The sequence below is a fragment of the Nocardia sp. NPDC049190 genome (assembly GCF_040648115.1).
Classification (GTDB): Bacteria; Actinomycetota; Actinomycetes; order Mycobacteriales; family Mycobacteriaceae; genus Nocardia.
Genome location: NZ_JBEZDE010000001.1, coordinates 1 through 57671, shown reverse-complemented (window position 1 = coordinate 57671; position 57671 = coordinate 1). Strand labels below are relative to the sequence as shown.

Sequence of the window (57671 nt, the reverse complement as noted above, 5' to 3'; positions counted from 1 at the left end):
TCCGCAACCGGCATTCAAGACAGCGCAGCGCGTGTCTCCCCGAAACAGCGCTGCCGCCGGAGTACAAAGCTCTTGTGGCAGGGATTGCGTGCGGTACCTGGGGGAGACGCCAACGTCGCGGCGCTCGTCCGGTCCGCAGACGGCTCATGCTGCTGTCCATCGCAATGGTTCTGCCGCTCGCCGCGGGTTTGCCCGCGGAAGCCCCCTCCGTAGCGCAGCCCTCCGCCGCCGCCGCTCTCGCTCCGCCGATCGTGCAGAACGTCGTGTGGCTCACCGACCGCCGGGTCGCGTTGTGGGTTGCCTCGCCGTCCATGGGCGTGCCCATCCAGGTACAGCTGCTGCTGCCCAGGGATTGGAACACTCGCCCGGACGCCAGGTTTCCGGTGCTGTACATGCTCGACGGCCTGCGCGCCGCCAACGACGAGAGCGGATGGACGAAGGACGCGGGCGCGGTCGATTTCTTCGCCGACAAGAACGTCACCGTGGTACTCCCGGTCGGCGGCCAGTCCAGTTTCTACTCCGACTGGCTGGAACCGAACAACGGCCACAACTACAAGTGGGAAACCTTCCTGACCAAGGAGCTGCCGCCGCTGCTGGAGAGCCAGTGGCGGGCAACGGATGTACGCGGTATGGAGGGCTTGTCGATGGGCGGCACGGCCGCCATGTCCCTAGCTGCCCGCAATCCCGGCTTCGTGAAGTACGCCGCCTCCTATTCCGGCTTCCTGACCACTTTGACCTTGGGTATGCCGCAGGCCATCCAATTCGCGATGCGCGATGCGGGTGGATTCGACTCGGCCGCGATGTGGGGGCCGCCGACCAGTCGCGAGTGGGCGGAGCACGACCCGTACGAACTGGCCGACAAGCTGAACGGGATCAGTCTCTACTTGTCCAGTGGCAGCGGCGCGCCCGGTCTCTACGACCAGGCTTCCGGCATTCCGGGTGTGAGCACCAACTACGCGGGCATGGGCCTGGAAATCCTGTCCCGGCTCACCTCGCAGAACTTCGTGACCAAATTGCGCGACCTGGGCGTCCCCGCCCAGGTGAACTACCGCCAGTCCGGCACGCATTCCTGGCCGTACTGGGATTTCGAGATGCGCCAATCCTGGCCTCAGGCAGCGGGCGCGCTCGGAGTCGACCCAGGCAAGCTCGCCTGCGAGGCGGGCGGCGCGATCGGCGCTGTGGTCGCCGCGAACGGTTGGCTCGGGGAGTGTGTCACCGGCGAGTACCAGGTGTCCGGCGGCGTGGCCCAGGACTTCAAGGGTGGACGGGTGTTCTTCTCGCCGAGCAGCGGCGCGCACACGGTGGGCGGCGCGATCGGCGCCGGCTATCAGGCCGCGATGGGGTCGGCCGGACCACTCGGCCTGCCGGTGGGCGGCGAGCGTCCGCTGCCGGACGGTCGCGGCACGCTGCAGGACTTCCAGAACGGTGCGCTGTACTGGACCCCGCAGACCGGCGCGCAGGTGGTGCGCGGCGCGATTCTGCAGGAGTGGGGCAGGCAAGGCTATGAGCGTGGCCCGGCGGGCTACCCGATCGCACCGGAGGTCAAGACGCCGACCAAGGACGGCGCGGTGCAAGCGTTCGAGAACGGGCCATTCTATTACAGCGAGAAAACCGGCGTGCATCACGTCCACGGTCTGATCCTGGGCAAGTATGCCCAAATGGGCTACGAGAACAGCTGGCTGGGTTTCCCGCTCGTCGAGGAGCAGCCGCTGAAGGATCTCGGCCGGTTCATCGGATTCGAAGGCGGCAACCTCTACTGGAGTCCGGTGTCGGGAGTCTGGGCGGTGCAGAACGGCCCGGTCATGGATGCTTGGCGCGAAGCAGGTTACGAGAACGGCAAACTCGGCTACCCGATCAGCGACCAGTTCCCCATCCCCGATGGCGTCCAGCAGAACTTCCAAGCCGGGTTCATCACCGTGCGCGACGGCAAACCGGAAGTGCACAGCATCTGAAACCAGACTCAGGTGTGATCCGCAAACGACGCGTCGAGCACGAGATCGGGGAGCGGTCACCGCTCGGTGGACCACGGGCGCTGTCGCGATCATCCGGATTGCCCGTCGATTCCGCCATCGCCTCCTCGTCTGATCGCGAAGCGATGGCGTCGTCGTCCAACAGCGTCGTCGTCCTACAGCGTCGTCGTCCTACAGCGTCGTCGTCCAACAGCACTGAGTCGACCGCCTGACCGGAACCGCGTAACCGTGGTTTTGCCTTCGTCGGGGAGCCCGCACACCACGCTCACTCCGATGGTCTCGGTGGCCGCGATGCCGCGCACTGCACGTTCACATCGGCGCGGAGGACGAGCGGCAGTGGCGCTTTCACCAACTCGCCGCGCTACCCCTGGTTATATCTGGATCCGGGGGAGAAGTCTTCCCGCCGGGGCGCATGTGGCGCAGATAGACCATCGATTCAGTTTGCCGGTCAATCGCTGGCCTTTTCTCACCCGCGGTCAGCAGACCAGCAACCACCGCACTTGCCCCTTTCGAATAGCCGCGGTGCTTCGACGAACCGAGATCCGCCGATATCGCCATCGATGGCGGCTCGGGAATGGCAGATCTCGAATCCTCACTCTCCATAAGGCGTTTGGAGTTCAATGATCACTACGGTGGTCCGGCCTTTCCGGCCACGCGACGACAGGGGGTAGCCCGGCATGGGATGGGACCGGTCTGGTCGGGAGTCCGAGCGGTGACCGGCGTACTCGACGGAGCGCCACTGCACTCGACGGTGGTGACGGCCTTGCGCGGGTCCGGCGCCGGACCCGGTGAACACGCAGCAGTTGCTGGTCGAGCTGATGCGGGCCGATTCGTCGGGCAGTTGGGCCCGAATCCGGCTCGACGCTGGCGTCGAGACTTTGCCGCCGAATGTACTGGCCTAGGCGCGGTAGCAGGCGCACAACCGACCGTTCAGCGCCCAACAGCGACGACCCCCACTTCCGGACCTGCGGCCTCGGCCAGTGTGGCAGCCGCCGCCCAGCGCGTTCCGACGATAAGGCAGCCGATTTATTGTGCGTACTGCGGCGGGACGCCCGCGGTGAACGTCGATATCCACAATCATCGCGGACTCATTCTCTGGATGTCATTCCTCAGGCAGCCCGGACCATTTTGCCGCGACTGCGGCCTGGCCACCTATCGTCGGGGATGACCAGCGAAACCGTGTCGTTGGGCTGGTGGGGTCTGTTCCCACTGTTCGTCACCACGATCACGCTGCTGGTGGGCACGTCGGCATATGCGGCGATCAACTCCTTGCCGCCACGGCTCCCCGGTATGCCAGGCGCACCCCCTCTCGCCGAGTAAGCCGCTCTGTCGCCATTTCATTGTTGACCTGCCAATCCTGGCAAGAAGTTAGCCAGCTTCCGTAACTTCGGAGATCGAGCAGAAGCGACGGACTTCGTTGTTACTTCCATCGTTTCCTACGACGGCCCACGCTCCGATTTCTCGCCACCGGAACCTGCACCGTCTACATCTCGGGTGATGGCGTCCGGCCGGTCGCCTCGATGTAGCCGAACGAGGCCGACCGAGCCTGTAGGCCGCTCAGCTGAGACCGACGCCCGGGCGTGCGAGTGAAGTGCGATCCGACCTTGCCGGTTTGTAGCGCTGGAAAGTCCGACCGAGAAACCACGGTCCCCAACCGACCGAACGGGCTCAACCCCCGTTTCCGAGCGAAACGAGACCTAGCATTCCCGGTCGCGGCCCGCGAGCCTCCCAGGGGCCGCGAACCCGCAGCGCCGTAGGCGCTGCCGATTAGACACAGCTAGCCTGGTGGGCGACCCGACCCGCTTCGCGAACAGATCGAGGACAAGAATTCATGCATCGGACCCGTGGAAAGGTACTTGCCGTGGCTGCGGCGATTGCCGCGACCGGCCTGCTCGCCGCGTGCGGCGACAATGATTCGACTGTTTCGAGTACACCAACGCTGAACCGCACCACCACGACGGCGACGCAGCCGGCCGCCTCGTCGACCACTGCCGCCGCGCCGGGACAGGCCGCGCCGGGACAGCCCGCGCCGGAACAACCGCCCACGGAGACGGTCGCTCCCGAGCGGCCTTCGCCGGTGCCGACCGAGGCCGCGCCGCCGGTGGACACGTCGAAGTTCACCGACAAAGACAAGCGTTTCCTCGACGAACTGCAGAAGCAGGGCATCACCCCGTCCACCCCTGACATCGCGCTGAGCATCGGCGCGTACGTCTGCCAGGGCACCGCCTCCGGCGCGTCCGATCAGGATCTGATGACCTTCGTCAATGCCATGGCCGGTTCCGACCCGTCCTTCGATCCGGCGAAGATGCCGGTCGAGCGGGCCGGGCAGATCTACATCTCCGCCGCAAAGGCGACGTACTGCCAGTGAGTGCGCGCCGTCGTTCGATGTCCCGCCGGCCGAAGCCGGCGGGATGTTTGATCTTGATCGGCGTCGTTGTGCTGATCATCGTCGTCGCTCTGCTGCTGTGGTACCTGCTCGCGGGACGGTTGCGGCCGCCGGTGCCCGGACCGAAGCCGCCGGAGCGGCCGACCTCGCAGCCCGCGAGTTGTCCTGATGTGCAGATGATTTCGGTGCCGGGCACCTGGGAGTCGAACAGCAACGACGATCCGCACAACCCGACCGCGAACCCGGTGTCGCTGATGCTCAACGTGTCCGGTCCGGTCGGGGGGCGGTATTCGCCCGAACGGCTGGACGTGTACACCGTTCCGTACGTCGCGCAGTTCTCCAACCCGATCGCGATCCCGCCGGACGGCCAGCAGTCCTATAACAACAGCCGGTCCGAGGGAACCACGCGGATGATCGACGCGATGGCCGACCGCAATAAGGAGTGTCCGCTGACCTCCTACGTGATCGCCGGGTTCTCCCAGGGCGCGGTGATCGCGGGTGACGTCGCCGCGCAGATCGGCGCGAACAACGGGCCGGTACCCGCCGACCTGGTACTCGGAGTGACGCTGATCGCCGACGGGCGGCGCACCGGCGAGGTCGGACCCGGCCAGGCGATCCAGGTCGGCACGCCTCCGCCAGGGGTCGGCGCCGAAGTCGCGCTGCGGGGATTGAACGTGCCCGGCATCGTGATGACCGGTCCGCGTCAAGGGGGCTTCGGCTCCCTGGCCGACCGCACTTATACGATCTGCGCGCCCGGCGACCTGATCTGCGACGCACCGCGGGAGGCATTGAACCCATGGAACATCGTCGGCAGCCTGACCACCTTGGCCAGTGCCGTGGGCAATCCGGTGCACAGTCTCTACAACGGCTTCGTGGTCGACAGCGACGGCACCACGGCGACACAGTGGACGGTCACCTGGGCCGACGGTCTCATCGACGCGGCGCCGCGTCCGCCGCACCCGTGAGAATTCACGGCACGTGACGTACCCCGCAGACCGATGGCGTGACAAGCGCAACTCGAGTGGGTCGGCACGCTGTAAAGTGCCCTGGTGATCGCGACGCCGGGCAACGCCGCAGGGCACCCTCTGGTGGGCGTCGCGCCCGAAATTCCTCACAGCCAGGAGCATGAGTTCATGACAGAAGCCGCCGCACCGGCCACCACGGCGAGCCGTGAAGCGGATGCTGCGTTGACCGCGGAGGCGGGGTCGACCGCGGAGGCGGGGTCGACCGCGGAGGCGGGGTCGACCGCGGAGGCGGGGTCGACCGCGTTGGGCACTCCCCTGCGTCCATTCCGCTTCGCGGCCGCGGGCGAGGGAAACAAGCAGGAGGGCGGCGCCCGCAAGTTCGTCCAGACGGCGCAACAGGCCGAGGAGTACGGCTTCGACACCTTCGTCGTGCCCGATCACCTCGGTGAGCAGATCGGGCCGATCGCCGCGCTCGGCGCACTGACCCAGGCCACCGAGCGGATCCGGCTGGGAACGTCGGTGCTGGCGAATGGTTTCCGCCACCCGGTAGTGCTGGCCAAGGACCTGGCCACGATCGACGTGCTGTCCAAGGGCAGACTCGAGGTCGGCCTCGGCGCGGGGTGGATCAAGGAAGAGTTCGAGAACGCGGGCATTCCGTATGAGTCACCCGGTGTTCGGCTCGAGAAGCTTGACGAGGCACTGACCATCCTGGACGTGCTGCTGCGCGGCCAGGAGTGCACCTTCGACGGCAAGCACTACCAGGTGCGCGGCGTCAAGGGCACGCCACGGCCGCGGCAGGGTCCGCGCCCGCCGATCTGTACCGGCGGTGGCGGCCCGAAGATGCTGCGGTTGGCCGCCAAGCACGCCGACATCGTCTCCGTCGTTCCGGTCACCACCAAGAACGGCAAGGGCCTACTCTCCGGCATCACTATCGAGAAGGCCATCGAAAAGGTGAACCTGATCAAGGAGGCCGCCGGTGACCGGTTCGCCGACATCGAGCTGAACTGGGCCATCACCGCCGTCGTGATCACCGACGATCGGGAGAAGACCGCGGAGATGGCGTTGTCGGCCTTGGAGCGGGGACTTCACCCGAACCTCGAGGTGGATGTTCAGCTGTCCGTCGAGGACATCCTGAACTCGCCTTACGTGGCGATCGGTACCTTCGAGGAGATCGCGGAGCAGATCCGACGTGTGCGCCAACTCACCTCGATGTCGTACGTAGGTGTTTTTCCCACCCAGATGGACGCGTTCGCTCCGGTTATCCCCCTGCTGCGGGATGAGTGAGCCAGTCTTCTCTGTAACATAACTCTGGTTTGAGTACATCTAGCCGATAGCGGTCACCGCGCAGACCGCACAAATCTGCAGGCTGGCTCTGCACTTGGAGCACCCGCGGGCGAAAGCGAGTCGGGGCCTCACAGGTAACAGCGGCGATGTCGCCGTCTTGCTGCGTGTGCCTCGGAGGAGAAGAAGGAATGGAAGAGACTTTCGACGACTACCTGGACGAAACCGGGAACATCCGAATTCCCGAGGATCACACCCTGGTGGATCACGTCGAGAAGCACACCCGGAACGACGCGAACACCCTCGCGTACCGCTACATCGATTACTCGCGTGAGCGTGATGGCGAGGCGCTGGAGCTGACGTGGCGTGAGTTCGGTATTCGGCTGCGCGCGGTGGCCGCTCGATTGCAGCAGGTGACCAATCCGGGTGACCGGGTCGCGATCCTCGCACCGCAGGGCCTGGACTACGTGATCTCCTTCTTCGCCGCGATCTACGCCGGAACCATCTCGGTCCCGCTGTTCGACCCGGACGAGCCGGGCCATACCGACCGCCTGCACGCGGTGCTCGGCGACTGTGAACCTTCGGCCATCCTGACCGCCAGCTCCTCGGCGGCCGGGGTCCGGCAGTTCTTCCGGTCGCTGCCCGCCGCGGCGCGCCCGCGCATCATCGCGGTGGACGCGATCCCCGACAGCGTCGGCGAGAGCTGGGTGCGCCCGGATATCGCGATCGACGACATCGCCTATCTCCAGTACACCTCGGGCTCCACCCGGGTTCCCGCCGGCGTCGAGATCACCCATCGTGCGGTCGGGACCAACCTGCTGCAGATGGTCGAGGCGATCAACCTGGACTGGAACTCGCGCGGCGTCACCTGGCTGCCGCTGTTCCACGATATGGGCCTGCTGACGGTGATCCTGCCCGCGGTGGGTGGCAAGTACATCACCATCATGTCGCCGAGCGCGTTCGTGCGCCGCCCGTACCGCTGGATCAAGGAGCTGGCCGCCGCTTCCGATGGCGCCGGAACTTTCGCCGCCGCACCGAATTTCGCGTTCGAGCACGCGGCCACGCGCGGTCTGCCGAAGAACGGCGAGTCGCTGGATCTGTCCAATGTCATCGGCCTGATCAATGGCAGCGAGCCGGTCACGACGTCGTCGATGAAGAAGTTCAACGACGCGTTCGCGCCATACGGCCTGCCCAAGACCGCTATCAAACCGTGCTACGGCATGGCCGAGGCGACGTTGTTCGTCTCCGCCACCAAGGCCGAGGACGAAGCGAAGGTCACCTACGTCGACCGCACAGAGCTCAACGCGGGTCGCATGGTGCGGGTCGAGCCGACCACGGAGAACGCGATCGCGCAGGTATCCTGCGGCTACATCGCGCTCTCGCAGTGGGCGACGATCGTCGATCCGGAGACGGTCGACTCCGACGGCGGCGGCCACGAACTGCCCGACGGTCGGGTCGGCGAGATCTGGCTGCACGGCAACAACATGGGCATCGGATACTGGGGTCGTCCCGACGAGACCGCGGCGACGTTCCAGAACAAGGTCACCCATCGGCTGGCCGAGGGCAGCCACGCCGAGGGCGCCGAGGCGGACGCGAACTGGATGCGCACCGGTGACTATGGCGTGTACTTCGAAGGTGAGCTCTACATCACCGGGCGCGTCAAGGACTTGGTCATCGTGGACGGCCGTAACCACTACCCACAGGACCTGGAGTTCTCCGCACAGGAGGCGAGCAAGGCGCTGCGCCCCGGCTTCGTTGCCGCGTTCTCGGTGCCGGCCAATCAACTCCCGGCCGAGGTGTTCGAGCAGGGCAGCCACTCCGGTCTGAAGTTCGACGCCGACGATGCCTCCGAGCAGCTGGTCATAGTCGGAGAGCGGGGGCCGGGCGCGGGCAAGGCCGACCCACTGCCCATCGCCGACGCGGTGCGGGCCGCCATCTCGCTGCGCCACGGCGTGACCGTTCGCGACGTCCTGCTGGTGCCCGCGGGGTCGATTCCGCGCACCTCCAGCGGCAAGATCGCCCGGCGCGCCTGCAAGGCCGCTTATCTGGAGGGAACACTGCGGGGTGGTTACACCCAGCAAGCATTCCCCGATGCACTGGAAGAGTAATGCCAGGGCGGCCTCGGACCGACCACCGACGCTCGGCGCCGACCTTCCCACGCCGAGCGTCAATACACGGTACGCCCGGTACGCAGACAGGTAGCTTGAGGAATTGATGGCTGACAACGAGGGCACGCCCGACCAGACAACCGAAATCGATCCCGCCGATGCGGTCGCCGAGCAGGCGAAAGGCGGCCCGCACACCGACATGTCGGTGGCGGAGCTGCGCGAGTGGTTGCGGCGCTGGGTAGCCGAGGCAACCGGACAGCCGATCGAACAGATCACCGTGGACCGGCCGATGGAGGAGTTCGGGCTCGCCTCGCGCGACGCCATCGCCTTGTCCGGTGACATCGAGGAACTGACCGGCGTGATGCTGACGGCCACCGTCGCCTACCAGCATCCGACGATCGCCTCGCTCGCCGAGCGGATCATCAACGGCGAGCCGGAGGCGCCGGCGGAATCCTCCGACGACGCCTTCTATACCGCGGGCTACCCGCCGGGCGCGGCGCACGATATCGCCATCGTCGGCATGTCGACCCGGCTGCCCGGCGCGGGCACGACGCCGGAATCGACCTGGGAATTCCTGATCGGACGCGGCGACGCGATCCGTGCGCTGCCCGAAGGCCGATGGGCTGAGTTCGCCAGTGACCCGGTGGCGGCCGAGGCGATCGCCGAGGGCAACACCCTGGGCGGCTATCTCGACCAAGACGTGGTGAAGAACTTCGACGCGGAGTTCTTCGCGATGTCGCCGATCGAGGTCGAGCGGGTCGATCCGCAGCAGCGCTTGATGATGGAGTTGACCTGGGAGGCGTTGGAACACGCCAGAATTCCGGCGAGCGATCTCAAGGGCAAGCCGGTCGGTGTCTTCATCGGCACCTCCACCAACGACTTCATGTTGATCGCCGCGCTCGGGCTCGGCGCGGACGACCCGTCCGCGCCCGCGTCGGCCGCCGCCTACGGCCTGACCGGTAGCTCGTCGGGCATCATCGCCAACCGCATCTCCTACTTCTATGACTTCCGCGGCCCTTCGATCGCCGTCGACACCGCGTGCTCGTCCACGCTCGTCGCGGTGCATCAGGCGGTACGCGCGTTGCGCGACGGCGACGCCGATCTCGCGCTGGCGGGCGGGGTGAACATGCTGCTCGCGCCGATGGCCACACTCGGCTTCGACTCGGTCGGCGCGGTCGCGAAGGACGGAAGGATCAAGGCGTTCTCCGCCGACGCCGACGGCATGGTGCGTTCCGAGGGCGCCGGTCTGGTCGTGCTCAAGCGCCTCGCCGACGCCGAGCGCGACGGCGACCGGATCCTGGCCGTCATCAAGGGCTCCGCGGTCAACAATGACGGCCGCTCCAACGGCCTGGTCGCCCCGAATCCCGACGCCCAGGCCGACGTGCTGCGCCGGGCCTACCGGGACGCGGGCGTCGCGCCGAGCACCGTGGACTACATCGAGGCGCACGGTACCGGGACATTGCTCGGGGACCCGATCGAGGCCGACGCACTCGGCCGGGTGGTCGGCCGCGGCCGCGACGCGGACAAGCCGGCCCTGCTCGGTTCCGCGAAGACCAACTTCGGCCACTTGGAGTCCGGTGCCGGTGCCGCCAGCCTGGCCAAGGTGGTCATGGCGTTCCAGCACAATCTGGTGCCGCCGAACGTCCACTTCGCGGGCCCCAACCCGTACATCCCGTTCGACCAGGCGCATCTGAAGGTCGTCGCGGAACCGACCGAGTTTCCGCGCTACAGCGGCACCGCCACCGTCGGTATCTCCGGCTTCGGCTTCGGTGGCACCAACGCGCACGTCGTCCTGCAGGAGTATGTGCCCAGCGCGGCCCAGGCCGCTGCCCCCGAGCCCACTCCAGCGGTTGCCGCCGCCGACCTCGAGGCCGAGTTGGACGACGAGACCACCGATGTGGTCGCGGAAGCCGATGCCGTCGTGGCCGAGGCGGCGGCGGAACAAGCCGCCGAAACGTCCGCGTTCGTCGCCGAATGGACTGCCGAGCGGACCGCGCCGTTGCCGGTGATCCTGCCGGTATCGGGGTATCTGCCCTCGCGTCGCCGCCGCGCCGCCGGCGAGTTGGCCGACTGGCTGGAGTCCGAGACAGGCGCCGCGACTGCATTGGCAGACGTGGCGCGTTCGCTCGCCAAGCGCAGCCACTGGCGTTCGCGCGGCGTCGTGCTCGCCACGTCGCACGAGGAAGCGATCGCCGGACTGCGCGCCATCGCGGCGGGCAAGCCGGGCGCGGGCGTATCCACCGCCGATGCCCCGGCCGCTTTGGGCCCGATGTGGGTGCTCGCCGGTTTCGGCGCGCAACACCGCAAAATGGGCAAGCAGCTGTACCTGGAGAACGCGATCTTCGCGAAGGCCGTCGACGAGGTCGATGAGCTGGTGCAGGACGAGGCCGGGTACTCCGTCCGCGAGATGTTCCTGGACGACGGCCAGGACTACGACGTCGGCACCTCGCAGGTCGGCATCTTCACCATCCAGATCGGCCTCGCCGCGCTGCTGCGCGCGCACGGTGCGCAGCCGGCGGGGGTGGTCGGACATTCGATGGGGGAGGTGGCGGGCGCCTACATTGCCGGTGGTCTCCCGCTCGAGGACGCGGTCCGCGTGATCTGCGCCCGTTCTCGCCTGATGGGCGAGGGCGAGCAGATGATCAGCGACGACGACGTGCGCAATATGGCGCTGATCGAGTACAGCGCCGAGGATGTCGCCGCACTGCTGCCGGACTACCCGGATGTCGAGGTCGCGGTGTACGCGGCGCCGACCAACACCGTGATCGGCGGCCCGCAGGACCAGGTCGCGGCGATCGTCGCGCAGGTCGAAGCCGCTGGCAAGTTCGCGCGCGTGCTGCAGACCCGGGGTGCGGGCCATACCTCGCAGATGGATCCGCTGCTGGGTGAGCTGGCTGCCGAGCTCGCGGGCATCGAGCCGACCGCGCTGAAGACCGGTCTCTACTCGACCGTGCACCAGGAGCGGTACTTCCGTCCCGGCCACGACCCGATCCACGACGAGGACTACTGGGTCAAGAACATGCGCCACAGCGTGTACTTCACCAACGCGGTGAAGCTCGCGGTGGACACCGGGCACACCACATTCCTGGAGCTGTCGCCGAATTCCGTTGCGCTGATGCAGGTGCTGGGTACCACCTTCGCGGCAGGCGTGCACGACGCGCAACTCATCGCGACCCTCAAGCGCAAGGAGGATGAGTCCGCGGGTATCGTCGCCGCGCTCGCCCAGCTCTATGTGTACGGGCACCAGGTGGATCTGCTCTCGCTGCTTGGCACCGGTGAGTACGCGGATCTGCCACGAACCACGTTCCTGCGCAAGGAGTACTGGCCGAAGGCCACGATGTCGGCCGGCGGCAACAGTCGGGTCCCCGGCGCGCACGTGGCGCTGCCCGACGGTAGACACGTCTGGGAGGTATCGACGTCCGCCGTCACCGACCTGTCTGCACTGGTGACCTCCGCTGCGGCACAGGTGCTCAACGATGTTGCGCTGGGCGCCTCGATCCCGCACGGGGCGATTCCGGCCGCGGGCACGCTCACCACGACCCTTACCCCGCACCCCGGCGGCGCCTCGGTGCAGGTGCACGCCAAGGAAGACGCCGCTTTCCGGCTGGTGCTCGACGCGGTGGTGACCGCGAGCCAGTCGATGCCCTCGGAAACTCCTGTGGCCGAATCGGTCTCGGTCGCTGCCGCGACCGAGCAGAGTGACGCCGATATCGAGGTCGTGGAGACCTTCGGGGAGCGATGGGACCCGAACGGCGCCCAGACCGTGGAGGAGCGGCTCGCGCTGATCGTCGCGGAGTCCATGGGCTATGCGGTCGAGGACCTCCCGATGGAGATCCCGCTGATGGAACTCGGCCTGGATTCGCTGATGGCCATGCGCATCAAGAACCGAGTCGAGTACGAGTTCGATATTCCGCAACTGCAGATCCAGGCTGTCCGAGACGCGAGTCTGCACGAGGTCGGCAAGGTGCTCCGCTACGCCATCGAGCACCGCGACGAGGTGCAGGCGATGGCGGATAAGCAGGCCGCCGACAAGGCGGCCGGCGGCTCGGGCGAACTGACCGTGGACGGCGACCTTCTGACCGCTGCCAGGGCGGCGCTCGCTACTGGCGCGGACCCGGTGGCTTTGGTGTCGGGTGCGCCCGCCGCCACGCCGGACACAGCTGCCGCGGTTTCGGATGCCGCCATCACAACGCCGGACACAGCTGCGTCCGAAGCCGACTCGGCTGCGGCCGGCGAGCGGGTCGCCGAGCCGGCCCCCGCGGTGGCGGTGGTCCCGGCCGCTGCGGCCGCGGTCTTCGGCGGCGGGCAGGCCGCTGACGAAGACGACGTTCCGCCGCGCGATGCCGCCGAACGCCTGACCTTCGCCACCTGGGCGGTGGTGACCGGTAAGTCGGCCGGGGGCATCTTCAACACGCTGCCGATCCTCGATGAGGACACCGCCGAGAAGATGGCGGCGCGGCTGACCGAACGGGTCAAGGCCGAGATCACCGTCGATGACGTGCTCGACTGCGAGACCATCGAGCAACTTGCCGACATCGTTCGCGAGTTGCAGAACAGCGGCGCCGACGTGGACGGGTTCGTCCGCCCGCTGCGTCCCCGGCCGGACGGCTCGACCGCGGCGCCGGTGTTCGTGTTCCATCCTTCGGGCGGCAACACGCTGGTCTACGAGCCGTTGCTCAAGCGGTTGCCGGAGGGCACGCCGATGTACGGCCTCGAGCGGGTCGAGGGCTCCATGGAGGAGCGCGCCCGGCAGTACCTGCCGGAACTGCGCAAGATCCAGGGTGCGGGGCCGTATGTGCTCTACGGCTGGTCGCTGGGCGCGGTGCTGGCCCTTCAGGTCGCGCAGTTGCTGCGTGCGGAAGGCGCGGACGTTCGGCTGGTGGGCCTGATCGACCTGGCCATCCCGACCGAGGGGGAGGACAACAGCCCTGCTGAGCGGGTGCGCCGGATCGAGCGCTACCAGGACTTCGCGAAGCGGACCTACGGTGTCGAGGGCGAGTTGGACCGCGAGCAGTTGGAGTCGCTGGCGGCAGCGTCCGACGACGAGCAGTTCAAGATGATCAGCGATCTGATCAAGATCAGTGGCGCGAAGATCCCGGGCGGTGTGCTCGAGCACCAGCGCACCTCGTGGATCGACAGCCGCCACCTCGCCAGGACCCAGCCGTCCCACTACGACGGCGACGTCGTGCTCTACCTCGCCGACCGCTACCACGACGGCATGATCGAGCTCGAGCCTCGATTCGCCGACCGAGTGCCCAATGGCGGCTGGGACGACTACCTGACGAACCTGGAGATCATCCGCGTGCCGGGCGATCACCTGCAGATCATCGACGAACCGCGGATCGGGAAGATCGGGGCCGACCTGACCGCGAAGCTCGTCGCGCTCGAGGCGAAAGGGGCCAAGTGAGCACGACTGCCGAAAAACTTGCCGACCTGCGAAAGCGACTGGAATTAGCGCAGGAACCGGCGGGTGCGGCGGGGGTGGCCAAGCGGGCGAAGAAGGGAATTCCCAGCGCTCGCGACCGGATCAACATGCTGCTCGATCCGGGCACTTTCGTGGAGATCGGTGCGCTGGTGCGCAAACCGGGCGATCCCGCCGCGCTGTACGGCGATGGTGTGGTTACCGGCCATGGCCTGGTCGAAGGCAGGCCGGTGGCGGTGTTCTCACATGATCAGACCGTCTACGGTGGTTCGGTCGGCGAGATGTTCGGCCGCAAGGTGGCCGGGATGCTGGAGTACGCGGCCAAGGTCGGCTGTCCGGTGGTCGGCATCAACGACTCCGGCGGGGCCCGCGTGCAGGAGGCGGTGACCTCGCTGGCGTGGTACGCCGAACTCGGGCGGCGTCAGGAGCCACTGTCGGGTCTGGTCCCGCAGATCTCGATGATCCTCGGTAAGTGCGCTGGTGGCGCCGTATACGCCCCGATCAACACCGACGTGGTGGTGGCGACCGAAGAGGCGTACATGTTCGTCACCGGGCCCAAGGTGATCCGTGAGGTCACCGGCGAGGACGTGAGCCTGGAGGAACTCGGCGGCGCGCGCAGCCAGGCCGAGTACGGCAACATCCATCACGTCGCCAAAGACGAGGCCTCCGCGTTCGAGTGGGTCCGGGAGTACCTCAGCTTCCTGCCCACCAGCTGCCAAGAGTTGGCGCCGATCGTGAACCCCGGTATCGAGCCGGAGATCACCGACAGCGACCTGGAGCTGAATTCGATCGTCCCGAACTCCGACAACGCCGGATACGACATGCACGACATCCTGTTGCGGCTGTTCGACGACGGCGCGTTCCACGAGGTCGGCGCGTCCGCGGGCCGCAACATCATTACCGGGTTCGCTCGCGTCGACGGGCGCAGTGTCGGTGTGGTGGCCAACCAGCCGATGGTCTACGCGGGTGCGCTGGACGCGCGGGCGTCGGACAAGGCGGCGCACTTCGTGCGACTGTGCGACGCGTTCGAGATCCCGCTGGTGTTCGTCGTCGATACGCCCGGCTTCCTGCCCGGTGTCGAGCAGGAGAAGATCGGCGTCATCAAGCGTGGCGGCCGGTTCCTGTTCTCCTACGTCGAGGCCACGGTGCCGAAGGTGACCGTGGTGATCCGCAAGTCCTACGGCGGCGGCTATGCCGTGATGGGTTCCAAGCAACTGGGCGCCGACGTGAACCTGGCCTGGCCCACCGCGCGCATCGCGGTGATGGGCGCCGAGAGCGCGGTCAGCCTGATCGGCGGCAAGCAGATCGAGGCGGCGCCGGAGGACCAGCGTGCGGCGATTCGCCAGCAGATGATCGACTTCTACAACGCCACCATCGCAACGCCGTGGGTGGCCGCGGAGCGGGGATACGTCGACGCGGTCATCGAGCCGTCGACCACCCGCCTGGAGCTACGTCGCGCGCTACAGCTGTTGCGGGGCAAGAGCGTCGCTCGCAACCCGCGCAAGCACCATCTGCTGCCGTTGTAGCGTCGGAGGAACACGAATCGGGCCGGCACCCCTTGGCGGCACGGCCCGATTCGTGTCCGGTGTGGCGAAATCAGCTGATGCTGGCGGATTCGATGACGACGTCGTCCACCGGGACGTCCTGATGCATGCCCGCCGAGGAGGTGGCGACGGCGGCGATCTTGTCGACCACTTCGGTGCCCTCGGTCACCGCGCCGAAGACGGTGTAGCCCCAGCCCGCCGGGGTGGGGGCGGAGTGGTTGAGGAAGTCGTTGTCGGAGACATTGATGAAGAACTGCGCGGTGGCCGAGTGCGGGTCGTTGGTGCGAGCCATCGCGACGGTGTACTTGGTGTTCTTCAGGCCGTTGTTCGCCTCGTTCTGGATCGGGTCCTTGGTGCCCTTCTGGCGCAGGCCGGGCTCGAAGCCGCCGCCTTGAATCATGAAGCCGGGAATGACGCGGTGGAAGATCGTGCCGTTGTAGTGGCCTGCGTTCACGTAGTCCACGAAGTTGCGCACCGAGGCGGGCGCCTTCTCCTCGTTCAGTTCGAGGACGATCGGTCCGTAGTTTGTCGAGAGATTCACCTTGGTCATACCCCCACCTTTCCATCGTGGTCTCGGTCGGTTCGCAGTGCGGGGTCCTGTGTCGCCCCCTGGCGTCCGCGAAGTGCCGTGTTCTGGCTCGTCGCGCACATTCCTGAGAATCGGCTCCGAATACCCTGCGGCCAACACGCTGAGCCCACGGAACTTCTCCGGTCGGCGTACCACCGACACAGACAAGAGATTTCGTCAGCAGATGGGCATCTCGTCGGGCACCTCCAGAGCCCGCCCGGCACTCGACCGCCAGCCCGTGACGCGATGTTCGAGGCACCGAAGACCGGCATGAAACGCGGAGAGGCGCAGGAGCCAGATAGCATTGCGAACCGTGCCCGACGCCGCCACTGCTGTCTTGACAAAACCACCCGCCGTTCCAGCGGTCACACCGAGCGACTTCCGCACTGCGCGAATAATCGCGCTGGTCGCCGGGGCGCTCGGCGCGTTGTTCGCTCTGGCGACACCGTTTTTACCGGTCGCGCAGACGACCGCGGTGCTGAACTGGCCGCAGAGCGGAACGCTCGGCAATGTCGAGGCGCCGCTGATGGCGCAGGTCCCGATCGATCTGAACGCGACGATTCCGTGCGCCACGATCGCACAACTGCCGGAGCGGGGCGGCATGCTGCTGGCCACCGCGCCGCCGCAGGGTGACCGGGCCGCGCTGGAAGCGTTGTTCGTCCGGGTCGCGGGCAACTCGGTGGACGTGGTCGACCGCAACGCGGTCGTGGTGTCGGCGGACCGGGACCGGATGGGCGCGTGCACGTCGCTGACCATCAGCTCGGATGCCGACCGTACCGCGGCGGTGTTCAACGGACTGACCAGGCAGGTCGAGCGGCCGGGCGCGGGCGGGGCCACCGAGACGGTCACGGTGCCGGTGGAAGGTCAGCTGAGCGGCGATCTGCGACCCCAGGTGGTCGGCGTGTTCTCCGACCTCAAGGGCGCGGCGCCCGCCGGGTTGGCGTTCCACATGACGGTGGACACCCGTTTCTCCTCCAGTCCGACCGCGATCAAGCTGATCGCGATGATCGCGGCGGTGCTGTGCACGCTGGTCGCGCTGGCGGCGCTGGCCCGGCTGGACAGCGATGACGGGCGCGGGCACCGTCGGTTCCTCCCGGCGAACTGGCTGAAGCCGACCTGGGCGGACGGTGCGGTGATCGGCACCTTGGTGCTGTGGCACTTCGCGGGCGCGAACACCTCCGACGACGGCTACATCCTCAGCATGGTGCGGGTCGCGCCGCACGCGGGATACATGGCCAACTACTTCCGCTGGTACGGCGTGCCGGAGGCGCCGTTCGGCTGGTACTACTACGTGATCCAGGTCTTCGCGGAGATCTCCACGGCGAGCCCGTGGGTGCGGGTGCCCGCGTTGGCCTGCGCGATCCTGTGCTGGATGGTGATCAGCCGCGAGGTCGTGCCGCGCCTGGGCCGCGGTGTGCGCAACAACAAGGTGGCGCTGTGGACCGGCGGCCTGGTGTTCCTGGCGTTCTGGCTGCCGTTCGACAACGGTCTGCGTTCGGAGCCGATCGTCGCGCTCGGCGCGCTGCTGACCTGGGTGTCGATCGAGCGAGCCATCGCTACCGGCCGCCTGCTGCCTGCCGCCATCGCCATCCTGGTCGCGGCGTTCACCCTCGCGGCGGCGCCGACGGGCCTCATGTGTGTGGCCGCGCTGCTCGCCGGCATCCGCCCGCTGGTACGCATCGTGGTGCGCAAGCACCGGCGGTTCGCCGCCGAAGGCGTCGGGCGATGGGGCTCGACATTGCCGCTGCTCGCGCCGATCGCGGCGGCGGGTTTCCTCGTGTTGACGACGGTCTACACCGACCAGACGTTCGCCGGTATCCAGGAGGCCAACCGGGTGCGCCAGGTGACCGGGCCCAACCTGGCCTGGTACGAGGACTACCTGCGCTATTACTACCTGTTCGTGGAGACCGTCGACGGTTCGCTCTCGCGCCGTTTCGCTTTCCTGGTGATGCTGCTGTGCCTGTTCACCACCATGCTGGTGCTGCTGCGCCGCAGGCGGGTGCCCGGCATCGCGAGCGGGCCGACCTGGCGTCTGATGGGCGTGGTCTTCGGCACCATCTTCTTCATGATGTTCAACCCGACGAAATGGACTCACCATTTCGGCGCCTACGCGGGCATCGCGGGGTCGCTGGCGGCGGTCACCGCGGTCGCGGTGTCGGCGAGTGCGCTGCGGGCGCGGAAGAACCGAGCGATCTTCCTCGCCGGGTTGCTGTTCGTGCTCGCCATCGCGTTCTCCGGTATCAACGGCTACTGGTACGTGTCCAGCTTTGGTGTGCCATGGTTCGACAAGCGCATCTCGCTGCACGGCTACCAGTCGAACACCCTGATGCTGATCCTGTTCGGACTGGCGTTGGCATTGGTGGCCTGGTCCACGCTGCGCGAGGACTACATCAAGCCACAGCCGTCACCGAAGTCGCCGCGCGGTCAGCGAATTCGAAAGTTCGCCGCGATCCCGTTGACCGTCGTGGCCGCGTTGATGGTCGCGCTGGAGGTGCTGTCCCTGGTCAAGGGCGCGGTCGCGCAGTATCCGGCGTACTCGCTCGCCCGCTCGAACTTCGACGCGCTCGGCGGCAGCATCTGCGGACTGGCCAATGACGTTCTGGTGGAACCGGACCCGAACGGCGGCAGGCTGGCGCCGATCATCGATCCGGCGCATCCGCCGACCGATCCGGCCGACCCGCTGGCCGGAGTCGATGCGGTCGGCTTCGACCCGAACGGCGTGCCGAACGATCTGTCCGCCGACAGCGTCGAGGTGAAGCCGGGCACCGGCAACACCTCTACCCAGTCGGTCGGCGCCGCCTTCGCCGAGGGGCAGAGCGCCGGTACCGGAGGAGGCCAGGGCGCGCGCGGCGTCAACGGCAGCACCGTCGCCCTGCCGTTCGGTCTCGACCCGGCGGAGACGCCGATCCTCGGCAGCTACCAGAACGGCGTGCAGCAGCCCGCGAATGTCACCTCCAGCTGGTACCAACTGCCTGCGCGTTCGGCGGACAAACCGCTGGTGGTGATCTCGGCCGCGGGTCGCATCATGTCCTTCGATGACACCGGCTCGATGAAGTACGGTCAGTCGCTCACCGTGGATTACGGCAAGCACCTGCCCGACGGCAGCGTGCAGAAGCTGGGCACCTATCTGCCGCGGGACATCGGCCCGTTCCCGTCCTGGCGCAACCTTCGGGTGCCGCTGGACGAGATCGCGCCGGACGCCGACGCGGTACGCATCGTCGCCAACGACCCGATCCTGATCGGTGACCAGTGGCTGGCGTTCACCCCGCCGCGGATGCCGACGTTGCAGTCGCTCAACAGCCTGCTCGGTTCCCAGCAGCCGATCCTGCTGGACTGGGCGGTCGGTCTGCAGTTCCCGTGCCAGCGGCCGTTCGACCACAAGAACGGCGTGGCCGAGGTGCCCGGCTACCGCATCCTGCCGGACCGCCCGCTGGCCATCAGCTCGACCAACACGTGGCAGGCCGAGGAATTCGGTGGTCCACTCGGCTTCGCGCAGATGCTGGCGAAGTCGACCACCGTGCCGACCTACCTGAAGAACGACTGGGCGCGCGACTGGGGTTCGCTGGAGCGCTACGACCAGTACGACCGCAGTGCGGTCCCGGCGAAGCTGGACACCGGCACGGTGACCAGGTCGGGTCTGTGGTCGCCAGGACAGCTGCGAGCGTTCTGACCGGTTCGGCCAGACCCCGGATACAGGGCCGCCGCGCAAGCAAAAACCCTGCGCGGCGGCCCTTCTCGCTTGTTTACCGGTGCGAAACCGGGCGTTCAGACCTTCAATCGAAGACCGAGTTCGCGCCGGAGCACCTCTTGCGACGGGAGGCGGCCGAGCACACGCAGCACCGCTGGCCGCAGCTCTCGCTGTTCCTCGTCGTTGAGCAGTCCGACAAGATCGCGCAGATCCATATCATCGAATGCCGTCGTCATGGAATTCAGATTAAATCCACGAACCAGGTTCGTCTCGGATCCCCATCACCACAGGTGGGAGCATGTTTTGCATACCGTACAACCGGTTTGGGTTGCGGGTCCGGTTTGGACGTTGAGACTGGAAACGACCCGTATTCAACCGGTCTGTATTCCTCTGACCGCCTCTCTTGGTCGCGACCGGTTTCCCTGGCGGGGTCCGCCGCTGGCGAAACCCCGTGGCCCCGAATGACGTCCGGCGGCGATGACGGCGGGCATGAGCCTGATGGAGTACTGGCCCTTGGCCGGATTGCGGGCGCGGACACCGTGTCTGGAACTGCGAATGCCTGGTTTGGCGGACCTGGGCGTGCTAGCTGGGCTGGCCGCAGAGGCAGTGCATGTTCCGGCGGAGAAGCCGAGTGCGTCGGCGACGAGATCGCCGCCGCCACCTCGTCGGCGGGCATGCATCAGCACGTCCCGGTGAACGAGGTCGTCATCGAATCCGTGAGCATCGGTTGATTTCCATAGTCGTCGTCTTCAAGGATGCTCAATACTGGTTTCTGTTGTGGTCTGTTATGCACCGTCATCCGGTGACGTCCCACCCTGCGGCGTGGATTCCACGGTTATCGTTCGATCCGCAGGTATTCCTTCCTGAAACTTGACTCGCGCCTCCGCCAGGATCGGATCATCTCGCGACCATATTTGCGCCTCGATGTATCGGCCGTTCTCAACTAGGTCGAGATAGTTCCGGTGTTCTCCATCGAAGTCAATCGAAGTGTCCGCATCCACACCGTGGATGATGCGCGGCACGAGGCCCTCTGGTGTATTGGAAGCAGGCATTCCCGCCACTATCTGGTAGTTGAAGAAGTTGTCCTCGATCGTAAACGTCAGGTGCTCGGCGGGGATCGAGTCGGCGGGAATTCGAATAATGACGGATATTTCGGTGGGCGGAGATGCGCCTTGCTCACTCACAAGATTGAAGTAAAGTGGGCTATCGGTGGTTGGATTTCCTTTCTCCATAGCGTGTGATCGCAGCCAAGCTTCGGCTTGCTTGCGGAAGTCCACATAATCGGCGCCTTCAACCCTTCTTCCCATCTTCCGCGCAATCTCGGCCGCTTCATTATGGGGCAGGTCCATGATTGATGTGAAAGGGTCAATCGAGTCTGCCGGTACCCGTCTTTCCAACCAGAGTCCACGAAGTGGATGTGGCCGGGATGCGGAACCTACCCCTCTCTCGATGCTCTCGACGTTGCCGGGGTGTGGTGGCCGTTCCACATCACGCGCGCTCGCCGCGACCTGCTGCACACCGTGCTCCTCGGCGCGTTCATACCTGCGCATCGCATGGCGGAGCTCGCCAGCGTCGCCCTCGTACTTGTCGTGCAGGTGTCCACTGAGCCGGCGTCTGAGCAGTTCGTCCAAGTCGTCCCGCAACCGCCGGAATAGCGCACCCAGCTCCTCAGAAGAGAAACCCTTCAGCGCAGACCACCCCCGTCAACGCGCGGCCGGAGTTCGAGTGCGGACCTCATTCCCGGATCGCCGCCCCGACAGCCGGGTCGCCGTCTGCTTGATAACGCCGCGTCCTTCGTCGGACACCCTCGCGTACTTCGCGAGGCTTCGCATCGAGGTGTTACCCGACAGCTTCATCAACATCGGCGTCGACGTACCCCCTCGGCCGCGCGCGTCAGCCCCGAATGCCGCAGCTTATTGGGTCCGTCGTCGTAGCCGGCGGTGTAGATCTCGAACGGTAGGACAGCCGCGCCCGCCCCGATCGGCGAGTCGACGTCGTTGGTGGCCGCCGATGTTCGGGCTTTGCGATCGGTGCGGAACAGTGGACCGGTTTTGCAGCCGGTCAGCATCCGCCGCGCACGTGTTCGCCACCATGACCGATCCACGCTGAATCCGCCAATCGAACATCACCCGCCGGCCTCGGAAGCATCCGAACCTGCCCCATCCCATCAACCTCCAACTCCGCCATCGCGCATAGTTCCCCGAGTTGATCGATGTGAACCACTCATCACGCCAGCATGACTCCGGGACTATCGCACATTGTATGCCATTATCTGTGGTAACTCCTCAGCGCCGGATCGGGCAGATTACTCTTCGGCCCCGGTTCGTTACGCGGAAACGTGCCGCGCAGATCAAGAAGATGAGCGCGGATTCGGTGAGAAAATTTTACGCATGCTTCGTAAAAAGAAGCAGACACGAAATCGCTCGTGAGATTTACAAAGAATGCCGTGAGACCTGACAATCCGAATTCAGCCGCGAGCCATATCGACGAATCGGGACAGGTGGAGTTGGTGGGCGACGGTGATTGTCGCGGTCGGGCCGTTGCGGTGCTTGCCGAGAATCAGGTCGGCCTCGCCGCCACGGGGGTCGTCGCGTTCGAAGGCGTCGGGGCGGTGCAGCAGGATCACCATATCGGCATCCTGTTCCAAACTGTTGTGCACTGAAATCCCTTGGGCGACAAAGTTATTCGTGCCGGGAACGGTGCCGTCGTAGACGTCCTGCTCGCCGAGGCCGGTGATTTCGACGATCGTGTCCCAGAAGACGTCGTTGGTCGCGAACATGTCGATCTCCGCGTCTTCTAGTACTGCCGCCACACGGGCAAGCCGGGACCGACTCGGTGAGCGTTTCCGCATCGCCGATCCGCAAAAACGCGAGCCCATGGCCGATGAGAATTCGCGATGGGTGATGTGCTTGGTGGCGAGGAGTCCGCGAACCTTCGTCCAGACTTCACGAGGGATCGTGTCGACATTTGTATTGCGCACTATCGGTTCCAACTCGGTGAGGGCCTCGCGCGCCGACTGTCCGCGCGCGCCATGCACCCCGATGTCGCGCAGGAATGTGGTTTGATTCGCAGAGCCGTTGACTGTGATGTGCCAGCAGTCGCGATAACCGGACTTGCGAAATCTTTTGATTCGGCCGTGTACACCTAAACGGAGCAACAGCTGGGCTACATCGTCGATCAGACGGCGACTGGTCGACGCGTAGTAGACCCGAGCTTGGCGTGCCTTGGCATCCCATCGCACGGAGCCGTCCGTGGCCCACAGGTGATGCAGGAACAAGGCGACCTGATCGTTGGGGAGTGCGAAAACGGGCTGTGGAATGAACTTCTCGTAGCTCCGCAGGCCGAATAACCCGAGCTCGTCGAGCCACGCAGCTATCGGGTTGCGCTTGCCACGGGTGAGGCGATCGGGGGCACGCAGCCGAAGTGTCGTCACCCGTGCGGCGGGGTAGTCGTCACGAGCGACGGTGACACCGAAATGCGTGGCCGCCTCGGCGACCGCCGCGAGGTTCTCCTCATCGATGCTGGCATAGCGGATCGGCTGTCGTTCGACGCACGAACCGTCGCCGATCATGTGCGCAAGAAGAATCACCTCGGCGTCGGGCATCCGAGCCACCTGGATCGGTTCCGGGACGAGGCGTGGTGTGGCAAGTCGGTCGTCGACGGCCAGCTTCTCCAGCGGAATCCACCCATCCACAGTCAAGAACGGGTGATTGCCGGTCGCTTCGACTTCGCGGCCGGATGCCAGCCGCAGTCGGAATACCTCTTTCCGGCCACTCGGGAATACCTTCACCATCGGCCGGGCGACCATCCGCATCCGCTCATCGAGTGACCAGACCAGCGGCTTTTCTCCGCTGGCCAGAAGCTCGCCGAGCGTGGTCTCCGCTCCGGTATCGGCGCGAAGGATACGAGTGGACGCCGGCAGGCAGCCCGATTCACGCAGGTCGGACACCATGGGCCGCTTGTCGGTTCGCTGTTCGGGACCGCGGTTCAACTGACTGATCGCGACCACCGGAACCTCGAGTTCCTTCGCCAGCAGTTTGAGGTTTCGGGAGAAATCCGAGACTTCCTGCTGACGGGACTCCACCTTTTTACCCGAGGTCATCAGCTGGAGATAGTCCACCACAACGAGTTTCAGATCATGCCGCTGCTTGAGCCGTCGTGCCTTGGCCCGAATCTCCATCATGGTCAGGTTGGGCGAATCGTCCACGAACAGCGGCGCCTCGCTGATCTCACTCATTCGCCGCGCCAGCTTGGTCCAGTCGTCGTCACTCATCCGCCCGGATCGCATATCACCGAGTTTGATCTTCGCCTCGGCGGACAGCAGACGCATCACGATCTCGGTACGGCTCATCTCCAACGAGAAAATAACGCTGGCGAGCCCGTGTTTGATCGAGCAACTGCGCATGAAATCCATGCCGAGCGTGGAATTGTGCGTCGGGAGCATCGATGGCCCGGCCAGGTAGAGGTGGTCGCTGTTGTCGACCTCGACGCAGCGGACCGGGACGGTGTCGATCTTGCGCACATCCACGATCCGTCGCGAATCGGATCGGGCGGTTTCCGGCACCGCGTGATTCGGCGCACCATCGGCTGATCGCAGGGTATGGACGATCTCGCCGGTCGTGCGCACTCTCGGCTCGGGATCACCGGCCCGGGTGCGGGTGAGCCATTGGTGTTGTTCGTCCGCGAGGATGACGCTGCCGTCGGAGAATTCGACTTCGTAGCACGGCCGGTCGGTGAGAACGTCGGTGGCGGCGAGAACACGAGTGGGGTTGCCCTGGGGATCGAGCAGTTCGTCGCCGACTCGGATCTCGCCCATGGTGGTCCAGCCGGTCGGCGTCGGCAACGGGGTGTCGAGGGAAAGCGCTTTGCCGACACCAGGTCGCGCGGCGACGATGATCATCTGGCCCGGGTGCAGGCCGTTGGTGACTTCGTCGAGTTCGGTGAATCCGGTAGGCACGCCGAGGGAGATGCCGCCGCGCGAGGCGATGGAATCGATCTCGTCCATCGTCGGCTGGAGCAGTTCCTCGAGCGGGAGGAAGTCCTCGGTGGTGCGGCGTTCGGTGACCTCGTAGACCTCGGCTTGGGCGCGGTCGACGACTTCGGCGATGTCCTGGCCATCGGCGCCCGCGTAGCCATATTGGACGATGCGGGTGCCCGCTTCGACGAGACGGCGCAGAATAGCCTTCTCGGCAACGATTTCGGCGTAAAAGCCGGCGTTCGCGGCGGTAGGCACGGTTTGGGTCAGGGTGACCAGGTAGGGGGCGCCGCCGATGCGTTTGAGTTCGCCGCGACGGTCCAGCCCGGCGGCGACCGTCACCGGGTCCGCGGGTTCACCGCGGCCGTAGAGATCGAGGATGGTGTCGAAGACGACCTGGTGGGCTGGGCGGTAGAAATCGCCGGGACGGATCACCTCGACGACATCGGCGATCGCGTCCTTGCTCAAGAGCATGCCGCCGAGCACGGATTGTTCGGCAGCCATGTCGTGCGGAGGCTGGCGGCCGAAGTCTTCGCCGGGGGGTTCGGGCGGGAAATCCGTGTGCCCGCGGTCATCGGTGGCTGTCACCAGACTCGACCGTCCTCTCTATCCCACGACCGGGTACCGCCCTAGTGATGACTCGTTCTACTCCCGGTCACCGACACGTCTGGCGCCGTCGCAGACCTGGTGCCAGCTATCACCACGGACCCGCCTGTCCGCGCCGTTCGGGATGACGCCCGCACGGCGATGCGACGAACCTAGGCGACGGGACCGGCCCCCGCCAAACCGGACTGTGCACATAGCTGTGGATAACTTGGGGACTGTTTACCCAATGGTGTGCACCCCCTGTGTACAACTTGGGGAAAACAGTGCCCGGATAACCCAAACATGCAGATAGATGGCTACTTCTGCGGCTCTACATGTGTGGATGGATGAAGTTCCGGCGTGTCGGCCAAGTTGAACAGCCGGGCGTGTTGGGTTAACGGAAGGTAGATACGCTATGAGCTGGGTCACAGTGTATCCGGTTGATCGCGTCGGTAATCCACAGGCAGCGCAACTGCGGACCCTGCGGTGAGCAACGCTTTTCGGAGGATGTCCCCACCGGCATCCGAGCCGGAAAGCTAATAGCTGGCTAACTACTAGTCGAGTAGTGCAGCGCGAACGAAGGCCACTCCCGTCTCGGGTACGGGAGTGGTCCTCGACGTAATGCCGAAATCAGCTGGCAGTGACCGTCAGGTCGAACTTGGCCACCACGTCCGGGTGCAGGTGCACCGCGATGTCGTGCTTGCCGGTCGACTTGATGTGTGCCTTCGGCAGATCGATACTGCGCTTGTCGACGACCGGGCCGCCCGCAGCCTTGAGGGCCGCGGCGACGTCGGTCTGGGTCACCGAGCCGAACAGCTTGCCGGTACCCGCCGTCTTCACGGTGAGCGTGACCGACTCCAGGCCCTCGATGGCCTGCTTCAGCTCATTGGCGTGGTCCAGGTCGCGAACCCGGCGGGCGTCCTGTGCCCGGCGGATGCCCTCGACCTGCTTCTGCGCACCACGGCTCGCGGTGATCGCCAGGCCACGCGGCAGGAGGTAATTGCGGCCGTAGCCATCCTTGACCTCCACGGTGTCGCCGGGGGCACCGAGGTTGTCCACATCAGCAGTCAGAATCAACTTCATTTGTGTGCCTCCCTTTCTCAGCGCGCCGTCGACACGTAAGGCAGCAGCGCCACCTCACGCGAGTTCTTCACCGCAACCGCGACATCGCGCTGGTGCTGGACGCAGTTGCCGGTGACGCGGCGGGCGCGGATCTTGCCCCGGTCGCTGACGTACTTACGCAGCAGCGCCGTGTCCTTGTAGTCGATCGAGACGAGTCCGGTCTTGCTCTCTTTGCAGAACGAGCAGGCCTTCTTCTTGAGCACCTTTTCGCGCGCGGGCGCTTTAGGCATGGTCTTGTACTCCGTAATCATTGATGGCCCGAATCATCCGGGCCGATGTGGCCGTTCTCAGAACGGCGGTTCGTCATCTGTGCGGCTGCCGCCCCCGAAGGAGCTCGCCGCGGGCGCACTGCCCCAAGGGTCGTCCTCGGCGCCGCCGGAACGCCCACCACCACCACCGGAGGAGGCGAAGTTGCCCCCGCCGCCACCGAAACCGCCGCCCCCGCCGCCGCGATTGGCCTTGTTGACCTTCGCGGTGGCATAGCGCAGCGAGGGGCCGACCTCGTCGACCTCGAGCTCGACGACTGTGCGCTTCTCACCCTCGCGGGTTTCGTAGGAGCGCTGCTTGAGTCGTCCGCTCACGATGACACGGGAACCCCTGGTCAGGCTTTCCGCGACGTTTTCCGCGGCCTCGCGCCAGATATTGCAGCGCAGGAACAGCGCTTCGCCGTCTTTCCATTCGTTCGAATTGCGGTCGAACACACGAGGTGTCGACGCGACGGTGAAATTCGCCACCGCCTGTCCCGCCGGCGTGAATCGAAGCTCGGGGTCGGCCGTCAAGTTTCCGATGACGGTGATGACCGTGTCGCCTGCCATGTGGTCCTCCTGCTCGGTGTGCAGTCCTCATCTCGCTGTCGCGCTAGAGCCTAGGCACAGGCTCCGACGCAATCGAGGTGTGCGGAACTACTTGTCGTGGCGCAGAACCTTGGTGCGCAGCACCGACTCGTTGAGACCCAGCTGGCGGTCGAGCTCGCTCACGGTGGCGGGCTCGGCGGTCAGATCGACCACGGCGTAGATGCCTTCGGCCTGCTTCGAGATCTCGTAGGCGAGCCGGCGGCGGCCCCAGATGTCGACCTTGTCGATCTTGCCGCCCTCGGTGCGAACAACACTGAGCATGGTGTCCAGCGACGGACCAACAGTGCGCTCGTCCAGGCTCGGATCGAGGATGACCATCACTTCATAATGACGCACGGACCAATCACCTCCTGTGGACTAGGAAACGGCCACGGACGGTCCGTGGCAGGAGGGTCGTTGCGTCAGCAACCCGACAAGGCTACCTGACCGGTCAGCGAGCAATGAAATCACCATGCCCGTTCGCGTTTGTGCTGGTCGTGGGTACTCGACGTTCCGTTGCCGGCTATCGGCCGGGTTCTCGGCGAGTGACCGATAGACGCGGCAAGCCAATCGTTGGGGCGAGTTCACCGGGGGAAACGGACAGTGTCTCGACGGGCCGCTTAGGGTGTTTTCATGTCGACCGGATTCGCCGCCAGCGACCTGTTCGCAGGCCGTGTGCGACGCCGCGTGGCACTGACCGCGGTGGTAGTGCTCCTGTGCGGCCTCACCCTCGCGCTGGCGTATATGAACAAGGCGCGGTGTGCGGGCCCGCCGTTCAACGCGGACGGTCGCAGTACGGTCTTCGACATCGCCAAGGACTCGGACGTCTGCTATTCCGATATTCAGTTCCTCTGGCTCGGCCGCGATATCAACGAGCACGTCTTTCCCTATGTGGGGGGTGGAATCACCGACGACGGCGCGCTGGTCGGCGGCGCTGTGGAGTATCCGGTGCTCAGCGGCGTTCTGATGTGGCTCGGTGCGGTCGGCGCGGACAACGATGCAGAGTTTCTGCAGCACTCCGCCTTACTGCTGGCGCCATTCGCGCTGCTGACCGCGTGGATGCTGGCCCGGCTCGCCGGGCCGGCCGCCCTGCTGTGGGCGGCCGGGCCGCCACTGGTGCTGTACGCCTTCCACAACTGGGAGCTCCCGGTGGTGTGTACGGCGGTGGCGGCCGTCTATGTAATGCGCCAGTCGACCCGATACGCGTTGCGCACCAGGGGCATCGTGGCTGCGGTACTGCTCGGGCTCGGGTTCTGCCTCAAGCTGTATCCGGGGATCTTCCTGCTGCCACTGGTGGCCTATGTGCTCACGGGGGGCGTCGAAGGCGAGCGGGATCGCAGTCGTGGTCTCGACGTCCGCGGCGCACTGCTCACCGCCGGCGCGGCTATCGGCACCGTCGTCGCGGTGAATCTGCCATTCGCGTTGGCCGGCTATGAAGGCTGGCGCGCGTCGTTCACCTTCCAGCAGTTGCGTCAGGCGGATATCACCACCAATTCCATCTGGTATTGGGGCCTGCGGCCGATGTTCGGGCAGGACGCCCAAGCGGAGGCAGCGTTCCAGCAGGTGGTGTCGATTGCCTCCCCGCTGTTGGTGATCGCCGCGTTCGCGCTGGCGATGTGGCTCGGCGGCAAGCGGTACCTGAGTACCGGGGTCTTCCCGTGGGTTGGGGTGAGTGGCGCGATGCTGTGTGGATTTCTGGTGTTCCACAAGGTGCATTCGCCGCAGTACACGTTGTGGCTGGTGCCGTTCCTTGTGCTGCTTCAGGTGCCGTGGTGGCTGATCGGGAGCTACCTGGTCGCCGATGCGGCCATCGGCATCGGCGTGTTCCGATACTTCTACTCGATGGGGTCGGGCACCTCGGTCGACCTGATGGAGAACATCGTCCAATTCGGAGTGTGGGGCCGGGCCGGCCTGCTGGTGGTGCTGTTCGTGGTGTTCCTGTGGCCGCTGCCGCGCGGGTATCGACGGGTACCGCCAGTGCCGCGGTGGGATCGCGATGGTCTGATTCCAGTGGTCTAAGGGCCGTGGTGTCTGGCGCGGAAGGCGGCGCTCTTCGCGCGGTTGCCGCACAGTGTCATGTCGCACCAGCGGCGGGAGCCGCCGCGGGAGGTGTCCACGTACAGGCGGGTGCACTCGGCGCGGCCGCATTCCTTGATCAAGGCGGGTGTGCCGAGCAGTTCTACCGCGCAGCGGGCGATGGCGGTGAGTGCGGCGTCGGCATCGCCGGTCCGGGTGATCGTTCCGTCGGCGCGCAGGGCGACCGTGGGGAGTTCGCCGCCGGCCAGGTCGTTGACCACCCGGCGGTCGGTGTCGGTGAACGCCGCGCCGTGCGCCGCGGCCAGCGCCATGCGGTAGGCCGCCTCGCGCAGGCGCACCGCGCGTGCGAGCGTGTCCACGTCGCAGCGCGGGGCGTCACCGAGTAGTTCGGCGGCGACGGTCCACGCGCCGAATGTGGCCGGGGTGTCGAGGAGATCGTCGAATGTGGTCGATCGCGCTTGGACGGTGCCCGCGAAGTCCAGTGCGAGGTTTCCGCTCACGAAGGTGAACATCTCCTCATGGTAACCGCCTTGACAGGTTAGTTGAGGGGTGTCACGGTGATAACCACCCAAGGCGGTTGTTTCAGGAGGGTTCGTGAAGGCTCAGCTCATGACGGTGGTCGCGCAGCCGCTGTTCGTCCTGTTGTGGAGCAGCGCGTTCATCGCGGGGATCATCGGGATCGGCGCCGCGCCGCCGATGCTGGTGCTGTTCGCGCGCTTTTCCATCGCGGGTGTCCTGCTCACGGCGTATGCCTGCGCCGCGCGGGTCACCTGGCCGCACCGCAACCAGCTGTGGCACGTACTCGTCGCCGGGCTGCTGATGCAGATGGTGCAGTTCGGCGCCTTCTACACGGCGATGGCCGAGCAGGTCTCAGCGGCGGTGATCGCGCTGGTGCAAGGTGTGAACCCGGTGGTCATCGCACTGTTCGCCGGGGTGCTCGGCGAATCCGTCACGGCGCGACAGTGGTTCGGCTTCGGTATCGGCGGAATCGGGGTCACCCTCGCGGTGCTCGACCAGTCCCGGTTCTCGCTGGTCGGACTGCTGCTGTGCGGGGCGGGCCTGCTGGGCCTGAGCATCGGCACGGTGTACCAGAAGCGGTTCGTCCCGACGGTCGATCCGCGAGCGTCCACCGCACTGCATGTGGTGGTGAGCGCGCCGATCGCGGGATTGTCGGCCTGGCTGACCGGTCAGGTCCACATATCGGATGTGAGCCGGTTCGCCGGATCGCTCACCTGGATGGTCCTGGTTAACTCGATGGCCGCGTTCCTGCTCCTGAACGCGATGCTGCGGCGCTGGGACGCGACCAGGGTGGGCAAACTGTTCTTCGCAACACCCGTGGTGACCGCGATCCTGGCCTGGATGCTGATCGATCAGCCACTGCGGGCGTTGACGATCGCGGGATTCGGTATCGGCCTCGTCGGTCTCGTGTTCGCGGCGCGCGGGCGTGCGGCGTGCGCCGCCACAGTCGTGGCGCGGCGGCCCGCGGTCATGGCGCCGCGCTGATCTACGCGCCCGCGCTGTGCCACGGCATACCCCAGCGGTAGGCCTCATCGATCTCGCGCTCGGCGCCGTCGATGTAGTACATCTCGCGTTGCACGATGATCCCGGCGCCCTGGTTCTGCATCAGAGCGATGGCACAGCAGCGGGCACCTGCCACGGGGGAGTCGAGGCGGACCTCTACCTGTGGACCTGCGGTGGGATACAGCGTCACGACGCCATCGGCGGCGGCCCAGTTCGGGACGCCCTCGTAGATGAAGGCGAAAATCAGGATGCGCCGGAACAATTCAGGGCGGGCGAGGTCGATGCGCAGATTCTCGCCATCGGACACCGACGCGGCGTCGTCCAACTCGATGTAAGGTTCGCCCTCCAGCGCGCCGAAGTTGCGCCCGGTCGCCTGTATGACGCCCTTGGCGCCGTTGGAAAGTTCGTAGAGGCAGCCGAGGTCCAGGTTGACGGGCTTGGACCGGCGGAAGAACCCCTTCGGCCGGCTCGACCAGCTCAGATTCACCCGCATGATCCCCTGCTGTTCACCCGGCTTGGTGAGATTGATGGTGGGCGTCGCCTTCGACAGGGTCACCTTGGCCAGGTTGACGCCGGGGTGGTCGTTGATCGCCATGGCGCGATCCCCCTCAGGAGAAACGAGAGCGGCAGCGGCCATCCGACGGGATGGGGCCGCTGCCGCAACGGGTCTTCGGCTGCATGCCGGGAATCAGCCTACCGGCGCGGGTTCTCGTTCGCTGTCCAGTTCTTCGTCGTTTTCGCGCCGGTTGCGGACGATGCTGGTGATGAACGCCGCGCCGATGAACGCGACGCCGACCAGGCCCGTGATGATTTCGTTGATGTGCACGCCGATCGAGATCAGCAAGATCACAGCGAGCGCGCCGATCGCCCAGTGTGCGCCGTGCTCCAAGTAGACGTACTCCGACAAGGTGCCCCTGCGCACCAGGTACACCGTGATCGACCGGACGAACATGGCGCCGATCAGGCCGAGGCCGAGCGCGATGATGATCGGGTCGGAGGTGATGGCGAACGCGCCGATCACGCCGTCGAAGGAGAACGACGCGTCCAGCACCTCCAGGTAGAGGAACAGGAAGAAGCCGGCCTTTCCGGTCGCCTTGGCCAGCGCCGACGGACCCTCGGTGTGCTCCTCGGTGTGGAACATCGAACCGAGCCCGTCGACCGCGATGTAGGTGATCATGCCGAGCAGTCCCGCCACCAGGACGGTCGAGCGGTGCGCCTCGTCGGCGAGGTACTCCGCGGTGAGGATCAGGCCTACGCCCGCGACGACCACCGAGAGCATATCCAGCTTGCCCGCCTTGGCCAGCGGCCGCTCCAGCCAGCCCAGCCAGGTGATCTCGCGCTCTTCGAAGATGAAGTTGAGGAACAGCAGCGCGAGGAACATGCCGCCGAAGGAGGCGATCTGCGGGTGCGCGTCGGTGAGCAGTTTCTCATAGCTCGCGCTGCCGTCCGGGAAGGTCAGCGCGTCGTTGGCGGGCGGGTTGAGCGCGAGGTCGAAGGCCCGCACCGGATCCAGTCCCGCGGTGATCCACACGATCGCGAGCGGGAAGATCAGGCGCATGCCGAACACGGCGATCAACACGCCGATCGTCAGGAAGATCTTCTGCCAGAACTCGCTCATCCGCTCGAGGACGGTGGCGTTGATCACGGCGTTGTCGAAGGACAGCGATACCTCGAGGATGCCCAGAATCGCGGCGAGCGCGAGGGCGGTCGGGCCGCCGTAGAGCAGCGCCACGACGAGTGAGACCGCCGTGACGAGGAACGACATGCCGAATATGCGCAGGACCACGCTGGGACCTTTCGTAAAGTGAATAACGAGTCGGCGACAGTTCCTACCAGCGTGGCTGCTGAATCGCCGGTTGTCCAACCCCGCTTTTCCGCGACGCAGGCATGCCGGTCGCGCGACGAGGGGGCTCGTTGCCGAGCCCCCTCGAACCGCGAAGTGTTCCTTAGACGTTCACGCCGTAGTCACGAGCGATACCGGAAAGACCCGAAGCGTAGCCCTGGCCGATCGCGCGGAACTTCCACTCCGCGCCGTTGCGGTACAGCTCGCCGAAGACCATGGCTGTCTCGGTCGAGGCATCCTCGGACAGGTCGTAGCGGGCGAGTTCTTCGCCGTTGCTGCGATCCACCACACGGATGTAGGCGTTGCGCACCTGACCGAACGACTGCGAGCGGGAGTCGGCGTCATAGATCGAGACCGGGAAGAAGATGCTGTCGATCGTCGGCGGGGTGCCGGCCAGGTCGACGTTGATGACCTCGTCGTCGCCTTCACCCTCGCCGGTCCGGTTGTCGCCCACGTGCTCGATCGAGCCCTCGGGCGAACGCAGATTGTTGAAGAACACGAAGTGCTGGTCCGACACGACCTTCTTGTCCGCGCCGGTGGCGATGGCACTCGCGTCCAGGTCGAAATCGGTGCCGGTGGTGGACCGCACATCCCACCCGAGGCCGACCGAAACGGCGGTCAGGTTAGGCGCCGCCTTGGTCAGTGAGACGTTGCCGCCCTTGGACAAACTGACACCCATGCGGGATTCCCTTTCAATAGTCCGTCATTGGTTCCCAGCATGTCCGGATCGCCGGGTACGTCATACGACAGTAGTAGGTTTCCGCGAACTTCGTAGGAACCCGCGTAGCCCCGGCGAACAGGAATATCTCCTACCATCGGGGCGTGGCAGGCCGAAGGCGTGGATGGTTCCGGTCGTCCGGGAACGACGAGTGGATCGAGCAGGCCCGGACGAGTTCGGCATCGGCTTTTCTCGACATGGATCGACGCCAGAGCGCGGCCGACGCGGCGGTGCTCGCCGCCGACCAGGTTTTCCCGGAGCGGCGGACCGGCGAACGCTGGGAACCGGTGCGCGCCAGATGCTATGACGCCGCCGGCGGATACCTCGCGCTGAGTGCGGAATTGGACGCCGCACAGCGTGACGGCACGCCGCTGCCGCAGGGACAACAGCGGACCGACGTCACGGTTCGACAGCTGACCGACGCGGCTCGCGCCGTCGACGAGTTCTATCGCGCCAATCAGTCCGAGCTGGAACACGCGGTCGCCGTGCACGGCATGGTGCCTCGGCTGGTGCAGCAGGTGAAGATCGCGGCGGCGAACGTGCGCGGGCAGGCTGCCGACTCCGAATTCGCGAACTATCCTTCGGTACGCGAGCGCGCCGCCGCGGTGGATGCCGCTGCGGCCACCCTCGAATCGGCGGACGTCGCCGCGCAGGCGGGCGCGGCGCGGGAGGCCGCGAACCGGCTGGAGGCGGCGACCAAGGAACTCGCGGAGGCACTGCGGGCGGCTCCGTCTCGAGCCGGCGCCGCGACCACCGCCATCTCCTCGGTGACAACCCGCCTTGCCGCCGTCCGGACCAGGGCGGAAGGGGTCGCGCCGGCGTTCTCGGCGCTCCTGCGCGAGTTCAATGCTGCGAGTTCGGCGGATCTGGCCGACAATGGGCGGGAAAGCCAGCGAGCCATCGAAGCCGCGGACGTTGCCCTTGGCAGGGCGCGCGCGGCAGCAATAGAGAACAATCCGGAGTTTGCACTTGATCTGACCACATCCGCGCGCGGATTCCTCGCCGAAGCCGAGCAGAAGGTCGATGCCGTCACCAAACGGCTCGCCTTGCTCCGCGACGTCCGGTCCGATCCGCAAGAGAAGGCCAAGGCCGTACGATTCCGGTTACGGGATGCGCAAATGCTCGCGGTAAGCCGTGGCCTTGTCGCCGAATGGGGGTCGGTGCTCGACGCACAGGCCGCACGGATCGACCGAACCAGCGAAACACTGTCGGGGCGTCACCCCGACTACTTGGCCTATGTGGCGGAACTGGATGCCGCCACCGAATTCATAGCCGGGGTAGTGGATCGAATGAGAAAACAAGCAGGACCACGACAAGAATGAGGATGGGCAAGGATGACCGCTGGCGTCGCCGTCCAGCAGGAGGTTTCCCTGCGGAAGCGAATGCCGCTGCGCCACTTCCGCCAGTTGCACGGCCCGGAGGCGAGGCGTCTATTCCACCGGCAGCCCGAACCGTTCGGTGACGACCACACCGACCGGGAGTTGCTGGCGGTCGGGCTCGGCGCGACGCTGTACGCGCCCGCGACCAGGCCGGACCTCGCGCTGACGATCGGCAAACGCGCCGAGCGCGGCGTGTGCTCGATGGTGATCGATCTCGAGGACGCGGTCGCCGATCACGAAGTGGAGTTCGCCAAACGGCAGACGGTCACGGCGCTCGATCTGCTCGCGGCGAGCCAGGACGCCAATCCGCTGCTGTTCGTGCGGGTGCGCGACGCGGACACCATCACCGAGATCGTCGAACAGCTCGGTCCGGGCGCCGAGGTACTGACCGGGTTCGTGTTTCCGAAGTTCGACAGCGTGTCGGGGCCGAGATATTTCAATGCCCTGAACGTGGCCGCGCAGCGATTGGACCGGCCGTTGTACGGGATGCCGGTGCTGGAATCGCCGAGCCTGGTGCATCGGGAGACCCGTGACGACGAACTCACCCAGATCGCGGCGCTGCTCGCCGTGCATCGGGAGCGGGTGCTGGCGGTGCGGGTCGGCGCGACCGATATGTGTTCGACGTTCGGTATCCGGCGCGACCGCGACCTGACGATCTACGACGTGCGGGTGGTCGCCGACGTCATCGCCGACATCGTCAACTATCTGGGGCGCGCGGACGGTTCCGGTTTCGTCATCACCGGGCCGGTGTGGGAGTACTTCGCCGACCACGAGCGCATGTTCCGCCCGCTGCTGCGTACCGCACCGTTCGCGGAGTCGGACGCGGTGCCCTTCCGCCAGTACCTGGTCAGCCGGGACCTGGACGGACTGCTCCGTGAGATCACGCTGGACCGCGCGAACGGCATCCAGGGCAAGACGGTGATCCACCCGTCACACGTGGCCGCCGTGCACGCGTTGTCGGTGGTGTCCCACGAGGAGTACTCGGACGCGCTGGATATCCTGCGTGCCGACGTCGGCGGCGTCGCGGCCTCGGGTTACGGGAACAAGATGAACGAGATGCGACCGCACCGCAGCTGGGCGATGCAGACACTACTGCGCGCGCGGGTGTTCGGCGTGGCCAACAAAGGCGTGTCTTTCGTGGATCTGTTGACCGCGTTGGTCACGGTATGAGCTATTCGACGGCCGAGCTCGGGCACAACAAAATCCCTTGGGCTACCCGAACTCTCGGTGTGGAGCTACATCGTGACAAGGCGGGCGCGGGTGTGGCGGATCGACTGCAATCGGCCGAACTGTCGATCTCGACGCTCGTGCAGCCGGGGATTCGGCACAACAATCCGCGTCGTGCGCACCTGCTGGTGTCGACGGTGCTCGGCAAGCATCTCCCCACGGACCCGCGAGTGGTGCTCGGCGCCGGCGACCGGCTCGGCGATCTCGTGCTCGAGGCGCTCGCTGGTCGCGAAGCCGTGGTACTCGGGTTCGCCGAGACCGCGACGGGACTGGGGCATTGCGTGGCAGCCCGGATCGGCGCGAACTGCTACCTCCATTCGACTCGTCGCGAGGTGCCGCACGTCGAGACCCTTGCCGGGTTCGAGGAGGGGCATTCGCACGCGACCTCGCATCTGTTGCAGCCGACACCGGCGGACATCTTCGTCAACGATCTGCCACTCGTGCTGGTCGACGACGAAATTTCCACCGGGGCGACCGCGATCGACGCGGTACGCGCGCTGCATGCCTTCTCGCCACGCGCGCAGTACGTGCTCGCCTCGCTGGTCGACCTGCGTACCGCCGCGGACCGTGCCGCATTCGACTCGGCCGCAGCCGAACTCGGCGCACGCATCGACACGGTCTGTCTCGCCTCCGGCCGGGCCACGCTGCCCGACGGACTGGTCGAGGCAGTCGGCGCCCTTCCCGAGCCTCGGCTGAACCCCGTCGCCGTGCTGCGCGGTTGTTTCGCACGGGTGGAACTACCCTGGCCCGCGTCGGTACCGGAGGGGGGCCGGCACGGGATACTCGCCTCCGACACCGCCGCGTTCGACGCAGCGCTGCTGAACGCGACCGAGGCGCTGAGTGCGCGGCTGAACGCCGATTTCGGGGGTCGGCCCGCCATCGTGCTCGGGCACGAGGAGTTGATGTACCTTCCGCTGCGGATGGCGGCGGAACTCGCGCAATCGGGCACACCGACGCGATTCCAGACCACCACGCGGTCTCCGGCGTACGTGTTGGACGAGCCGGGATATCCCTTGCGGCGTGGATTCCGGTTTGTCGCGCCAGAGCCCGACGACACCGCGCCGCGCTACCTGTACAACGCGCTCTGGTCGCACGACTCCGCGGAGTCATTCGCGGGGGGAGTACTGGCGGCCGGTCCGGCTCCCACACGCGGAGGCGCCGAGGTCGCCGCGGCGATGGCGCCGACCGCGCCGAGCGGGCTGGATGACGTCGTGGAAAGCCGTCCGGCGGTCGATCCGGTGCTGGTCGTCGTCGTCGATTCGCCTGCCGACACTGCGGAGTTGGTGACCGAAGGTGGGCTGGTCGACGTGTTGACCGCCTCCGGCGCCGACGTGCTGCTCGCGGTGCTGCGGGAAGCCGACCCGCGGCGGCTGCACGCGCAGCGGGCCGGGTCGTCGGGAACAGAGCAGGAGCCGAATGTGACGAGTACGCCGGGGGTGGGCGCGTTACCCGCTCCGCTGTTCGGTCCGGGGTTCGGGTCCTACGCCGCCTCCGAGGTCTCTTGGTTGCTGAAGGATCTGTCCGATGTCGACCTCGAGGCCGACGTGGCCGAACGGGAACGGAAGATTCAGGCGGGGAAAGCGCATTACGCGGAGTCGCTGCCGATCGAGTATCAGCCGGACGCGTCCTATCGGAGGCTGTTCGACGCGGTACTCGCGGCGGGTGCCGAGCGCCTCGCGCTCGCGGTGGCGACCGTGTCGGAACTCGTCGTCGCCGAACGCGGCGAGGACATCGTGCTGGTGTCGCTGGCGCGGGCGGGCACGCCGATCGGCATCCTGATGCGCCGCTGGCTGCGGTCGCGGCGTCCGGGTCTGGACGTGCCGCACTACGCGGTGTCGATCGTGCGGGATCGAGGCATCGACGCGGTCGCGCTGGATTATTTGGCCGAGCACCACGATCCGGCTTCGGTCGTGTTCGTCGACGGATGGACCGGCAAGGGCGCGATCACCCGTGAGTTGGCCGATGCGCTCGACGCCTATCACCGGGCCGGTGGCGCGCGGTTCGACGGCGAACTCGCGGTGCTGGCCGATCCGGGACATTGTGTACGCACCTACGGCACCCGTGACGACTTCCTGATCCCCTCTGCCTGCTTGAATTCGACCGTTTCCGGCTTGATTTCGCGCACGGTGCTGAACGACACGCTGATCGGTCCGCGCGAATTCCACGGCGCGAAGTTCTATCGCGAGCTGGCCGGTGACGACGTGTCCGGACCGATGCTCGACGCCGTGAGCGGGGGTTTCGACGCGATCCGGGACCGGGTCGACGCCGAGGTCGCCGCGGTCCGTGCGAGTGACCGGACGCCGACCTGGGCCGGGTGGGCCTCGGTGGAGCGGGTGCGCGCACGGTATGGCATCGCGAGCGTGAACTTTGTGAAACCAGGTGTCGGTGAGACCACCAGGGTGCTGCTGCGGCGGGTACCGTGGCGAGTGCTGGTCCGCGAGGCGGACGCGCCGGAGCACGCCCACATCAGGATGCTCGCCGCCGCCCGAGGGGTTCCAGTGGAGGTCGTCGCCGACCTGGCCTATTCGTGCATGGGATTGATCAAGGACGTACAGCAGTGAGCCTGGCCCGAAGACCGTTACGACGGGCACTGATCGCGACCGACCTGGACCGGACGATGATCTACTCGCGTAACGCCTTCAGTGCCGCCGATGAGGTGCCGATGGTCTGTGTGGAACATCTGGAGGGAGCGCCGCTGTCGTACATGACCACCGTGGCGGCGCTGCGGATGGCGTCGCTGACCGAACCGGCCGCCGTCGTTCCCACGACCACCCGCACCATCAAACAATTCGGGCGCATTCGGTTGCCCGGTGCGCCTTGGCGTTACGCGATCACCAGCAACGGCGGCAATATCCTTGTCGACGGCGTTCCGGATATGCGTTGGCGGATCGATGTGGATGCCGAGGTTCGGGCGAGGGGCGCCACGCTCTCCGAGGTGAGCGCGGAACTCCGTGCGCGCATTGATGATTCGTGGGTGACCAAGTTCCGTGTCGCCGACCATCTGTTCTGCTACCTGGTGGTGAAGCCCAAGGCCGTCCCCGAGGGTTTCCTCGACGAATGGGACGCCTGGTGCCGCCGACGTGGCTGGTCCGCGTCCCAGCAGGGCCGCAAAATCTATACGATGCCGGTGGCCGTCTGCAAGAGTCGCGCGGTCGCCGAGGTGCGCCGCCGACTGTGGGAATCCGGCGAACTCGTGGGCGAGGCAGAGACGCTCGCCGCAGGCGATGGCGCCCTCGACGCCGAGATGTTGCGCGCCGCGGATTTCGCCATCCGCCCGCGCCACGGCGAACTGGAAAAACTCAACTGGACCCACCCCAACCTCACCGTCACCCGCACCAGCGGAATTCTCGCGGGCGAGGAGATCATCAACTGGTTCATCAAGGGAGCGCCGGCGGCGTCCGGGTAGTCGGCATCGGCATATCCGGGTTCGTACCGCGGTCTGTTCGCGGTGGCCACGATCACACCGGGGCGGCGGACCGACCGAAGGTGGTTTTGAAACCGGGGCATTCGACCAGCGGATCGTGGGTGCAGGTGGACGCGTGACGGAGGCTGTCGCGCATACGGATCAGGCGGTCGATGTCGTCATCCAACTGCCGCGCCTTCTCCGCCATGCGTGCGCGCAGTTCGGCGTCGGTCGGCGAGGCGCGCAAGAACCGGGCGATCTCGGCCAGGGTGAAGCCCGCCCCGCGAGCGCAGGCAATGAGGGCGAGGCGGTCGAGAACGTCGGGCCGGTAGGTACGGCGCAGGCCGTTGCGGCCGGTCGAGGTGATGAGTCCGCGCTTTTCGTAGAAACGCAGAGCGGACGGCGCGAGGTCGGCATGGTCGGCCACCTCGGCGATATCGAGCAGGACGCCGGTCATCTCGCCTCTCCTTGACTTGAACCGCACTTCAAGTCACAGACTAGCTCGTATGACAATCCAGCACCTCAATTGCGGATCGGTACGGCAGATCGAGGCCACCTACGACGGACCGCCGCCCGCGCACGTCGTCAATCACTGCCTATTGGTCGAGACCGAATCCGACGGGTTGGTCCTGGTCGAGACCGGCATCGGGCTCGACGATGTCCGCGACCCGGCGGGAACCCTCGGTGCGGACTGGGTCGCGATGGCGCAGCCGGTCCTGTCCGAGGACGAGACCGCGATCCGGCAGGTGCAGCGGCTGGGCTACGACCCGGGCGACGTGCGGCACATCATCCTCACCCACCTCGACGTCGATCACTGCGGAGGGCTTCCCGACTTCCCGCAGGCGCGGGTCCACGTGCTCGCCGCCGAACTCGAGGCCGCGCTGGCCGAATCCCCGAGTTTCCGCTACCGCCCCGCGCACTGGGCACACGACCCGCAGTGGGTGACCTATCCGTCGGGGGAGACCGGAAAGTGGTTCGGCTTCAGCGCGATTCAACCGAACGGCCTGCCGGCCGACTTCCAGCTGATTCCCTTGGGTGGGCACACCGCGGGCCACATCGGCGTTGCCCTCCGCGAGGGGGAGCGTTGGCTGCTGCACTGTGGCGACGCCTACTACTACCATCGCGAGCTCGATCCGGCTCCGCAGCCGCACCCGGTTCTCGACATCGTGCAGACCACCTCCGAAGTACACCACGACCTACGGCTGGGCACCCAGGCGCGGCTGCGTGAACTCCATCGCGATCATGGCCAGGAGGTCACCTTGATCAGTGCGCACGATCCGTGGGAATTCCGGCGCGCCGGATGAATCCGGGGCCGCATTCGTTTCCCGGCGAGGGGTGCGGCCAGCGGGTTCGGCGGAATCAGTACTGCTGGTGACCACCCAACTGCTGGGCGATCACCCCTTGCAGTCGTTGCAGGCCGCTGACGGTGATGCCGCTGTGGATCTGCCCCTCGATGGTGCGCACCAACATCGAGTCGCTGAGCACCTTCTCACTGGACTGGATCAGCACGGTGCCCGCGCCGGTGAAGTCGAATTGGCGCTCCTCGCCGGAGTTCACGCCGAAGCGCGCCGCACCGGCGGCGAGGAAACCGGAGACCCATCGCTGGTCGTAGTGGTGGCTGGGGGCGGGGCAATCCGCCCAGCCGACCAGCGATTCCGGGTCCACCCGCAGCGGCGGCTCGGCGAAGATCACCGGCCCGTTGGACGAGGCGAGGAATTTGCCGGTGCCGATGAGAGTGAGGAATCCGGGCACGATCGATTGGTTCAGCGATAACCCGGGCTCGAAGGCCAGCAGGTTCGCGGCCCGGATCGTCAGGTTGCCGTTGTCCTCGAGGTCATAGGAGTTGATGTCGTAACCGCGGTCGCCGATGATCAGTTTGCCGTGTCCTTCCGCGACGACGTAGTCGCTGGTGAACAGCGGCGCGGAGAACTGCTGCGACACCATGTTCAGCAGACCGCCCTGCAGTCCGTGGGTGAGCAACTGGAACCGCATGTCGCCGTAGTAGGCGATCATCGCGCCCTTGCGCATGAACCACGGCTTGTTCAGGTCGATGCAATAGGCGTAGTTGTTCCCCGGAATATTGTCGCTGTCACCGAGATTCATGGGATTGAGGATCTGGCTCATGACTTTGCCTCGACAGCGCTCGGCGCCGTCCCGGTCCGGCGCGTCGTCTCGCTGACTGGCCCGCTTGGCTCACGCATGGTTCACAACTTCTCTTCGGATGCTTGTACGTAGACGACGCCCTGCCCGACGCAATGCAACTGCATCGCCTCGCCGGAACCGCGGCCGACCGCGTCGCGCCAGCTCAGCGCCGTCTTCAGCTCGGTCTGCACCGCGCCGTACGCGGCGACGAAGGCCTGCGGGTCGACCACGATCGGATTCGGGCCGCCCACCGGTAATTCGAGGAAACCACCGTGCGCGAGCAGCGCCACGGCGCCCTGCCCGGACAGCTGTGTGGTGAACATGCCCTGACCGGTCAGTGCGCCACCCGCGGCGCCGCGCAGCGCACCCATCAGTCCGCCGCCGCCTCCGCTGCCCGAACTCAGCACCGAGACAACCGAACTCTGCAACCCCGCGGTATTGGCCAGCAGTCGTGACGCCTCGACGCGCAGCGTCGCGCCCGGCTGTACCGGCACAACATGCACGTCCAAGCCCGCGAACCCGTAGTGCACCTCGCCGTTGCCCTGGGCCAGCATGGTGCGCTCGTGCTCGCCGGCCATCGCGCGCCCGGCCATCCGCAGTAGCCCGCCCATGCCGCCCATTGCTTGGGCGCCCGGAATCTGGTGTGGGGCAAAGGAAACATCGCCGGTGTAGAACAGCATCGCGCCGCTGCGGGCGACCACGCCACCCGCCGTCCCGACGTTGATCTTGACGACTTTGCCATTGACCTTGTCGAACATCGCTCGCCCTATCGTTCCGCCGGCTGGATCGACACCACACCCTGACCGTCCCAGCGCAGCGAGAACGCCTCGCCCGCACCTTGGCCGATGGCGGTCCGCCAGGAGACATCGGTGACGAACGACTGGGTGAGATTGCCGCGCGCGGCCACGAACGCGTCCGGGTCGACCACCAACGGGTACTGCGGCGACACCTCCAGATGGATGAGCGGTCCGCCCGCCGAGAGCAGCGCGACCTGGCCCTGCCCGGAAACGGTCGTGGTGAACAGGCCCTGTCCGCTGGAGGCGCCGCGCAGGCCGGCGAAGCGCACATCGGTGCGCAGGTTCCCGGCGAAGGCCAGCAGTTGTTGCGATTCCACCTGGAGCGTCTCGTTGTTCAGGCCGACCACGGTGACGTGCTGGGCGTTGACCGCGAAGAAGACCCTGCCGTGGCCGGAACACTCCATCAGTGACAGCTTCTCGCCGGTGGCCCGCTGCTTGAGGCCCGCGAGCACACCGTCGCCGCCACCGAATCCGGCCGCCTTGAACTGCACGTTTCCTTCGTAGGCGATCATCGAACCGGAGATCGCGCGGAGGCTGGTCCCGGCAAGGTGCGCCTCGATCACCTTGCTCGATTGTTCGAACAGTTGCGCCATGCGGGTGTTTGCCTGCTGTCTCGATAGGGAACATGGGGGTGATCGCCATATTCCAGCTGCGTGCCGTCACCTTAACCGATGCTTCGGCGGGTATCGGGCGATCGCGGCTGTTTACTACGAGCGGCGGCGCGCGCGTTTCTCGTAGAGTGTCAGGCGACCGCACCGACAAGCGAAGGGGCGAACTTGTCCGCAACACTCGCCAAGGGCCAGAACGGTCCGCTGGCTACGAACGACGTGGTGATCTCCGTCCAGTTGACGGCGCCCGCGGATCTGTCCGCGCTGCTGGTCACCGAGCGGGGCAAGGTCCGTTCCGACGCGGACTTCGTCTTCTTCAACCAGCCGACCGGCCCGGGTGTCAACTTGCAACCCGCACCCGCCGGACAGCCGGCGTCGCTTGCGGTGTCGCTGAACGCGGTGCCCGCTGATATCGATCAGGTCCGCGCGGTGATCACGCTGGACGATGCGACCAGCAACTTCGGCCGTTTCCCCGCTCCCACCGCGATTGTGTCGGACTCGAGCGGTAATCGGTTGTACGAGTACCAGATCGACGGGTTGAACTCGGAGTCGATCGTGATCGCGCTCGAGCTGTACCGGCGCCAAGGCGCGTGGAAGGTGCGCGCGGTCGGGCAGGGTTACGCGGGTGGGTTCGCCGCGCTGGTCACCGACCACGGCGTGACCGTCGACGACGCGCCCGCCCAGTCGGCGCAGCCTGCGCAGGCGCCGCCACCGCCGCAGGCGCCGAACTTCTCGCCGCCGACCACCCCGGCCCAACCGCCACCGCCGCAGGCGCCGAACTTCTCGCCGCCGACCACCCCGGCCCAACCGCCACCGCCGCAGGCGCCGAGCTACCCGCCGCCACCCGGCCCCGGCTACCCGCCGCCGCAGGGCGGTCCGGGCTACCCGCCGCCGTCCGGCCCAGGAGCGGGTTACCCGCCGCCCGCACAACCCGTGCAGCAGCCGCCTGCCGAGGTCAGCTTGAGCAAGGATCGTCCGGTCAGTCTGACCAAAGGCCAGCGGGTCACCCTCCGCAAGGAGGGCACCGCGCTGACCTTCGTCAAGATGGGTCTCGGCTGGGACCCGGTGCGCAGCCGAGGCATGTTCGGCAACCGCACGGTCGACATCGACCTGGACGCGTCGGTCATTCTGTTCGCTGATACGAACCCGGTCGATGTCGCCTACTACGGCCAGCTGATCTCCAAGGATGGCTCGATCCGGCACCAGGGCGACAACCTGACCGGAGAGGGCGAGGGTGACGACGAGGTGATCCTGGTCGACCTGACGCGTATCCCGGCGCACGTGACCACGCTGGTGTTCATCGTGACCTCCTACAAGGGCCACACCTTCGAGCAAGTGCAGAATGCGTTCTGCCGCTTGGTCGACGGTGTCAACAACAGCGAATTGGCCAGGTACACGTTGGCGGGCGGGATGCCGTTCACCGCGATGGCGATGGCCAAATTGTTCCGGGTGGGCAATGACTGGAAGCTGCAGGCGCTCGGCGAGGGCTTCCCGGCCAAGCATCCCGGTGAGGCGGTGCCGCACCTCGGCCGGTTCCTAGTGAACGGTTGACCGGGGGGCGGTGCGGACAGCAGGGTAGGCACTGTGATTCAGCTGAAGGCCGGTCAGAACATTCCGCTGACCGGTGATGTCGTTCGATTCGGCGCGAAAGCCGAGGCTGCTCTCGATGTCTGCGCGCTGGTGGTCGCCGAGAACCTGACGGTGTTCTCCAGCGAGGATGTCGTCTTCTACAACCAGTTCGCCACGGCGGGGGTCGTTCTGGCCGCCGACGAGGTCACGATCACCCTCGCCGAGGTGCGCGCCGACGCCAAGGCGGTGCTGCTGGTGGTGAGCGCCGACCCGATCGCTTTCCCGGGCGGGGCGGGACTCGGACCGGTGACCGCGACGCTGTCCGAAGGCGACACTGTGACAGCCGAATTCGCGGCCACCCCCACGGCGGGAGAGACGGCGCTGATCTGTCTGGAGGTGTACCGGCGCGGCGCCGGTTGGAAGCTGCGCGCCGTTGGTCAGGGTTACGTGGGCGGACTCGCCGTGCTGCTCGCGGCGCACGGCGTCGATGTCGACGACGAGCCGGCGCAGTCCGATCCGCCGCCGCGGCCCGCCGCACGGTCCGGCCAGGGCGTACCTGCCATGACCGGCCCGGTGTCCGGCGAGGCGTCCACCGTCGCCGGTGCTCCACTGGAGGTCGGCCACGGGGTGGAACGGCTCTGGATGGTCTTCGAGGATGCCGCGCGCTCGGCCGCCGCGCTGGTCTCCGCCCGCGAGTATGCGGCCGAGCGGCTGGATCACGAACTGTCACTGGCCGTTTCCGACCCCGCGACCAGGAATACTCCGGCAGCCGAGGAAGCCCGCCGGGTCGCGCAGCAGCGCAATGACGAGCTGATCGCCACCGCCGAGCACCGTCATCAGCAGGACACCGAGCAGCTGATGCGTGAACTCGCTGACGCCGACCAGGCGCTTCCGCCCGCGCTGGCCTCCTGGGACTCGCCTGCCTGGGACAAGCCGGCCGTGTCGAGCGACGGCATCCGACTCGGCGAGCTCTACGCGATCGACCGGGGACCGCTGCGGATTCCGTATTGTGTTCCGGTGCCGCTGAATCGGCCGCTGTGGATCGATACGGAATCGACCCGCGCGGTCGCGCCCGTGGTCGGCGCGTTGCTCGCGCGGCTGCTCGCCGCGGCGCCGCAGCGCCAGGCGTTGGTCGACATCATCGACCTGACCGGCGCGTTCAGCGGGTTCACCGGTCTGCTCGCGCCGGTGCTGAACGGACCGCTGATCACCGACCACGCCGATATCTCGGCGCGATTGCAGGCTATGGTCGATGCCGCCGAACTCGCCGAACTGGCGCACACGAGTGGCGCTTTCCCGGCGCCGACCGAGCATCGGGTGCTGCTGGCCGCGGATTTTCCGCATGGCTACCAGACCGCGGACGCACAGCGGATCGGTGCGCTGATCATGCGCGGCGATGTGATCGGACTGTCCACGGTGATTGTCGGGACCAACGAATCCGACTCTGCCGATACGACGGTGGCGACGCTATCGCAGTCGTGCCGGCATCTGCCCACCGACGGGGGGACAACGCTGTTCGATCCGTGGACCGGAAGCGCGTGGCAGCTGGATCTGGACCTGCTGCCGCAGGAGCCCGAGCGGCAGGCACGCTTCATGCGCACCCGATGAGACCTCAGCCGCGCGGCGGCGCCACCCGCGGTCGCAGCGGCTCGGGCAGCCACGGGAGCAGCGGATCCGACATGCGGTCGACGATGCCGCCGACCGGGTCGTCGACGTAGTCGCGACGCACCAAATCCTCATCCGGACGATAGATCTGGCGGACGATCACGGCGCACAGGGCCACCACCGCAAGGTCACGCAGCGCGACGGTGCCGGTGAACCACTGCTCGGGCACGCCCTTGCGGTCCAGGCCGAGGTAGTAGAACATACGCGGCACCCAGACCAGGGCATCGACGGTCATCCAGGCCAGCAGGATGCGTCGGTGCGGCAGCGCGAGGACGGCAATCGGGACGAGCCAGAGCGAATACTGCGGACTCCACACTTTGTTCGTCAGCAGGAACGCCGCGATCACCAGGAAGCACAGTTGCGCCAGTCGCGGTCGCTGCGGCGCGGTGAGGCCGATATAGCCGATCAACGCGCACGCCGCGACGAACGCCAGCAGCGAAACCGCGTTCAGGATGGCGGGCTGCTGCGCATAGCCGATCGCGCCGTCGAAACCCGGCCAGCCGGTGAACGACGAGATCACGTTGTAGATCGAGTCCGGATCGGCGTGCCGGGTGGTGTTGAGCCGGAAGAACTCTTGCCAGCCGTTCGGGTACAGCACAGCGATCGGCAGGTTCACCGCCACCCAGGTGGCCAGCGCCGCGGACGCCGTCACAGTCGCGGCGCCGAGTGGGCGGGCACTGAGGAATTCGACGCGATAGGGGGTCTCGCGTACCCACGCCACAAAGGTGGACCAGCTGTCGATGTCGCGCATCCGCAGGCCGAGGTGGTTGCGCGGGGTGCGCTGCATCGGGTCGGCGCGGAGACACAGCACGATGATGGGACCGAGCAGCAGCAGCGGATACAGCTTGGCCGCGCCGCCCAGACCGAGCAGCAGTCCGGCGAGCACGGGCTTGCGCCTGGCCCAGGCGAGCAGGCCGGTCGCGGCGAAAGCTGTTGCCAGGGCGTCGAAATTGGTGAACGCGTGCACGATCACCAGCGGCGAGCAAGCGACCAGCGCCGCGTCCCAGACCCGGCGACCGGCCAATAGGGCGGAGGCCCAGACGGTGACCAGCCACGCCATCGCGAGGCCGAACGCGACGACATTGAAATAGACAACCACCTGCAGCGCACCGGGCAGTGGTGAAATGTCCCAGCTTTTGGCGATCCGCATGGACACGTATTGGTACAGACCGGAGAGCACCGGGTATTCCATGTACCGCGTCTGCGTGCCACCGTCCGGGGATGACTCGGTCCACTGTTTCTTGTACGGGAATGCGCCCTCGTTCAGCCGTTCCGCGCCGTAAAGCGGGACGGTGTCGGAGTAGCACATGGCCACGTACTGGCGGCCGTTGTTCCAATCGAGGGTCAGGCCGCCGTCCGAGCCGGTGGTCTGCTGGATGCAGCCGGCCTTGCTGAACCAGCCGAGCGCGAGGAAAACCACCGCGAACGCCATCAGCACCCGCATCGGCGTCCAGAACCGCACCCGCCCGATCAGCGCATGATCACCGACCGGCCCGCCGATGACCGTGGACAGCTGCGCGGTCAGCGAATCGTTGCGGCTCGGCCGGTCGCGCGCGTCCGCGGAACGCAGATCCGGCCCGAGCGGGGCCGGCGCGACGTAATACGTCCCGCCGGTCCCCGCTCTGGCGGACCGTGACGCTGTCTCGTTCGCTCGCTGCTCCACCAGTTGCTGGTCGGTCACGGCTCCCGAGGCTACCGGCCGCGGGTCGGTGGGGCTCCGTTCGTCCCCTCGCCGTTGCCGTTTCCGCTACTGCCCGGCCGCGGTGACCCGGTGGCCGAGGGGGACGAGCCGTCGGCCGGTGCGACCGGCTGACCAGGGAGTGGCCCTCCCTCCTGCTGTTCGCGTTGCTGTTGTTGCTGCGGGCGCTGTTGCTGCGGGTTGGGCTGCACGCCCGGGACCGGGATGGTGATACCGGGGAGAATCTCCACCTGGGTCGGCGCGATCACGACCGGGGGTACGAATGGCGACTCGACGGTGGACGGCGGGGTATAAGGCGCCGTCCATTCGGGAACACCGGCCTGGCCCTTGATCGGCGCCGGTTTCGGGAAGGTCTGGTTGGAGGTGCCCTGCAGCGCACCGTCCATCGTGGCCTTCCAGATGTCCGATGGCAGACCCGAGCCGTAGATCATGCCGCCGCCGTAATTACGCAGCGGCGAGTTGTCGATGCTGCCCACCCACACCGCGGTCGACAGCGACGGGGTGTACCCGACCATCCAGGCGTCCTTGTTCTCGCCGGTTTCGCCGAGCTGCGCGGTACCGGTCTTGGCCGCGGACTCGCGACCGCCGGACAGGCCGTGGTTGCGTGACGAGGCCGCGATCGGCTTCATCGCGGCGGTGACGTTGTCGGCCACCGCGGCCGACACGCGCTGTTCGCCCGCCACCTCGCCGCGGTCCATCAGAACTTGGCCGTCGGCGGTCACCACCTTCGTCACGAAGTGCGGCGCGTGGTACATGCCGGAGGCCGCGAGGGTCGCGTAGGCGGAGGCCATGTCGAGCACCCGCGCCTGGTACTGGCCGAGCACGATGCCGTTGTTCGGGCCGGAGCCGTCCGGCTCGGTGAGCGTCTTGCCCACGCCCGGGATGGTGTCCGGAATCCCGAGCTTGTGCGCCATGGCGGCGATCTTCTGCGGGCCGTTCTGCATGTCCAGCTGCATACGGTAGAAGCTGGTGTTCAGCGACCGCTTCAGCGCCTCGGCGATGGTGCACATACCGCACTGTTCGCCTTCGACGTTGGTGATCTTGATGCCGTTCACGGTGATCGGCGAGCTGTCGTACATCTGGGACAGCGGGATGCCGAGTTCCAGGTTCTCGGCGAGGCCGAAGACCTTGAACGAGGAACCGGGCTGCAGACCTGCGTTGGCGAAGTCGTAGCCTTGGCCGTCGTTGCCGCCGTAGTAGGCGCGCACGGCGCCGGTGCGCGGATCCACCGAGACGACGGCGCTGCGCAGCGTATCCGGCTCGCCCTCCATCGTTTTGGTCGCGGCGTCCACGGCCGCCTTCTGGGCTTTCGGGTCGATCGTGGTGGTGATCTGCAGACCGGCGGTGTTCAGTTGCTGCTCGCTGATGCCCGCGGCGGCCAGTTCCTTGAGCACCTGCGTCTTGATCAGGCCCTCCGGCCCGGAGTCCAGGCCCTTGTCCTTGGTCGAGTTGCCCGGCACAACCTGGGGGAACTGCACGCCTTGCCGCTCGGCCGCGGACAGGTTGCCGCCGTCGACCATGCCGTCGAGCACGTAGCCCCACCGGGTCTTCGCACCTACCGGATTCGTCTCCGGATCCAGGCCGGACGGCTGCTGGATGGTGGCGGCGAGCATCGCGCCCTCGGCGAGGGTCAACTCTTGCACCGGCTTGCCGAAGTAGGCCTTGGCGGCGGCATCGATACCGTAGGCGCCGCGTCCGAAGTAGATGGTGTTCAGGTAGGCGGCGAGGATATCGTCCTTGCTCCACTGCCGCGCCATCTTGGCGGCGATGACCAGCTCGTGCATCTTGCGGGAGAGCGAGTGCTCGTTACCGACCATCGCGTTCTTCACATACTGCTGGGTGATCGTCGAGCCACCGCCGGCGCTCTCCTTGCCGAGGACATTGTCCCTGGCGGCGCGGGCGAAACCGGAGATCGAGAAGCCGGGATTGGTGTAGAAGTCCCGGTCCTCGGCCGCGATCACCGCGTTGCGCACATGCGGCGGGACCTGCTCGATGGTGACATCGGTCCGGTTGCCATCGGGCGGAACGACTTTGCTGATCACCGTGTCGCCGTCGGTCGCGAGGATGGTCGCGACCTGGTTCGTCTTGAGGTCACCCGGCTGAGGGACCGCGACCGTGGTGTACGCGGCCAGGAATACGCCACTCGGCACCAGGATGGCCAGCGCGAGGAAGACATAGATGGTGCGCCGGACGATGCGCCACGGCGATTTCCCTTTTTGCGCCGGCCGTCGCCTGCTCGGCCCGCCGGGTCCGTCGCCGCTCCCGCCTCCCCGGCGCGTGGGCGGGCCGGACGGCGGGCCGCCGGCGGTCTGTCTGCGCTCACCGGTGGCGGGGCCGTTGCCCGCCGCGCGACGAGCCGTTCGGTCCGCGCCGGGGCGCGGGTCGGTGGTCGGACGGGGCCCGGTGGCCGGTCCGCGCCGGTTTCGCTCGGCCACCGCCTCGGTCAACGAGCCGGGGCGCTGCATCTTCTGGGTCGCCTGCGGTCGGGGCGCACCGCCGTTCGGCGCGCCTCGATTCGGCTGCGGCGGACGGCCCTGCTGCGGAGGCCCTTGGCGGCGCGGCGGTTGCGCTCCGCGCGGGTCACCGGGGAACGGGCCGCCGGGACGCGGACCGGGTGGTGGCCCTGGACGAGCGCCGGGCGGTGGCCCGGGACGGGGATTTCGATACGGATCGGGACCTGGTTGTGAACTCCGTTGAGTACGGCCGCCATGCGGTTCATCGCCGTAGGGGGAAGTCTCGTAGGGCGAATTCACGGACAAGATCTCCATAACTCGTAACGGTGCAGGTGGCTAACGGTCGGATGCGTCGAATCGGACACATACTCGCTCCGCGAGTCACCCGAAGGGTAGATGACCAGGCACTTCATTCGGCGGCGGTGCGCCGGTTCGCGCGTGTCCCCGTGCGCCGGCGCGGCGGTGCGGGCGTGGTGCCGAGCACGTAGGACTGCACCAGATGATTCCAGCTGCAGCTCCGGCACACCTCGACGACATGGACCGAGAACTCTTCGCGGGTTTCGGCGAGGCGGACGAGTTCCTCGGGCGTGCGAGCCGATCCGGCTACCGGTCCGAGGCCGTCGCCGTAGACCCACGATACGAGCGTCAGCTGTTCTTTCCGGCAGATCGGGCATGTGACCTCGCTCCCCCGGCCATGGAATTTCGCTGCCCGCAGGAGGTAGGTATTCGCATCACACACCTCGGCGACATCGACACGGCCCGCATAGACGTCAGCCAGCAGCGACCGACGCCGGAGGGCGTAGTCGACCACTTGCCGCTGGATTCGCACGAGAACCAGAGTAGCGGTGTCGAGATCGCCCCGCCCCGCGCTGGGCGGATTGGCGGGTCCCGATCCGGGCTGGAACCAGGGCATCCACCGCAACTCGGACTGGGATCCGTCTGTTTCCATCGTTGTAGTACGGGCGGACGCGACCATGTCGCCTCGGCCCCGCCGTAGTGTCGAGCCCCCTGGACGTCGGCCTCGACGAGGGCAGTTCGGCCCCATGAATACCCCGAACGAACAGCACTTAAACATGATCGCCGAACTGTGCCGGCGCACCGCCGCCGCGCTAATCCTGGCCGTCGCGCGAGCGTTCGCCGCCGATGATGCGAAAAGCGTTGCGACACGGCAGATCTGCCGGGCGTTACTCTTGTCACACTCGCGCGCATCGACGTGCGAAGCCCGCGCCGCCGGCCCGGTGACCGGTTGCCCCGCGGGCAGTCCACAGGTCGGTCGTGGGCTGTGCGCGGATGTATCGCTCCGATATAGTGAGAAGTCGTATCCATCGGTGGAATCCGTATCCAGTCAGGAGGTGAAGCCCGGTGCTCGAGTTGGCAATCCTCGGGCTGCTCCTCGAATCGCCCATGCATGGTTACGAGCTGCGCAAGCGGCTGACCGGCCTGCTCGGCGCATTTCGGGCCTTCTCCTACGGCTCGCTGTACCCGACGCTGCGCCGCATGCAGGCGGACGGGCTGATCGCCGAGGAGATCCCGGCAGGCGCGGCCACCCGCCGCGCGCGCCGGGTTTATCAACTGACTCCGGTCGGGCGGGAACGGTTCAGCGAACTGCTCGCCGACACCGGACCACAGAACTACACCGACGACGGCTTCGGCGTTCACCTCGCTTTCTTCAGCCGCACCCCCGCGGAAGCGCGGATGCGGATTCTGGAAGGTAGGCGGCGCCAGGTCGAGGAGCGCCGAGAGGGGCTCCGGGACGCGATCAAGAAGGCCAGCGGGTCTTTGGATCGCTACACCCGGCAGCTCCATCAACTCGGACTCGAATCAAGCGAGCGCGAAGTGCGCTGGCTCAACGAGTTGATTGCGGCGGAGCAATCGACGAAGGCGGCACCACAGAAAGAGGGAAATATCGGCCATGAGTGACGTCAATAAGGCTGACCACGCCACGGAAGTTCGCGTCGCCATCGTAGGTGTGGGCAACTGCGCCTCTTCGCTGGTCCAGGGCGTGCAGTACTACAAGGACGCGGACGAGACCTCGACCGTTCCCGGTCTGATGCACGTGAAGTTCGGGCGATACCACGTGCGCGACGTCAAGTTCGTCGCCGCGTTCGACGTGGACGCGAAGAAGGTCGGCTTCGACCTGGCCGAGGCGATCTTCGCCAGTGAGAACAACACGATCAAGATCTCCGACGTGCCGCCGAGCAACGTCGTCGTGCAGCGCGGCCCGACCCTGGACGGCATCGGCAAGTACTACGCCGAGACCATCGAGCTGTCCGAGGCCGATCCCGTCGACGTGGTGCGGGTCCTGAAGGACAACAAGGTCGACGTGCTGGTGTCCTACCTGCCGGTCGGCTCGGAGGAAGCCGACAAGTTCTACGCTCAGTGCGCCATCGACGCCGGAGTCGCCTTCGTCAACGCGCTGCCGGTGTTCATCGCCTCCGACCCGGTCTGGGCGCAGAAGTTCACCGACGCCGGTGTCCCGATCGTCGGTGACGACATCAAGAGCCAGGTCGGTGCGACCATCACCCACCGTGTCATGGCCAAGTTGTTCGAAGACCGCGGCGTGCAACTCGACCGCACCATGCAGCTCAATGTCGGCGGCAATATGGACTTCAAGAACATGCTCGAGCGCGAGCGCCTGGAGTCGAAGAAAATCTCCAAGACGCAGGCGGTCACGAGCAACTTGAAGAAGGAACTCGGCGCCAACGATGTGCACATCGGCCCGTCCGACCATGTGGGCTGGCTGGATGACCGCAAGTGGGCCTACGTACGGCTGGAGGGCCGCGCGTTCGGCGACGTGCCGCTGAACCTGGAGTACAAGCTCGAGGTATGGGACTCGCCGAACTCGGCGGGCATCATCATCGATGCGGTGCGCGCCGCCAAGATCGCCAAGGATCGTGGCATCGGCGGCCCGGTCATCCCGGCGTCGGCCTATCTGATGAAGTCCCCGCCGCAGCAGCTGGCCGACGACATCGCGCGCGCCCAGCTCGAGGCGTTCATCATCGGCGCGGAGTAATTCACCGCACTACGTGACAACGCGTCGGCCGACGGCGAAACGCCTTCGGCCGACGCGGCGAGCGACTATAGGCCGCGATAGATGTCCTTGCGCCACCCGACCTTCACCACGAGGATTACCAGCACGCCATTGTCCACTCGGTAGGCGACCCGATACCTGCCGACCCGGAGGCGGTACAGGTCGTCGTGGCCGGACAACTTCTTCACGTCCAGGCCGGGAGCATAGGGGTCGTCGCCGAGCGCCGTGAGCGCGGTGAGAATGCGCATTGCGTCCTGGCGCTCGATCGCCTTTAGTTCGCGGCGCGCGGAGTCCAAGAAATGGAAGCGGTATTTCACCGCGGGTCGTTCTCGAACAGATCGGCCAGCACCTCGGCCATGGTGAATGTCGGCTCATGGGCTGTGAGCCTGGCCCTGGCTTCGCGCGCGAGCATTTCGTCCTCGGCTGCGTCGAACGCTTCCACCACCGACAACGGCACCAACGCCGCGGCCGGCGCACCGTCTCGCAAGATGATCACTTGCTCACCGGATTCGGCTTCGCGGATGTGGGCGGCGAGGTTGGCACGCAACTCACGGATACTGATCTCTGACACAACTGCAGTGTACACGCATCCGTGTACACTGCAGTCGGCGCTTCAGTCCAGCGAGACGTACACCTCTACCGAGGCCGGCCCCGTGTAGCGCTCGAGTTCGGCGGTGTGCGAGCGGGTGATGGTTCCCGCGCTTTCCGCCTTCGAGACCTGGGCCCATGCGGTGCGCAACAGGTCATAGGGTTTGTCCGCGACGACGAACTTGGCGTAGCGGCCCCGGGGGATGATGGTGAGCACATCGCCCGCGTCCATTGCCGCCATGGTCGCCACCTCGTAGCCGAGCACCGCGACGGCATGGTCGTTCTGGCCGATGTAGGCCGCCACCCTCGGCACGTTCTTCTCCCGTGCCAGATATCGGTCCCAGGTGAAGTTCACCAGGTCGAGGTCACGCGCGGTCACCTCGCGGCCGGCGAGCGGAACGGTGAGTCCCGCGACCATGCTCTGGTCCAATGTGACGATCTCGAAATCCACAGTCTGTTCCTACCCGTCGACCTGATCGTCTGCCAGTGCCACGAAGACTTCCACCGTGCGGGCGTCCGGATAATGCTCCCAATCGCCGGTATAGGCGCGCACGAGCCGGCCCGCGGCCTCGGCATCCCAGACCGCCCGCCAGATACCCACGACGGTGTCGCCGACATCGTCGCCGCTGGCGACGAACCGGGCGAACCGGCCGGCCGGCACCCGGGCGAGCACGTCGCCGGGCAACAGATCGGCCAGACTGTGGCAGCGATAGCCGACGATATGGGTCAGGTACGAATTGATCTCCGGCGCATGGTCGACGTACGCCGAGGTCGGCGGTCCGGGCAGCTCGCGAGCCAGATTGCGCTTCCACGCCTCTTCGGCTTTCGCGCGCCGCGGCCCCTCGACCGCGAGCGCGGGGCTGCGAAGCACTGTTCCCGCCACCAGCGTCTCGGGTTGGTCAACGACATTGAAATCCACCGGCGTAGCCCCTATGTCTAGTCTTCCGTCGTCGCTCGAGCGCATATCCTTCCGCATCGTTCTCGCGGTACCGGCGTCGGCCCAGCTCCGACACACTCGCTGGTTCGCTCTCACTCTGGCAAACGATGCTGCCATGTCATCCGTTCCCCCGGGCCGGGGAAGGTCACAGCATCATCGCTATCCCGGCACGGGAATGCTCAGTCCGGGAAAAATTTCCACTTGTCTGGGCGGCTGTGTGGTCGGCGGGACGGTGATGTCGGGTTCCCGAGCGGGACTCGGTGGCGGATCGAGAATGTCGTAGTTGCCGCCGGAAGGCTTGCTCTGCAGCATGTGACCCTGGCCCGGCGCGCCGGGGAACTGCTCGACGGGAGTGCCATCGAGCGCGTCGTCCATTACCTGCTTCCAGATGTCGGCGGGCAACCCGGAGCCGTAGATGTTGCCGCCGCGCGCGGTGCGGATCGGCCGCGACCGTTCGGTGCCGATCCACACCGCCGTGGACAGCGAGGGGGTGAAACCGATCATCCACGCGTCCTTGTTCAGGTCGGACTCGCCGAGCTGCGTGGTGCCGGTCTTGGCCGCCGAGGGCCGGTTGCCTGCCAGCGCGTGCCCATTGGAGTAGGCCGCGATCGGGATCATCGCCTGGGTCGTCTTCTCCGCGATCGTTCGGGGGATGCGCTGGCGGCCCGGCGGCAGCTGCTTGCCGACCTGCTCGCCGGGGTTGCCACGGTCCAGCAACACCCGGCCCTCGGCGGTCACCACCCGCTGCACGAAATACGGCTGGTGGTAGACGCCGGACGCGCCCACCGTGGCATAGGCCGACACCATATCGATGGGCCGGACCAGGTACTGGCCGAGGACGATGCCGTTCAACGGCTTTCCGCCGTCCTCGGACAAGGTCTTTCCCGCGACGCCGGGGATCTCCTCCGGGATGCCCGCCGCGTGCGCCGCGTCCGCGATCGCCTCGGGTCCCTTGGACATCGACATGGTCAGTCGATAGAAGCTCGTGTTCAACGAGCGCTTCAGCGCCTCGGCCATGGTGCATTTGCCGCACGACTCGTCATCCACGTTGGTGATCCTGACCTCGCGGTCGGTCACCGGGGAGCTGTCGAGCACGCGGCTCAACGGAATGCCCTGCTGCTGTGCGGCGATCACCGCGAAGATCTTGAATGCCGACCCGGTCTGCAGGGGCGCCTGGGCGAAGTCGTAACCGAGGCCGTCGTAGCCGCCGAAATACGCGCGAACCGCGCCCGAGCGCGGGTCGATCGAGACCACCGAGGCGCGCAGCTCCTGCGGCTGGGTCGACAGCCGGTCGTGCACCGCGCCGAGCACCGCCTGCTGCGTGCGCGAGTCGATGGTGCTGGTGATCTGCAACGCGCCGGTGTTCAGCGCACGCTCGCTGATACCGGCCGCGCGCAGCTCGCGCACCACCTGATTGCGGATCAGACCCTCCGGACCGCGGGCCACGTTGTCGTCGGGGATCTCGCCGATCGGCAGGATCGACGGAAACATCGTGGCGTCGCGATCCCCCGGCGCGAGCACTCCCATGTCGACCATGCCGTTGAGCACATACGCCCAGCGCGCCTTCAGATCCGCCAGATGAGTTTCCGGGTCCAAGATCGACGGCGTCCTGATCAGCGCGGCGAGCACCGCGCCATCGGCGAGTGTCAATCGGTTCACCGGCTTGTCGAAATAAGCCCTTGCCGCCGCGGCGATCCCATAGGAGCCGCGACCGTAATAGATGCTGTTGAGATAGGCGGCCAGAATGTCGTCCTTGTTCCACTGCCGTGCCATCTTCGCCGCGATGATCAGCTCGCGCATCTTGCGTGTCACCGTGCGCTCGGAGCCGAGGAAGGCATTCTTCACATACTGCTGGGTGATCGTGGAGCCGCCGCCCGCGTCGTCGCGCCCCAGCACATTGTCGCGCACCGCACGCAGAAAGCCGGAGGACGAATAACCGGGATTGGTGTAGAAGTCGCGATCCTCGGCGGAGAGCACCGCATCGCGCACCGGCTGAGGCACCTCCGACAGCGGAACCGGAGTCCGATTGCCATCCGGCGGAACGACCTTCGCGATCACGGTGCTGCCGTCAGCGGCCAGGATCGTGGCGATCTGATTGGTCTTCACCGCCGTCGCGTCCGGGATCTCCGCGCTCCAATACGCGAGGACGGACAGCAGCGCGGGCACCACGCCGAAAAGAATGAACAGCGCGAGGAGCAGGCGCCGGAAGCGTTGGCCCCTGCCGCGCGGCGCACTATCCGGATCGTGCGTCGGCCGCGACACGGACGATCGCTTTTTCCGGCCGGCTGCCCGCTGCTCGCGTAAGGCTCGCGTGTGCGGATCCGTCGGCGGCCGCTCGTTCCAACCCGCGATCGAGGCGTACGTCGGCGCGGTACGAGTGCTCCTGGTACCGCGTTTACGCTCGCGCGGTGTGCGGAACGAGCTCACGATCATCTCCTCCCGGAGTTGTGCTGATTGGGCAGCGCCTGCCGCGCTGCGTGTTCGCGGTTGTGTTGGTTTGGCAGCGCCTGCGGCGCTGCGTGTTCGCGGTTGTGTTGGTTTGGCAGCGCCTGCGGCGCTGCGTGTTCGCGGTTGTGTTGGTTTGGCAGCGCCTGCGGCGCTGCGTGT

General features: G+C 66.6%; 45 protein-coding genes. 20 read left to right on the top strand and 25 right to left on the bottom strand.

The annotated features are described in order from the left end of the window. Positions 1-146: 146 nt before the first annotated feature. The 8 genes from AB0B25_RS00225 (at position 147) to AB0B25_RS00190 (ending at position 15658) form a co-directional block, all read left to right on the top strand. Complete coding sequence (locus AB0B25_RS00225; protein WP_357172392.1) at positions 147-1952, top strand: alpha/beta hydrolase-fold protein; 1806 nt, start codon at positions 147-149, stop codon at positions 1950-1952. 1182 nt (positions 1953-3134) lie between these two features. Further along, positions 3135-3290 (top strand): hypothetical protein, encoded by a 156-nt coding sequence (locus AB0B25_RS00220; protein WP_357172389.1) that lies wholly within the window; start codon positions 3135-3137, stop codon positions 3288-3290. 541 nt (positions 3291-3831) lie between these two features. Further along, positions 3832-4338, top strand: a complete 507-nt coding sequence (locus AB0B25_RS00215) for a DUF732 domain-containing protein (protein WP_357172386.1) — start codon at positions 3832-3834, stop codon at positions 4336-4338. 17 nt (positions 4339-4355) lie between these two features. After that, complete coding sequence (locus tag AB0B25_RS00210) at positions 4356-5321, top strand: cutinase family protein (protein ID WP_357172383.1); 966 nt, start codon at positions 4356-4358, stop codon at positions 5319-5321. 168 nt (positions 5322-5489) lie between these two features. Then, a complete protein-coding gene (locus AB0B25_RS00205) occupies positions 5490-6605 on the top strand; it encodes an LLM class F420-dependent oxidoreductase (protein ID WP_357172382.1) in 1116 nt (371 codons plus the stop codon). Between the two features lie 188 nt (positions 6606-6793). Continuing rightward, positions 6794-8710, top strand: a complete 1917-nt coding sequence (fadD32, locus tag AB0B25_RS00200) for a long-chain-fatty-acid--AMP ligase FadD32 (protein WP_357172379.1) — start codon at positions 6794-6796, stop codon at positions 8708-8710. Between the two features lie 106 nt (positions 8711-8816). Beyond that, a complete protein-coding gene (gene pks13, locus AB0B25_RS00195) occupies positions 8817-14117 on the top strand; it encodes a polyketide synthase Pks13 (protein WP_357172376.1) in 5301 nt (1766 codons plus the stop codon). After that, positions 14114-15658, top strand: a complete 1545-nt coding sequence (locus AB0B25_RS00190; RefSeq protein WP_357172374.1) for an acyl-CoA carboxylase subunit beta — start codon at positions 14114-14116, stop codon at positions 15656-15658. Before pks13 ends, AB0B25_RS00190 begins: the two co-directional genes overlap by 4 nt. 70 nt (positions 15659-15728) lie before the next feature. Here the strand turns inward: AB0B25_RS00190 and AB0B25_RS00185 are convergent, their stop codons facing one another. Beyond that, positions 15729-16226, bottom strand: a complete 498-nt coding sequence (locus tag AB0B25_RS00185; RefSeq protein WP_357172371.1) for a peptidylprolyl isomerase — start codon at positions 16224-16226, stop codon at positions 15729-15731. A 331-nt stretch (positions 16227-16557) separates the two neighbouring features. Here AB0B25_RS00185 and AB0B25_RS00180 point away from each other — a divergent pair, with 331 nt between their 5' ends. Continuing rightward, complete coding sequence (locus AB0B25_RS00180; RefSeq protein WP_357172369.1) at positions 16558-19914, top strand: arabinosyltransferase domain-containing protein; 3357 nt, start codon at positions 16558-16560, stop codon at positions 19912-19914. A 95-nt stretch (positions 19915-20009) separates the two neighbouring features. On the opposite strand, the gene AB0B25_RS00175 is transcribed toward AB0B25_RS00180, so the two are convergent. The 8 genes from AB0B25_RS00175 to rpsF form a co-directional block, all read right to left on the bottom strand. Then, positions 20010-20168: a hypothetical protein gene (locus AB0B25_RS00175; RefSeq protein WP_357069172.1), complete on the bottom strand. Its 159-nt coding sequence runs from the start codon at positions 20166-20168 to the stop codon at positions 20010-20012. A gap of 549 nt (positions 20169-20717) precedes the next feature. Then, positions 20718-21563 (bottom strand): hypothetical protein, encoded by an 846-nt coding sequence (locus AB0B25_RS00170; protein WP_357172366.1) that lies wholly within the window; start codon positions 21561-21563, stop codon positions 20718-20720. Between the two features lie 224 nt (positions 21564-21787). Then, on the bottom strand, positions 21788-22036 hold the full coding sequence (locus AB0B25_RS00165) for a hypothetical protein (RefSeq protein ID WP_357172363.1): 249 nt from the start codon (positions 22034-22036) through the stop codon (positions 21788-21790). Positions 22037-22399: 363 nt separating this feature from the next. Beyond that, positions 22400-25495, bottom strand: a complete 3096-nt coding sequence (locus AB0B25_RS00160) for a replicative DNA helicase (protein ID WP_357172360.1) — start codon at positions 25493-25495, stop codon at positions 22400-22402. Between the two features lie 627 nt (positions 25496-26122). After that, positions 26123-26575 (bottom strand): 50S ribosomal protein L9, encoded by a 453-nt coding sequence (gene rplI, locus AB0B25_RS00155; protein WP_357172358.1) that lies wholly within the window; start codon positions 26573-26575, stop codon positions 26123-26125. 17 nt (positions 26576-26592) lie between these two features. Further along, entirely contained in the window at positions 26593-26844 is a 252-nt protein-coding gene (gene rpsR, locus AB0B25_RS00150) for a 30S ribosomal protein S18 (RefSeq protein ID WP_357173220.1), read from the bottom strand. A gap of 57 nt (positions 26845-26901) precedes the next feature. Continuing rightward, on the bottom strand, positions 26902-27429 hold the full coding sequence (locus tag AB0B25_RS00145) for a single-stranded DNA-binding protein (protein ID WP_357172355.1): 528 nt from the start codon (positions 27427-27429) through the stop codon (positions 26902-26904). Between the two features lie 87 nt (positions 27430-27516). Further along, positions 27517-27804: a 30S ribosomal protein S6 gene (gene rpsF / locus AB0B25_RS00140; RefSeq protein WP_357069180.1), complete on the bottom strand. Its 288-nt coding sequence runs from the start codon at positions 27802-27804 to the stop codon at positions 27517-27519. Between the two features lie 276 nt (positions 27805-28080). On the opposite strand from rpsF, the gene AB0B25_RS00135 reads away from it, so the two are divergent. Further along, positions 28081-29466, top strand: a complete 1386-nt coding sequence (locus tag AB0B25_RS00135; RefSeq protein WP_357172352.1) for a hypothetical protein — start codon at positions 28081-28083, stop codon at positions 29464-29466. Here the strand turns inward: AB0B25_RS00135 and AB0B25_RS00130 are convergent. Further along, positions 29463-29996 carry a CGNR zinc finger domain-containing protein gene (locus tag AB0B25_RS00130; protein WP_357172350.1) on the bottom strand — a complete coding sequence of 178 codons (534 nt, stop codon included), beginning with the start codon at positions 29994-29996 and terminating at the stop codon, positions 29463-29465. The two genes, AB0B25_RS00135 and AB0B25_RS00130, sit on opposite strands and share 4 nt — an antisense overlap. 82 nt (positions 29997-30078) lie before the next feature. Between AB0B25_RS00130 and AB0B25_RS00125 the strand changes: the two genes are divergently transcribed. After that, on the top strand, positions 30079-30987 hold the full coding sequence (locus tag AB0B25_RS00125; protein ID WP_357172347.1) for a DMT family transporter: 909 nt from the start codon (positions 30079-30081) through the stop codon (positions 30985-30987). Between the two features lies 1 nt (position 30988). Here AB0B25_RS00125 and AB0B25_RS00120 read toward each other — a convergent pair whose 3' ends face one another. From AB0B25_RS00120 to AB0B25_RS00110, 3 genes are all read right to left on the bottom strand, one after another. Then, positions 30989-31600 (bottom strand): Tellurium resistance, encoded by a 612-nt coding sequence (locus tag AB0B25_RS00120; protein WP_357172344.1) that lies wholly within the window; start codon positions 31598-31600, stop codon positions 30989-30991. Between the two features lie 93 nt (positions 31601-31693). Further along, positions 31694-32791 (bottom strand): DUF475 domain-containing protein, encoded by a 1098-nt coding sequence (locus AB0B25_RS00115; RefSeq protein WP_357172341.1) that lies wholly within the window; start codon positions 32789-32791, stop codon positions 31694-31696. Positions 32792-32951: 160 nt separating this feature from the next. Continuing rightward, a complete protein-coding gene (locus tag AB0B25_RS00110) occupies positions 32952-33527 on the bottom strand; it encodes a TerD family protein (protein ID WP_357172338.1) in 576 nt (191 codons plus the stop codon). A 143-nt stretch (positions 33528-33670) separates the two neighbouring features. On the opposite strand from AB0B25_RS00110, the gene AB0B25_RS00105 reads away from it, so the two are divergent. The 4 genes from AB0B25_RS00105 to AB0B25_RS00090 are packed head-to-tail and all read left to right on the top strand — an operon-like array spanning position 33671 to position 39578. Further along, positions 33671-34888, top strand: a complete 1218-nt coding sequence (locus AB0B25_RS00105) for a hypothetical protein (protein WP_357172335.1) — start codon at positions 33671-33673, stop codon at positions 34886-34888. 12 nt (positions 34889-34900) lie between these two features. Beyond that, complete coding sequence (locus tag AB0B25_RS00100; protein WP_357172332.1) at positions 34901-36115, top strand: HpcH/HpaI aldolase/citrate lyase family protein; 1215 nt, start codon at positions 34901-34903, stop codon at positions 36113-36115. After that, complete coding sequence (locus AB0B25_RS00095; RefSeq protein WP_357172329.1) at positions 36112-38733, top strand: phosphoribosyltransferase; 2622 nt, start codon at positions 36112-36114, stop codon at positions 38731-38733. The genes AB0B25_RS00100 and AB0B25_RS00095 overlap by 4 nt, the downstream gene beginning before the upstream one ends. A 56-nt stretch (positions 38734-38789) precedes the next feature. Then, positions 38790-39578, top strand: coding sequence for an HAD family hydrolase (locus AB0B25_RS00090; protein ID WP_357173217.1), 789 nt, complete (start codon positions 38790-38792; stop codon positions 39576-39578). Positions 39579-39630: 52 nt separating this feature from the next. On the opposite strand, the gene AB0B25_RS00085 is transcribed toward AB0B25_RS00090, so the two are convergent. After that, positions 39631-40032, bottom strand: a complete 402-nt coding sequence (locus tag AB0B25_RS00085) for a MerR family transcriptional regulator (protein ID WP_357172326.1) — start codon at positions 40030-40032, stop codon at positions 39631-39633. Positions 40033-40081: 49 nt separating this feature from the next. On the opposite strand from AB0B25_RS00085, the gene AB0B25_RS00080 reads away from it, so the two are divergent. After that, the gene (locus AB0B25_RS00080; protein WP_357172323.1) at positions 40082-40879 is read left to right on the top strand and encodes an MBL fold metallo-hydrolase; all 798 of its coding nucleotides are present in this window, start codon (positions 40082-40084) and stop codon (positions 40877-40879) included. Between the two features lie 55 nt (positions 40880-40934). Here the strand turns inward: AB0B25_RS00080 and AB0B25_RS00075 are convergent, their stop codons facing one another. The 3 genes from AB0B25_RS00075 to AB0B25_RS00065 all read right to left on the bottom strand — a co-directional run bounded on the left by AB0B25_RS00075 (position 40935) and on the right by AB0B25_RS00065 (position 43107). Next, positions 40935-41699 carry an AIM24 family protein gene (locus AB0B25_RS00075; RefSeq protein ID WP_357172320.1) on the bottom strand — a complete coding sequence of 255 codons (765 nt, stop codon included), beginning with the start codon at positions 41697-41699 and terminating at the stop codon, positions 40935-40937. A gap of 80 nt (positions 41700-41779) precedes the next feature. After that, a complete protein-coding gene (locus AB0B25_RS00070; RefSeq protein WP_357172317.1) occupies positions 41780-42475 on the bottom strand; it encodes an AIM24 family protein in 696 nt (231 codons plus the stop codon). A gap of 8 nt (positions 42476-42483) precedes the next feature. Then, a complete protein-coding gene (locus tag AB0B25_RS00065) occupies positions 42484-43107 on the bottom strand; it encodes an AIM24 family protein (RefSeq protein WP_357172314.1) in 624 nt (207 codons plus the stop codon). A gap of 183 nt (positions 43108-43290) precedes the next feature. Here AB0B25_RS00065 and AB0B25_RS00060 point away from each other — a divergent pair, with 183 nt between their 5' ends. Together AB0B25_RS00060 and AB0B25_RS00055 are read left to right on the top strand one after the other, a co-directional pair. Further along, positions 43291-44673, top strand: coding sequence for a TerD family protein (locus tag AB0B25_RS00060; protein WP_357172312.1), 1383 nt, complete (start codon positions 43291-43293; stop codon positions 44671-44673). Between the two features lie 33 nt (positions 44674-44706). Further along, positions 44707-46299, top strand: coding sequence for a TerD family protein (locus tag AB0B25_RS00055; protein ID WP_357172309.1), 1593 nt, complete (start codon positions 44707-44709; stop codon positions 46297-46299). Between the two features lie 4 nt (positions 46300-46303). On the opposite strand, the gene AB0B25_RS00050 is transcribed toward AB0B25_RS00055, so the two are convergent. The 3 genes from AB0B25_RS00050 to AB0B25_RS00040 form a co-directional block, all read right to left on the bottom strand. Beyond that, positions 46304-47926, bottom strand: a complete 1623-nt coding sequence (locus tag AB0B25_RS00050; protein ID WP_357173214.1) for a glycosyltransferase 87 family protein — start codon at positions 47924-47926, stop codon at positions 46304-46306. 122 nt (positions 47927-48048) lie between these two features. Then, complete coding sequence (locus AB0B25_RS00045) at positions 48049-50520, bottom strand: transglycosylase domain-containing protein (protein ID WP_357172307.1); 2472 nt, start codon at positions 50518-50520, stop codon at positions 48049-48051. A gap of 397 nt (positions 50521-50917) precedes the next feature. After that, on the bottom strand, positions 50918-51337 hold the full coding sequence (locus tag AB0B25_RS00040) for a DUF5318 domain-containing protein (RefSeq protein ID WP_357173212.1): 420 nt from the start codon (positions 51335-51337) through the stop codon (positions 50918-50920). Between the two features lie 533 nt (positions 51338-51870). On the opposite strand from AB0B25_RS00040, the gene AB0B25_RS00035 reads away from it, so the two are divergent. Continuing rightward, positions 51871-52428: a PadR family transcriptional regulator gene (locus AB0B25_RS00035; RefSeq protein WP_357069216.1), complete on the top strand. Its 558-nt coding sequence runs from the start codon at positions 51871-51873 to the stop codon at positions 52426-52428. After that, complete coding sequence (locus tag AB0B25_RS00030; RefSeq protein WP_357172304.1) at positions 52421-53521, top strand: inositol-3-phosphate synthase; 1101 nt, start codon at positions 52421-52423, stop codon at positions 53519-53521. Before AB0B25_RS00035 ends, AB0B25_RS00030 begins: the two co-directional genes overlap by 8 nt. 65 nt (positions 53522-53586) lie before the next feature. On the opposite strand, the gene AB0B25_RS00025 is transcribed toward AB0B25_RS00030, so the two are convergent. From AB0B25_RS00025 to AB0B25_RS00005, 5 genes are all read right to left on the bottom strand, one after another. Further along, positions 53587-53856, bottom strand: coding sequence for a type II toxin-antitoxin system RelE/ParE family toxin (locus tag AB0B25_RS00025; protein ID WP_357172301.1), 270 nt, complete (start codon positions 53854-53856; stop codon positions 53587-53589). Next, positions 53853-54110, bottom strand: coding sequence for a type II toxin-antitoxin system Phd/YefM family antitoxin (locus AB0B25_RS00020; protein ID WP_357172298.1), 258 nt, complete (start codon positions 54108-54110; stop codon positions 53853-53855). The genes AB0B25_RS00025 and AB0B25_RS00020 overlap by 4 nt, the downstream gene beginning before the upstream one ends. 42 nt (positions 54111-54152) lie before the next feature. Beyond that, on the bottom strand, positions 54153-54578 hold the full coding sequence (locus AB0B25_RS00015) for a GyrI-like domain-containing protein (RefSeq protein WP_357172295.1): 426 nt from the start codon (positions 54576-54578) through the stop codon (positions 54153-54155). Between the two features lie 9 nt (positions 54579-54587). Beyond that, positions 54588-55046: an effector binding domain-containing protein gene (locus tag AB0B25_RS00010; RefSeq protein ID WP_357172293.1), complete on the bottom strand. Its 459-nt coding sequence runs from the start codon at positions 55044-55046 to the stop codon at positions 54588-54590. A 177-nt stretch (positions 55047-55223) separates the two neighbouring features. Continuing rightward, positions 55224-57497, bottom strand: a complete 2274-nt coding sequence (locus tag AB0B25_RS00005) for a transglycosylase domain-containing protein (RefSeq protein ID WP_357172290.1) — start codon at positions 57495-57497, stop codon at positions 55224-55226. Positions 57498-57671: the final 174 nt, after the last annotated feature.

Excerpts from the sequence above, each read along its gene's own strand:
- AB0B25_RS00065 (WP_357172314.1), bottom strand. The coding sequence starts at position 43,107 with ATGGCGCAACTGTTCGAACAATCGAGCAAGGTGATCGAGGCGCACCTT.
- AB0B25_RS00145 (WP_357172355.1), bottom strand. The coding sequence starts at position 27,429 with ATGGCAGGCGACACGGTCATCACCGTCATCGGAAACTTGACGGCCGAC.
- rplI (WP_357172358.1), bottom strand. The coding sequence starts at position 26,575 with ATGAAGTTGATTCTGACTGCTGATGTGGACAACCTCGGTGCCCCCGGC.
- AB0B25_RS00070 (WP_357172317.1), bottom strand. The coding sequence starts at position 42,475 with ATGTTCGACAAGGTCAATGGCAAAGTCGTCAAGATCAACGTCGGGACG.
- AB0B25_RS00100 (WP_357172332.1), top strand. The coding sequence starts at position 34,901 with ATGACCGCTGGCGTCGCCGTCCAGCAGGAGGTTTCCCTGCGGAAGCGA.
- AB0B25_RS00080 (WP_357172323.1), top strand. The coding sequence starts at position 40,082 with ATGACAATCCAGCACCTCAATTGCGGATCGGTACGGCAGATCGAGGCC.
- AB0B25_RS00220 (WP_357172389.1), top strand. The coding sequence starts at position 3,135 with ATGACCAGCGAAACCGTGTCGTTGGGCTGGTGGGGTCTGTTCCCACTG.
- AB0B25_RS00085 (WP_357172326.1), bottom strand. The coding sequence starts at position 40,032 with ATGACCGGCGTCCTGCTCGATATCGCCGAGGTGGCCGACCATGCCGAC.
- AB0B25_RS00135 (WP_357172352.1), top strand. The coding sequence starts at position 28,081 with ATGTCGACCGGATTCGCCGCCAGCGACCTGTTCGCAGGCCGTGTGCGA.
- AB0B25_RS00045 (WP_357172307.1), bottom strand. The coding sequence starts at position 50,520 with ATGCAGCGCCCCGGCTCGTTGACCGAGGCGGTGGCCGAGCGAAACCGG.
- AB0B25_RS00185 (WP_357172371.1), bottom strand. The coding sequence starts at position 16,226 with ATGACCAAGGTGAATCTCTCGACAAACTACGGACCGATCGTCCTCGAA.
- AB0B25_RS00120 (WP_357172344.1), bottom strand. The coding sequence starts at position 31,600 with ATGGCGATCAACGACCACCCCGGCGTCAACCTGGCCAAGGTGACCCTG.
- AB0B25_RS00175 (WP_357069172.1), bottom strand. The coding sequence starts at position 20,168 with ATGACGACGGCATTCGATGATATGGATCTGCGCGATCTTGTCGGACTG.
- AB0B25_RS00130 (WP_357172350.1), bottom strand. The coding sequence starts at position 29,996 with ATGTTCACCTTCGTGAGCGGAAACCTCGCACTGGACTTCGCGGGCACC.
- AB0B25_RS00030 (WP_357172304.1), top strand. The coding sequence starts at position 52,421 with ATGAGTGACGTCAATAAGGCTGACCACGCCACGGAAGTTCGCGTCGCC.
- AB0B25_RS00210 (WP_357172383.1), top strand. The coding sequence starts at position 4,356 with ATGTCCCGCCGGCCGAAGCCGGCGGGATGTTTGATCTTGATCGGCGTC.
- AB0B25_RS00075 (WP_357172320.1), bottom strand. The coding sequence starts at position 41,699 with ATGAGCCAGATCCTCAATCCCATGAATCTCGGTGACAGCGACAATATT.
- AB0B25_RS00005 (WP_357172290.1), bottom strand. The coding sequence starts at position 57,497 with ATGATCGTGAGCTCGTTCCGCACACCGCGCGAGCGTAAACGCGGTACC.
- rpsR (WP_357173220.1), bottom strand. The coding sequence starts at position 26,844 with ATGCCTAAAGCGCCCGCGCGCGAAAAGGTGCTCAAGAAGAAGGCCTGC.
- AB0B25_RS00090 (WP_357173217.1), top strand. The coding sequence starts at position 38,790 with ATGATCTACTCGCGTAACGCCTTCAGTGCCGCCGATGAGGTGCCGATG.
- AB0B25_RS00205 (WP_357172382.1), top strand. The coding sequence starts at position 5,490 with ATGACAGAAGCCGCCGCACCGGCCACCACGGCGAGCCGTGAAGCGGAT.
- pks13 (WP_357172376.1), top strand. The coding sequence starts at position 8,817 with ATGGCTGACAACGAGGGCACGCCCGACCAGACAACCGAAATCGATCCC.
- fadD32 (WP_357172379.1), top strand. The coding sequence starts at position 6,794 with ATGGAAGAGACTTTCGACGACTACCTGGACGAAACCGGGAACATCCGA.
- AB0B25_RS00225 (WP_357172392.1), top strand. The coding sequence starts at position 147 with ATGCTGCTGTCCATCGCAATGGTTCTGCCGCTCGCCGCGGGTTTGCCC.
- AB0B25_RS00095 (WP_357172329.1), top strand. The coding sequence starts at position 36,112 with ATGAGCTATTCGACGGCCGAGCTCGGGCACAACAAAATCCCTTGGGCT.
- AB0B25_RS00110 (WP_357172338.1), bottom strand. The coding sequence starts at position 33,527 with ATGGGTGTCAGTTTGTCCAAGGGCGGCAACGTCTCACTGACCAAGGCG.